This is a genomic window from Pseudomonas sp. VI4.1 (assembly GCF_002029345.1).
Classification (GTDB): Bacteria; Pseudomonadota; Gammaproteobacteria; order Pseudomonadales; family Pseudomonadaceae; genus Aquipseudomonas.
Genome location: NZ_MULM01000132.1, coordinates 1 through 44,069, shown reverse-complemented (window position 1 = coordinate 44,069; position 44,069 = coordinate 1). Strand labels below are relative to the sequence as shown.

Here is a 44,069-nt window from a genome sequence, read left to right as displayed (position 1 = left end):
GCGAAGGCGGTGTGTCAGTCGACACTGTTATTGACTGACAGACCGCCTTCGCCGGCAAGCCGGCTCCTACAGGGGATCGGCGTACACCTGTCGAAGCTGCTATCTTTTGCTTTTGCCAATAGAACAGGCCCCGAACACGAATGTCCGAGGCCTGTAATGGCCACGTCCTTGTGGCCTTTCGCATGAACTCTCAAGTTGCGGCAGGCGTATGACTCGGCCCGTCTGCCGCGCCTTCTCCCGGTCCAGGCGAGAAGTCTTGCCTTACTCGGCTTTCAGGCCGTCAGCGGAGACCGCTTGGACGCCTTTGATTTTCTTGGCGATAGCCACGGCGGTGGCTTTCTGTGCATCAGTCACGGCAACGGTAGACGACAGGGAAACAACACCTTTGTTGGTTTCAACCTTGATGTCAGTACCAGGAATGCCTTTTTCGGTGACCAGGTCTGCTTTGACTTTGGTGGTGATCCAGGTATCGGAAGTAGCTTCTTTGGCTTCGGTGACTTCACCGGCAGCCAGCACCATTGGCGCTTGAGTGGCTTGAGTCTGGGCAAATGCAACGTTACCCAGGGTCAGGGTCAGCGCGGTAGCAGTAGCGGCAGCGATAGCGAACTTCTTCATACGAGTAACTCCTGTTTTTTCATAAAGTCTGCTGCGTGTCTTGTCAGCAGGGTTACTGGGTATATTGCGAACGCTGTGCCAAGTTTGAGACAGCCAACAAATCGTTATAAATCAGAAACTTAGAAAATCACCTGATTTTCGAAATCATGCAAAATGCATGACTTCGAAATTATCTACATGCAAGTTGCGGGTTTTAGCGTGGGCCTAAGGCCATGAATTGTCGGGGTTTTCTCGTTTGTCGAGATACGGCATGTTGATAGAAATAAAAAGCCCCGCCTTTTCGGGCGGGGCTTTAGATTTCCAGCAACGTTCAAGCGTTATGTGGCTGAGCCAGCACAGCCTTTTGGCAAGAAGTCTTGCTGCGCGGTACTGGTACAAACCCAACCAGTCGTCGAGCGCGTCAGCGTGATCGTCTTGCCGAGAACCGGTGCAGGCGCGTTAACGATCGTACAAACAATGGTCCCAGTACCATCAGTGGCTGTACCGGACGCTGTCAGCGTGCAGTTTGGAGTTGGACTAACCCCACCAATTGCCGCCACATTCGCCGGACTGGTCCCGTTATTCATAAGGTCTTCAAATGGTATCTTCAGCGCCGAAATCTCCGCCAAGCCAGCGGTGACCTTGGCCTTCGCCTGATACTTCGAGTAAGCCGGCAACGCAAACGTCGCCAGAATCCCGATGATCGCCACCACGATCAGCAATTCGATAAGCGTAAAACCTTTCTGAGTATTCATAGACAAGCTCCATGCATGAGTCAAAATCTCATGATCTGAATGAGCCACAGCACAGCCCATGCCAAACCCGTCAACTGCTGCTTTCAGGGGTTGAGCCGAGGCAATCGCCATTTCCTACCCCCAGGATCCGCACTATCTGACAATTATTGTCACCTCAGCCCCACAGGTTTGGCTCCGCCGCTTGACTAGGCTATAAGTCATGCATTGTTTGCGTCCGGTATCCCCATGAATGACATCGCCCTTAGCGGCCTGGCCAAGCAATTGGTCCTGGCCGAACTGCTCTCTGACAAAAGCGCGCAACAGGCGTATCAGCAAGCCCAGCGCAACCGGATTTCCCTGGTCAACTACCTGGTGCAGAACAAGCTGGTGAAAAGCCGTCAGGTTGCCGAGATCGCCTCGGAGCACTTTGGCATGGCTCTGCTGGACCTCAATTGCCTGGACAAGGAAACCCAACCCAGGGGCCTGGTCAGTGAGAAATTGATCCGCCAGCACCACGCCCTGCCCCTCTGGCGACGTGGCAACAAGCTGTTCGTGGGGATTTCCGATCCAACCAATCACCAGGCCATCAACGATATCCAGTTCAGCACCGGCCTCAGCACCGAAGCCATTCTGGTCGAAGACGAAAAACTCACGGACGCCATCGAGAAATTCTTCGACAGCCACAGTACCGGCCTGGAAGACATGGCCGACATTGACCTCGATGGCGTGGACATCGAGTCGGTAGACGACAACAATCGGGACGCCGGCCAGGATAGCGATGACGCACCCGTGGTGCGCTTCGTCCACAAGATGTTGCTCGATGCGATCAAGAGCGGCTCTTCCGACCTGCATTTCGAGCCCTACGAAAAAACCTACCGCGTGCGGATGCGCACCGACGGCATGCTGCGCGAAGTCGCCAAACCGCCGATTCAACTGGCCAACCGCATCGCTTCGCGGCTGAAAGTCATGGCCAGCCTCGACATCTCCGAACGGCGTCGGCCCCAGGACGGGCGGATCAAGATGCGCCTGTCCAAGAGCAAGTCCATCGACTTTCGGGTCAACACCCTGCCGACCCTGTGGGGCGAGAAAGTGGTGATCCGGATCCTCGATCCGTCCAGCGCGCAAATGGGCATCGATGCCCTCGGCTACGAACCCGACCAGAAAGACCTGTACATGGCCGCGCTCAAGCAGCCACAGGGGATGATTCTGGTCACCGGACCCACCGGCTCAGGCAAGACCGTGTCGCTCTACACCGGCCTGAATATCCTCAACACCGTGGACATCAACATTTCCACCGCCGAAGACCCGGTGGAAATCAACATGGAAGGCATCAACCAGGTCAACGTCAATCCGAAGCAGGGCCTGGGATTTGCCCAGGCGCTGCGCTCGTTTCTGCGACAGGATCCGGACGTCATCATGGTCGGCGAAATCCGCGACCTGGAAACGGCGGAAATCGCCATCAAGGCCGCCCAGACCGGGCACCTGGTGCTGTCGACCCTGCACACCAACAGCGCTGCGGAAACCCTGACCCGCCTGCACAACATGGGCATCCAGGGCTTCAACATCGCCACCTCGGTGAGCCTGATCATCGCCCAGCGCCTGGCACGCAAACTGTGCAGCCATTGCAAGAGACCGATCGAGATTCCCCGAGAGGCGCTGCTCAAGGAGGGTTTTCCTGCGGAACGCATCGGCTCGTTCACGATCTATGAACCGGTCGGTTGCGATCACTGCAACGGCGGTTATAAAGGGCGCGTAGGGATTTATGAAGTGGTGAAGAACACACCCGCATTGCAACGGCTGATCATGGCCGAGGGCAACTCGCTGGAAATCGATACCCAGATGCGCAAGGACGGGTTCAACGACCTGCGCACGTCCGGGTTGATCAAGGCCATGCAGGGCATCACCAGCCTTGAAGAAATCAACCGGGTCACCAAGGACTGAACATGGCGGTCAAAGCAGCAAAAATCAGCGTGTATGCCTGGGAAGGCACGGACCGGAAAGGCTCGAAAATGACCGGCGAACTCAGCGGTCAGAACCCGGCGCTGATCAAGGCGCAGTTGCGCAAACAAGGGATCAATCCCGGCAAGGTGCGCAAGAAATCCGCCTCGATCTTCAATCTTGGCCAGCGCATCAAGGCCCAGGAGATTGCCCTGTTCACCCGGCAGATGGCGACCATGATGAAAGCCGGCGTGCCGCTGCTGCAATCATTCGACATCATCGGCGAAGGCTTCGATAACCCGGCCATGCGCAAACTGGTGGACGAGGTGAAACAGGAAGTCGCGGCGGGGAACAGCTTCGCCGCGGCGTTGCGCAAAAAGCCGCAGTATTTCGATGAGCTCTACTGCAATCTGGTCGATGCCGGCGAACAGGCCGGCGCCCTGGACACCCTGTTGGAACGGGTCGCGACCTACAAGGAGAAGAGCGAAAGCCTCAAGGCCAAGATCAAGAAAGCCATGACCTATCCGCTCGCCGTGGTGTTCGTCGCGATCGTCGTGACCGGGATTCTGCTGGTCAAGGTGGTCCCGCAGTTCGAGTCGGTGTTCAAGGGATTTGGCGCCGAACTGCCGGCCTTCACCGTCATGGTCATCGGCCTGTCGGAATTCATGCAGGACTGGTGGTGGATGATGCTCGGCGTACTGATCGCAGCGGTCTTCGGCCTGCGACACGCGTTCAAGACCTCGCAAGCCTTTCGCGACCGGACGGATACCTGGCTGCTGAAACTGCCGTTGGTTGGCACGTTGATGTACAAGTCCGCCGTGGCCCGTTATGCCCGTACGCTGTCGACCACCTTCGCCGCCGGCGTGCCGTTGGTCGAGGCACTGGAGTCAGTGGCGGGGGCGACCGGCAACGTCGTGTTCAAGCGTGCGGTGCTGCGCATCAGGCAGGACGTGTCGACCGGCATGCAGCTGAATTTTTCCATGCGCACCTCCGGCATCTTTCCGAACATGGCGATCCAGATGACGGCCATTGGCGAAGAGTCCGGGGCACTGGACGACATGCTCGACAAGGTCGCGAGCTTCTACGAGGACGAAGTGGACAACATGGTCGATAACCTCACCAGCCTGATGGAACCGTTCATCATGGTGGTACTGGGGGTCGTCGTCGGTGGCCTGGTGGTTGCGATGTACCTGCCCATCTTCCAACTCGGCGCTGCGATCTGACATGCCCTTGAACGAAATTCTCACGGCCTACCCGCTGGCCTTCATCGTCATTGCCGCAGTGGTCGGCCTGCTGGTCGGCAGCTTTCTCAATGTAGTCATCTGGCGCCTGCCCAAAATGCTCGAGCGTGAGTGGCGAGGGCAGGCCCATGACATTCTGGGGTTGCCCGAGGAAACGCCCCTGCCGGTTTACAACCTGCTACTGCCTTCCTCTCAGTGCCCGCACTGTGGCCACCGGATCCGAGCCTGGGAAAACATTCCAGTGCTCAGCTTTGCGTTGCTGCGAGGGCGCTGCTCAAGCTGCAAGACGTCGATCAGCACACGCTACCCGTTGACCGAACTGGCCTGCGGCCTGCTGTCGGCGTTCATCGCCTGGCACTTCGGGTTCGGTTGGCCTGCGTGCATGACACTGGTCCTGACCTGGGGCCTGTTGGCCATGAGCCTGATCGACGCCGAGCACCAGCTATTACCGGATGTGCTGGTGCTACCGCTGATATGGCTCGGATTGATCGTCAACAGTTTTGGCCTGTTCGTGCCGTTGCAGGACGCGCTGTGGGGCGCAATAGCCGGCTACACGGCGCTGTGGTCGGTGTTCTGGCTGTTCAAACTGATCACCGGCAAGGACGGCATCGGCCACGGAGATTTCAAGTTGTTGGCAATGCTCGGGGCCTGGGGAGGCTGGCAGATCCTGCCTCTGACCATCCTGTTGTCGTCCCTGGTGGGCGCCGTTATCGGCGTGATCTTGCTGCGCATGCGCAACGCGAAAACCTCGACGCCGATCCCTTTTGGCCCCTATCTGGCGATTGCCGGCTGGATTGCCTTGCTCTGGGGTGGTCAAATAACCGACTTCTATTGGCAGTTTGTCGGTTTGAAATGAATACCCTTGTGGAAAAACCCTGGATTCTCGGCCTGACCGGCGGCATCGGCAGCGGCAAAAGCGCGGCGGCCCAGCACTTCATCGACCTGGGCGTGCACCTGGTGGATGCCGACCACGCGGCGCGTTGGGTGGTGGAACCGGGGCGCCCGGCGCTGGCGAAGATCGCCGAACACTTCGGCCCCGGCGTACTGCAACCTGACGGGCAACTGGATCGCGCAGCGTTGCGCAAACTGATCTTCGAGGTACCGGAACATCGGCTCTGGCTCGAAGCACTGCTGCATCCGCTGATCGCCAAGGAAATCGCTGATCATCTGGGCCAGGCACAATCGCCTTACGCGATTCTGGTTTCGCCGCTGCTGATCGAGTCGGGTCAGTACGCCATGACCCAACGGGTGCTGGTGATCGATGCACCCGAACAGCTACAGATCGAACGCACCCTGCAGCGTGACCAGACCAGCGAACAACAGGTCCAGGCAATCCTCAAGGCCCAGTCCAGCCGCCAGGATCGCCTGAGCCATGCCGACGATGTGGTGGTCAACGACCGCGACCTCGCCTGGCTGCACAGCGAGGTCGAACGCCTGCATCACTTTTACCTTACTTTGCGTGGAGGCCAGTCATGAGCCAAACCCCAACCGTCGATTGCCCAACCTGCGGCGCCCCTGTGGAATGGAGCCCCGAAAGCAAATTCCGGCCGTTCTGTTCGGATCGTTGCAAACTGATCGACCTGGGCGCCTGGGCGTCGGAAGAACACAAGATTCCGGTGAGCCCGGATGCCGAAGACGACCTGTTCAGCGAAGATTTCGAGCCGCGTCACTGACCTGCGCAGGGCTCGACGATGCCAGGCTTGAGCGGGCTCAGGACTTGGGGTCGTCGTCTTTCCACGGCGCAGAAAGGTAGCGCGTGCGGTTGAAGGTCTCCAGCCACTCGGGACAGAACACCACCAGCGCGCTGACCACCATGCCGTTGATAAAGGCCTCGGGGAAAATGATCAGCCACAGGTAGCCGACAAAGTCTTCCAGCCAATAGGGCATGGCAAAACGTTCGTCGAACCACAGCAACCACAGCGCCAGCAGCAGACACAGCAACGCCGAGAGCGCCGCCGCAAAAAAACCGGACACGAATATATACACAAACGGATTTCGCGGCTGCGCTCGCTCCACCAGGATCGCGCAACACTCGGTGATCAGCACTGGCAGCAGAATCAGCAGCGCGCCATTGACCCCCATCGCCGCCAGATCCTGGCGGCCGAGCAGCACCAATCCCGCTTGCGCGACCAACCCGCCGACAATTGCCAACGGCCAGTCAAGCAACAGGGTCACGGCGGTCATGCCAATGAAGTGGTAGGACACGCCGGTATCGAAGTCTCGCCGCACCAGCCACAGCATGAACAGCGCGAATACCGTACCGAACAACAGATGCTGGCGGCGGCTGTCGCTGAACAGCTCGACCCACGGCGCTCGCGCAATCGCCCAGATCAGCGCCGGTGCATAGATCAACCACCCCACCGTGAGGGTTTCGGGTGACAGTAACTCGGCGCCGATCATGGGCGAACCCTCTCCGGCCCCAGGGCAAGCGCAGGATCTGCCACAGACGCTGTTCTATATTTCACGCTGCACTCCCCTTGTGACCTCCCTCAGTCTACACCGGCGATCCTGACTGCCCATATCGCTCGGAAATACCCGTCCCGACGACCAATGGTGATTTATTGCCTAGACTCTTTTTGCCCACCGTGCGGTTGCGTTGCAGACATGGACGGCACGACATAACAACAAGAGGAACCTCTGAATGCTCAAGTCATTGTGGAACGCAGTCGCCTGCGCACTCGCACTCGGCGCGTCGAGCCTGGCGCTGGCGGCTGACCCGATCGTCATCAAATTTTCCCATGTGGTTGCCGAACAGACGCCCAAAGGCCAAGGCGCCCTGCTGTTCAAAAAGCTCGTGGAAGAACGTCTGGCGGGCAAGGTCAAGGTAGACGTTTACCCGAACTCCTCGCTGTTTGGCGACGGCAAGGAAATGGAGGCGCTGCTGTCGGGCGATGTACAGATCATTGCGCCGTCGCTGGCCAAGTTCGAACAATACACACCCAAGCTGCAGCTATTCGATCTGCCGTTCCTGTTCAACGACATCTCGGCAGTCGACCGCTTCCAGCGCAGTGCGCAAGGCCAGGGGCTTCTCAAGTCGATGGAAAGCAAGAACATCACCGGACTTGCCTATTGGCATAACGGCATGAAGCAGCTGTCCGCCAACAAGGCGTTACGTGAACCGGGCGATGCCCGCGGCTTGAAATTCCGCGTGCAGGCCTCGGCCGTACTCGAGGAACAATTCAAGGCGGTGCGTGCCAATCCGCGCAAGATGAGTTTCGCCGAGGTGTATCAGGGCTTGCAGACCGGCGTCGTCAATGGCGCGGAAAACCCTTACTCGAACATCTACAGCCAGAAAATGCACGAAGTGCAAAAGTACATCACCGAATCCGACCACGGTTTGCTGGATTACATGTTGATCACCAACACCAAATTCTGGACGGGCCTGCCGCCGGATATAAAAACCGAACTGGACAAAATCATCGTCGAGGTCACCGCCCGGGTGAACCAGGAGGCAGAGAAACTGAACCAGGATGCCAAACAGAACATCATCAAGGCCAAAACCACTGAAATTATCACCCTGACTCCAGAGCAGCGTGGCAAGTGGCGTGACGCGATGAAGCCGGTCTGGAAGAAATTCGAAGGTGATATCGGCGCCGACCTGATCATGGCCGCCGAAGCGGCCAACCAGGCGCAGTAATCTGCCGGGGGCGCCGCGCGACAGCATGGCGCCCGCTTCGTAGCCGTCACTCGCTCGGGAGATGCCACACATGAATGCCTTGCGGCGCATCTGGGACCACTTCGAAGAAGGCTTTATCGTCTTCCTGCTGGCGGCAATGACGCTGGTGACATTCGTCTACGTCATCCTGAACAATCTCTACAGCGTTTTCTACAGTTTCGCCGAGCGATGGCCAGGCGCCAGTGAACCCTTGTTCGCCATAGGCGACAGCGTCATGGCGATGGCCCAGGGCATGACGTGGAGCATATCGCTGACCAAGGCTCTGTTCGCCTGGCTGATCTTTTTCGGCTTGTCCTATGGCGTGCGTACGGCCGGCCACATCGGGGTCGACGCCCTGGTAAAACTGGCCAGCAAACCGGTCCAGCGAATCATTGGCATGATTGCCTGCCTGTGCTGCCTGACCTATGCAGGCCTGCTCAGCGTCGCCAGTTTCGAATGGATTCAGACCTTGTTCATCGCCGGTATCGGCGCCGAGGACCTCGGTCATTACGGCATCATGCAGTGGCACATCGGGCTGATAGTGCCTATGGGCTTTGCCTTGGTGTTCATCCGCTTTGCCGAAATTCTGGTGCGTATCGTGCGACACCGGCAAACGGGCCTGGGCCTGGCCGATGAGGCCGCGGATGTATTGAAACTGACCGAACATGAGGACGACAGGAAATGACCATTCTTTTCCTCTTTGTTGCTCTGTTCGTGCTGATGTTCATCGGCGTACCGATCGCCATTTCCCTTGGCCTGGCCGGTTCGCTGACGATCATCCTGTTCAGTCCCGACTCGGTGCGCTCACTGGCCATCAAGTTGTTCGAAACCTCCGAGCACTACACGCTGCTGGCCATCCCGTTCTTTCTGCTGGCCGGGGCTTTCATGACCACGGGGGGTGTGGCGCGGCGCTTGATCGACTTTGCCAACGCGTGCGTCGGTCATATACGCGGCGGCCTGGCCATCGCCGCCGTATTGGCGTGCATGCTGTTTGCCGCGCTGTCGGGCTCAAGCCCCGCCACGGTAGCCGCCGTGGGCTCCATCGCCATCGCGGGGATGGTCCGCTCCGGTTATCCACAGGCCTTCGGTGCCGGCATTGTGTGCAACGCCGGCACGCTGGGCATTCTCATACCGCCTTCGATCGTGATGGTGGTCTATGCCGCAGCAACGGAAACGTCAGTCGGCAAGCTGTTCATGGCCGGCGTGGTGCCGGGCCTGCTGCTGGGTACTGCGCTGATGGTGGCCATCTACATCGTCGCTGTCCGGAAGAACCTGCCCGCCATGCCACGGGCCACCGTTCGTGAATGGTTGAATGCAGCACGCAAGGCCATCTGGGGCCTGTTGCTGATGGTCATCATCCTCGGCGGCATCTACACCGGGATGTTCACCCCGACCGAGGCGGCGGCGGTGGCGGCGGTCTACGCGGCATTCGTTGCGCTGTTCGTCTACAAGGACATGTCGCTGCGTGAAACCCCGAAGGTGCTGCTTGAGTCCGCCAAGCTGAGCATCATGCTGATGTTCATCATCGCCAATGCCATGCTCTTTGCCCACGTACTGACCACCGAGCAGATACCCCAGCAAATCACTGCCTGGGTCATCGGCGCAGGCCTGACGCCGGTGACATTCCTGCTCGTGGTGAACATCGTGTTGTTGGTGGCGGGGGCGTTCATGGAACCCTCGGCCATCATCCTGATCCTGGCGCCGATCCTGTTTCCGATCGCCATTCAGTTGGGGATCGACCCGATTCACCTGGGCATCATCATGGTGGTGAACCTGGAGATCGGCCTGATCACCCCACCCGTGGGCCTGAATCTGTTCGTCACCTCGGCGGTGACCGGCATGTCGCTGACTGCCACCATCCGTGCAGCGATGCCCTGGCTGATTATCCTGTTCCTGTTCCTGATATTGATTACCTACGTCCCGTGGATTTCTCTGGTGCTGCCGAACTGGCTCGGGATGACGTAACCGGGACCAGTCGTTACGGGCCGAGATGTCGAGCTCAGGCCCAATGCCGCGGATCGTCCATCACCGCCTCGTGCTCGGCGAACAGTTTGGGTAACTCGGCCTTGAGAAAGTCCACCCAGGTCCGGACCTTGGCATCGAGAAAACGCCGTGACGGATACAGCGCATACACTTTGCGTTGTCGGGGGCGCCAGGCGGGCAGCAACCGCAACAAGGTGCCATCGTTCAAGGGGCGCGATGCGATATAGAACGGAATCAGGCTGACCCCCATGCCGGCCTCCGAAGCCTTGACCATCGATTCGGCGACGTTGCACTGGAAGGTCTTCGCCGGGCTGACCGCCTGCTCGCCATGCTCGTCCTGGAAGACCCATTCATCGCCGTACAACGGGTCGAGCATGCGCAGGCACTGATGCTCGTTCAGCGCCAGCGGCGTATGGGGCACGCCACGCCGTTGCAGGTACGCCGGGGAGGCGCAGGGCACGCTGTAGACCTGCCCGATCACCTGGGCGACCAATTGCGAATCGGCCAGTTCATGGGCGATCGAAATCACCACGTCGTGCCCTTCTTCCAGCGGATCGGGATTACGCTGCGACAGGGTCAGTTCGAACACCACATCGGGGTAAAGCTCGCTGTAACGGGCGATCAATGGCGTGATCAATACGCCCAGGCCATTCATGCTGTGCACCCGCAGCCGTCCGCTCGGCTTGAGATGGGCACCGCGCGCCTCTGCCGTGGCCTCTTCCATTTCTTCAAGAATTTGCCGACTGCGCAACAGGAAGCGCTCACCGGCCTCGGTCAGGCTCAACCGTCGCGTGGTGCGTTGCAGCAAGCGCGCCTGCACATGCTGCTCCAGATCCGCCACCAGTCGCGACACTTGCGCGGTCGACAGGTCCAGCGCATCGGCGGCAGCGGTAAAACTTGCGCAGTCCACCACGCGGACGAACACCCGCAAGTTATTGAGCAAATCCATGGGCCCTCCAAGGGCAATGATTGTTACGTTTCCTGTAAGGCTGCATCAGGCGCAGGCCTCTTTATCAGGCCGGGGCAAAGACTAGAATCAAGCTATCGGAATCAACACGGAGCACGGAAAAATGAAAACCCTGATCAGCCTGTTTCTGACCCTTGTCGCCACCTCGGCCATGGCCGCCGGCAACGAGTCGCCCGCCACCCCGTACAACCCGGCGCAGCCACTGGACATCGCCGAAGTGGTTTCAGTGTCCGACACCGCAACCGCCTGCGACGTTGTGCCAGCGACTATGGTCTACATCGATCATCAGGGCCAGACCCATCGCGTGACGTATCAGGTGATGGGCAACTGCATGAGCAATCTGTGATCACCGCTTCATAGCAACGTCCACGTATAGCTGAGGATCAAACGGTTCTCATCGATGTCACTGCGGTAGTTGGAACGCGCCATCACATTGCGCACGCGGATACCGAGTCCCTTGAGGCTGCCGCTCTGCAGCACATAGCCGAGATCGAGATCACGTTCGCGATCCTTGCCTTCAAAACCCAGGCCGGTGTCGACATTATTGCCGGTGATGTAGCGCACGGTGCTGGTCAGCCCCGGCACGCCGAGGGCCGCGAAATCGTAGTCGTAACGCGCCTGCCAGGAGCGCTCGTCGGTGTAGGCGAACTCGTAGGTCGGCACTTCGTTGCCCAGCGGACTGATATTGGCAAAGACCCGCGGGAAGGCGCTGTCGCCGAACATGCCCTGATACCCCAGATAAAACGTATGGCCGCCGCGCTTGGCCGACAGCAGGGAGAAGAACGCCTGGTTGTCGATATTGCCCAGCAGCTGTTTGCCGTCTTCGCGCGAATCGTAATAACCAAGGTTGGCGCCCAGGGTCCAGTTGCCCAGCGGCTGGCTGTGCTTGAGGCCGATAAAGCGCTGGTTGTAGATATCTTCCAGTTGGCCGAACCAGGCGCTGACCGAAGTGCGCTTTTCATTGAAGGCGTAATCGGCACCGGCGAAGTTGAAGCCATCACTGCTGACCTGGCGCTGCGGTACATGACCGAGCATCGCTTGCATCTTTTCGTCGCCGGCCTCGTTGCGCAGGCTGGTTGATTTCAAGTGCCCGCCTTGCAAGGTCAGGCCATTGATCTCGTTCGAGCTGATGCTTGCGCCCTGATAGCTGGGCGGCAGCAGACGGATATCGCTGAAGGCCAGCACCGGCACGTTGGGTTGCAACTCACCCACCTTCAGTTCGGTCTTGGAGTAGCGCACCTTCAATGCGCCTTCCAGTCGGCTGTAATCGTTCGCCGCACGGCCGTCATCCTGTACCGGCAGCAAACCGGTATTGACCCGGTCCGGGCTGCTGTCGAGCTTGAGGCCGAGCAGGCCGATGACATCCACACCAAAACCGACCGGGCCTTGGGTGTAACCGGACTTGACGTTGAGGATGAAGCCCTGCGCCCACTCCTCGGCCTTCGATTGCCGGTTGGCGCCGACGATGTCGGAAAAGTCCCGGCTGAAGTAGTAATTGCGCGCTTGCAAGGTCGCCGTGGTGTCTTCGATGAAGCCGCCCTCGGCGGCCATCGCACCGGCGGAGAAACCCGAGACGACAGCCATGGACAACACGGTACCGGTTGCTGGAAGAATCTGTTTCATCGTTGTTCTCTTGTTTTTATTGATCGACAGGTTGAAGTGCATCAGCCGCAGCGGTTTCGCTACGAGGAACAGGACGACGGGCGTTTAACAGCAAGTGGGTGACCATGCCGAAAATCAGTCCCCAAAATGCAGCGGACAATCCCAACAACGACATACCCGACGCAGTGGTGAGAAAGGTCACCAGCGCCGCTTCGCGATCCCTCGGCACGGCCATGGCGCCGGCCAACGACCCGGCAATCGCGGCGAACAGCGCCAGCCCGGCCAGGGCGGCGATCAGTTCTTTGGGGAATGCCGAAAACAGTGAAACCAGGGTGGCGCCGAAGATCCCCAGCACCAGGTAACACAGGCCACCGGCGACGCCCGCCACATAGCGTTTGCCGGGGTTTTCATGGGCCTCGCGGCCGGTGCAAATGGCTGCGGTGATCGCCGCCAGATTCAGCCCGTGACAACCGAACGGTGCCAATAGCGCCGTGCCCAACGCGCTGCTGGCGATGATCGGGCCGGCCGGCGTCGAGTAACCGCTGGCGCGCAGTACTGCCATGCCGGGAACAAACTGGCCGGTCAACGCCACCATCACCAGTGGCAAGGCAATGTTCAGGGTCGCGCTCAGGCTGAACGTCGGGGTGATCCACACCGGCGTGGCAAAACCGATCACCAGCGCTTCAAGGTGCAGATCACCGCCAACAAAGGCGAGCGAACACCCCACCAGCAGCACCATCAACACCGCATAACGCGGCATCAGCCGTTTGCAGATCAGGTAAGTGGCAAACATCGCCAGCACCAGCAACGGCTTGCCCTGCAAAGAGACGAACAACCCTGTGCCGAAGCTGAACAGAATCCCCGCCAGCATCGCTGCCGCAATGGCCGCGGGCAGTCTGCCGATGATCCGGTCAAACGCCCCGGATATCCCGACCAGAAAGATAATCAGGCTGCTGACCAGGTAAGCCCCCACCGCCTCCGGCATGGAGATCCCGGGCAACAGCGCCACCAGCAACGCCGAACCCGGCGCCGACCACGCGATGATCACCGGTACCCGGTAACGCAGGCTCAGACCAATGCCGAGCACGGCGCTGCCGATGGAAATCGCCCAGACCCAGGACGACAACACTTCTCGCGAGAGGTGCGCCGTCTCGGCCGCCTGGAAGATGATCACCAACGGGCCGGCGTAGGAAATCACCGTGGCGATAAATCCGGCGACGGCCGCCGACAGCGAAAAGTCGTGGAATAACGCTTTCATGAAACCTCGCCGACAGCCCTGTCAGGTGATCCTTGTTGCGTGCCCGGTAGCGGTTGCCGGGCACTGCGCCGACTGCTGATGGCGAACACGGTCATGGCGATCGCGGCCACTGCACCGGGCAAGGCAAAGGCCATGAAGTTCAGTTGCAGCGGCAGGTTGATCCCGAGCAAGGCACCGCCCAGCAGCGGTCCGACGATGGCGCCGTTGCGCCCGATGCCCGATGCCCAGCCCAGACCGGTGGAGCGAATGGTCATGGAGTAGAACTGCGCGGCGCAGGCGTACAACAGAATCTGCGAGCCGATGGTCGTGGCGCCGGCAATGGCGATCAGCAGGTACAGCACCGGCATCGGGCTGTTGAACCCCAACAAGGTGATCGATACGGCTGCACCGGCGAAGAACACCGCCAACACCCGCGGCAAGTTGAGCTTGTCACCCAGTACACCACCGCCAACCGCGCCGAAAATGGCACCGAAGTTGAGTACCAGCAGGAACGACAGGCTCGAGCCCAGGCTGTAACCGGCGTTGGCCATCAGTTTCGGCAGCCAGGAACTCAAGGCGTAGACCATCAGCAGGCAGCAGAAAAACGCCAGCCACAGCATCAGCGTACGCAGCGCCCGGCCGTCGCGGAACAATTGCAGCACCGGAGTGCCAGTCCCTTTCACGTCGTTCATGTGCAGTTGATCGCCGGCTTGCTCGACGTAAGCCGGATCAATCCGCTGCAGGATGGCGCGCGCCTCGGCATTGCGCCCCTGGCGCAGCATGAAACCCACCGACTCGGGCAGGAAGTACATGATCAACGGCAACAGCAGCAATGGCAGCACCGCCACGTAGAACACCGACTGCCAGCCAAAACTGGGGATCAGCACGATACCGAGCCCCGCCGACAGCATGCCGCCCACCGAGTAGCCGCTGAACATGATCGCCACCAGCGTGCTGCGGATTTTCTTCGGCGCGTACTCGTTCATCAGTGCCACGACATTGGGCATAACACCGCCGATGCCAAGCCCGGCAATAAATCGGCACACACCAAACTCGGTGGGGTTGCGGGCAAATCCATTGAGCACGGTAAAACCGCTGAAGAGCATCACACAGATCGTGATGGCTTTCTTGCGGCCGATCCTGTCCGACAGCGGGCCGAAGAACAGCGCGCCAAACATCATTCCAAACAGTGCATAACTGCCCAGTGCGCCCGCTTGCAGGGGACTGAGCCCCCATTCTTTCATCAGCATCGGCAGCACGACGCCGTAGATCACCAGATCGTAACCATCAAAGATGATGATCAGGGCACACCAGAACAGCACCATCCAGTGAAAACGGTTGAATCGTGCGTTGTCGATCACCTCATGTACGTCGATCTTGCGCATGGCATCTGTCTCTTGTTGTTGTTTTAAGAGCGTCGTTAACGCGGCTAACGTCCCGTAAAGCCGAGGGTAAAGCTGCCAGGCACGCACCAATATCCGCTTTGCGCAGATCACTATCCGTTTTGTGCAATGCCCGAACCGGGCGCGGGATGCAGGTGTTGCGGGGATGACGCGCGGCAGATCCGGCAGATTTCTGACCCGCTGCGATAAACTGTCTTCTTTGCGATCGCATTTGAACGCTAAGCTTGGGCTTATGGATGATTCAGATTACTTACGCCTGCTGACCATTGCGGCCGAGCAAGCCAACGCGTTTCTCTCCAATGCCCGCAAATGGGAGCGTGAGCGTTGGGTGTGCCAGCGCCTGTTGCAGGGGCTGAACATTCCCTACCGCGCCGACGAGTTCGCACCGGCCGGAGAGCCGCCGGACGTGCTGTTCCGTGACGCCAGTTTCGAGGTGTTCTTCGTCCTCGACGAAGGCCGGCGCCTCAACGACGAGTGGCGCGATGAACTGCAACGCCGACGCAGCGCATTCTCCCTGAGCCAGCTGGTGCGCCGCGAGGCCAAGCCCCGGCGCATTCCGGCCAACGAGTTCTTGCTGAGACTGGCACCGACCTTGCGCAAAAAAGCGCATAACTACAAAGAACGCGGCATGGACCTGGGGGAGCTGGACATCATCGCCTTCGCCAGCCTCAAGCGCGAAGTGCTGGACCTCAACAGTCATTTCCCGCCGCCTACCGAGTACCTGCGCCAGGGCTGGCGTTCGTTGTCACTGGTCGGCCCGACCTTCGCACGGGTGCTGTTCGCGCACCCGGATGCGCCGGATTTCCTGCGCAGCAACCTGGGTCGCAGCATTGTGTTCGACGTCGGGATCAGTCTGTGAGTCCATTGCAGGCGTTGATTGCCGAAGTGCCGCAACAGGGTCGCGTTCGCTGGATCGGCGTGCGACCGGAGCGTCATGCGCCAATGATCGAGCTCGATGCCGTGGAAGCACGTCTCGAGGCTGGCTTGACCGGTGATCGCGCCCGCCCGGGCATACGCAATGCGCGCCAGGTGACGCTGATTCAGTGGGAACATCTGGCGGTGATCAGTTCGCTGATGGGCCGCGCGGATGACCACCCGGTGCGACCTCAGGACCTGCGGCGCAATATAGTCGTCAGCGGCATCAATCTGTTCAGCCTCAAAGGCCGACGCTTCAGGATCGGCCAGGCGATTTTCGAAACCACCGGCTGGTGTCAGCCCTGTGCCCGCCTGCAAACCAACCTCGGCCCCGGGACCTTTCAGGCCGTGCGCGGACATGGCGGAATCACCGCCCGGGTGTTACAAAGTGGAATCATTCGCCTGGACGATACGGTGCGCGTCGAGCCTGTCCCGGACAGCGGCTATGCTCCGTTCAACGTGGGATAACCCGCCTGTAGCTTCCAGACATTCAGCAACGTCTACCTGACGAGGCCCGAAAATGACCAGCCGCCTGAAACCCGAAGACCAGAAGCATGTCGAAGAGTACCTGCACTTGTCCCAGCACCGAGTCGAGCGCCGGCCTTTTCGGCCGTGGATGCTCCTGGTGGTGGTATTGGCAGTGACCATTGGCCTGGGCCTGTTGAGCCGATTTATCAGTTACCTGACGCTATGAGCTGCCTTGCGCTCGCTCGGGTAATCGCACCGATTTCTTTTAGCCTTGCGAGATATCCCCATGACTCATCGTATTGTCATCGTTGGCGGCGGCGCCGGCGGTCTGGAGTTGGCTACCCGTCTGGGTAAGACTCTGGGCAAGCGTGGCACGGCCAGCGTGATGCTGGTCGACGCGAACCTGACCCACATCTGGAAACCGCTGTTGCACGAAGTGGCGGCCGGTTCCCTGAACTCTTCCGAAGACGAACTCAACTATGTTGCCCAGGCAAAATGGAACCACTTCGGGTTCCAGCTGGGGCGCATGAGCGGGCTTGATCGCGCCCGGAAGAAAATCCAGCTGGCCGCGACCTATGACGAAGCCGGCGTGGAGCTGGTCCCGGCCCGGGAACTGGGCTACGACTCGCTGGTCATTGCCGTTGGCAGCACCACCAACGATTTCGGCACCCAGGGCGCGGCGCAGCATTGCCTGTTCCTCGACACCCGCAAGCAGGCCGAGCGCTTCCATCAGCAATTGCTCAACCATTACCTGCGCGCCCACGCCGGGCAAACCGACACGGTCGAGCAGATCAGCGTCGCCATCGTCGGCGCCGGTGCCACCGGGGTCGAACTGGCCGCCGAGCTGCACAACGCCGCCCATGAACTGGCGGCCTATGGCCTGGACCGGATCAAGCCGGAAAACATGCACATCACCCTGATCGAAGCCGGGCCACGGGTGCTGCCTGCGCTGCCGGAACGGATCGGCGGGCCGGTGCATAAGACCCTGGAGAAACTAGGGGTCAATGTCATGACCAATGCCGCCGTCAGCGAAGTGACCGCCGACAGCCTGATCACCGCCGACGGCAAAGTGATCAATGCCAGCCTGAAAGTCTGGGCGGCCGGGATTCGCGCACCGGGCTTTCTCAAGGACATCGATGGCCTGGAGACCAACCGCATCAATCAACTGCAAGTGCTGCCGACCCTGCAAACCACCCGCGACGACAACATCTTCGCCTTCGGCGACTGCGCGGCCTGCCCGCAGCCGGGCACCGATCGCAACGTGCCGCCACGGGCCCAGGCTGCGCATCAGCAGGCGTCGTTGCTGGCCAAATCGCTGAAATTGCGGATCGAAGGCAAGGCACTGCCCGAGTACAAGTACACCGACTACGGCTCGTTGATCTCGCTGTCGCGTTTTTCGGCTGTGGGTAACTTGATGGGCAACCTGACTGGCAGCGTGATGCTCGAAGGTTGGCTGGCACGGATGTTTTATGTGTCGCTGTACCGCATGCACCAGATGGCCCTGTATGGCGCGTTCCGCACGGCGATGCTGATGCTGGGCAGCAAGATCGGGCGCGGGACTGAGCCTCGACTCAAACTGCACTAAATATTCGACGTCTGTTAATACCTCATCGCGGGCAAGCCACGCTCCCACAGGTTATGTGTCGACCTTTGAATTCGGTCCGACACTTGACCTGTGGGAGCGGGCTTGCCCGCGATGCCGACGCCTCGGTCTAACCTGCGGACACCTCCATAGCGCCCGCCCCGCTTCTTTTCCCAAGATCCGGGGCTTTTTTGCGTTTGCAGCAGACAAAAAAAATCCCCGTATCTTTCGATACGAGGATTTTTAATATGGTCGGGGTAAGGGGATTCGAACTCCTGACATCCTGCTCCCAAAGCAGGCGCGCTACCGGACTGCGCTATACCCCGGTAAAAAAAAGGCGACCTTTACAAGTCGCCTTCTTCGATCAGCGCTTTTGGCCTCTGATCTTAAGATCTGATCCCAGCGTTAACTGGTTTCAAAAATGGTGGGTCGTGTGGGATTCGAACCTACGACCAATTGGTTAAAAGCCAACTGCTCTACCAACTGAGCTAACGACCCAAAAATGGTCGGGGTAAGGGGATTCGAACTCCTGACATCCTGCTCCCAAAGCAGGCGCGCTACCGGACTGCGCTATACCCCGGTTTGAAATTGGCTCCGTGACCAGGACTCGAACCTGGGACCCAATGATTAACAGTCATTTGCTCTACCGACTGAGCTATCACGGAACTACATATTTCAATTTACAACTTTGAAGCTTTACCGCGTTCTCTTCGACTCGTTCGCATCGCTGCGTTCGTGTGTCTGAGGCGCGCTATTCTACAATCTTCAGCACCTCTGTCAACCCCCTAAATTGCTTTCAAGTTAATGATTTGCAACTTATTTTGGATTCCTGCTTGGGGAGCGGAAACCCTTCGGAGCGACTTACTGCGGGGCGCACTTTACAAGCCTTTTCCTTAGAGTTCAACAGCCTGGCGAAAAAAAGGCCTCGCGATGCGAGACATCTTGCAGGAGCGAGCTTGCTCGCGAAAAACTTCAGAACAACACGCTCATCCAGACAGCGCGCGTTATCGTTGACGTCCATCGCGAGCGAGCTCGCTCCTACAGTAGTTGCAGCGGATCAGGCGAAGACGATTTCGTCGTTTTCCACGACACCCTTGGCGGTATCGCCGGGCATGAAACGTCCCGACAGAATCAGCTGCGCCAACGGGTTCTCGATCCAGCGCTGGATCGCTCGCTTGAGCGGTCGTGCACCGTATACCGGGTCGTAGCCGACTGCGATCAGCTTGTCCATCGCCTCCGGGCTGAGTTCCAGCTTCAGTTCCCGTTCGGTCAGACGAGCACGCAGACGCCCCAACTGGATCTCGGTAATGCCTGCGATCTGATCCCGCGCCAGCGGCTCGAAGATCACCACTTCGTCGACCCGGTTGATGAACTCCGGCCGGAAGTGCGTGGAAATCGCATCCATCACCGCCGCGCGTTGCGCTTCACGATCACCGACCAGTTCCTGGATCTGCACCGACCCCAGGTTGGACGTCATGACAATCACGGTATTCTTGAAATCCACCGTGCGGCCATGGCTGTCGGTCAGGCGGCCATCTTCAAGCACTTGCAGCAAGATGTTGAAGACGTCCGGGTGGGCCTTCTCGACCTCGTCCAGGAGGATCACCGAATAAGGCTTGCGACGCACCGCCTCGGTCAGGTAACCGCCTTCTTCATAGCCTACGTAGCCTGGTGGCGCACCGATCAGTCGCGACACGGAATGTTTCTCCATGAATTCGGACATGTCGATGCGCACCATCGCCTCTTCGGTATCAAAGAGGAACTCGGCCAGCGCCTTGCACAACTCGGTTTTACCGACCCCGGTCGGGCCGAGGAACATGAACGAGCCGCTCGGGCGATTCGGGTCGGACAATCCGGCCCGCGAACGCCGTACCGCGTTGGACACGGCAACCACCGCTTCGTCCTGGCCGATCACACGCTGGTGCAACAGGCTTTCCATCTTCATCAGCTTGTCGCGCTCGCCTTCGAGCATTTTCGACACCGGAATGCCGGTCCACTTCGACACGACTTCGGCGATCTCTTCTTCAGTCACCTTGCTGCGCAGCAACTGGTTTTCGCTTTTGCCGTGCTGGTCGACCATCTGCAGGCTGCGCTCCAGGTCCGGGATCACCCCGTATTGCAGCTCGGCCATGCGGTTCAGGTCGCCTTTGCGGCGCGCGCTTCCAGTTCCTGACGGGACTGTTCGATTTTCTGCTGGATCTGCGCCGAGCCCTGGACTTCGGCCTTTTCCGCATTCCAGATTTCTTCCAGGTCCGAGTACTCACGTTCGAGCCGGGCGATTTCTTCCTGGAGTTTTTCCAGGCGTTTCTTCGCCGCGTCGTCGCTTTCTTTCTTCAGCGCCTGGGATTCGACCTTCAGCTGAATCAGGCGCCGCTCCAGACGGTCCAGCACTTCCGGCTTGGAGTCGATTTCCATGCGGATGCGGCTGGCGGCTTCGTCGATCAGGTCGATGGCCTTGTCCGGCAACTGACGATCGGTGATGTAGCGATGGCTGAGCTTGGCGGCGGCAATGATCGCGCCGTCGGTGATCGCCACCTTGTGGTGAACCTCGTAGCGCTCTTTCAGGCCACGCAGGATAGCGATGGTGTCTTCTTCGCTCGGCTCATCCACCAGGACTTTCTGGAAGCGCCGTTCGAGGGCGGCATCCTTCTCTATATATTGGCGGTACTCGTTGAGCGTGGTTGCGCCGACGCAATGCAGCTCACCGCGAGCCAGTGCCGGCTTGAGCATGTTGCCGGCATCCATCGAGCCTTCGCCCTTGCCGGCGCCGACCATGGTATGCAGCTCGTCGATGAACAGGATGATCTGCCCTTCCTGCTTCGACAGCTCGTTGAGCAGGGATTTGAGGCGCTCCTCGAACTCGCCGCGATATTTGGCACCGGCAATCAGCGACCCCATGTCCAGGGACAGCAGGCGCTTGCCTTTCAGGCCATCGGGCACTTCACCGTTGATGATGCGCTGGGCCAGGCCTTCTGCGATCGCGGTTTTACCCACGCCAGGTTCACCGATCAGCACCGGGTTGTTCTTGGTGCGACGTTGCAGCACCTGGATGGTCCGGCGAATTTCATCGTCACGGCCGATCACCGGATCGAGCTTGCCTTCTTCGGCGCGCCTGGTCAGGTCGACGGTGTATTTGTCCAGGGCCTGGCGCGACTCCTCGTGGTTGGCGTCATTGACGGCCTCACCGCCACGCAGGTTGGTGATCGCGTTTTCCAGGGCTTTTTTGCTCACGCCCTGGCCGAGCAACAACTTGCCAAGCTTGCTGTTCTCGTCCATGGCGGCGAGCAGCACCAGTTCACTGGAAATGAACTGGTCGCCCTTCTGCTGGGCCAGGCGATCGGCCTGGTTGAGCAGGCGCGCCAGATCCTGCGACATATTGACGTCGCCGGTCGGGTTCTGGATTTTCGGCAGCTGATCGAGCTCTTTGGTCAGCGCTTTACGCAGGCTGTTGACGTCGAAGCCCACCTGCATCAGCAGCGGCTTGATCGAACCACCCTGCTGTTCAAGCATGGCTTGCATCAAATGCGCGGGCTCAATAGCCGGATGATCGAGGCCGACGGCCAGGGATTGGGCGTCGGACAAGGCTAACTGCAACTTACTGGTTAAACGATCTATACGCATGGGTCACCTTCCTTTTGAGCAGGCCGGACCGATAAAACATCCTGAATGAAGAAACCTGCCAGATACCTCATTAGATGTGGTCGATTCTGGGAGATTCAAGCGTCTTGATGTTGATGCAGGTCAGACAAGTCTAGCGTTCGAGCCAGATCAGGGAGGCAAACCGACCAGTGCGAGGAGCGCGGCGGTAAGAAAAGAAGCGCGGATCGGTCACGGTGCAGAAACCACCGCCATAGACGGCTGTGACACCGCGGGCAGCCAGGCGCAAACGCGCCAGTTGATAGATATCAGCCATGAATTTGCCAGCATTTGCGCTCGGCACAAAGGCCTCGGCGGCTTCAGGCAGTTGCCGGACGAAGGTTTCGCGTACTTCCGGGCCGACTTCAAAGGCTTGCGAGCCTATGGCCGGGCCGAGCCACGCCAGCACGTCGGCAGGTGGCACGGCCAGGCTGTCGAGGGTGGCTTCCAGCACGCCCGCCGCCAGCCCGCGCCAACCGGCATGGGCCGCCGCCACACGAGTGCCGGCACGGTCGCAGAAGAGTACTGGCAGACAATCGGCGGTCATCGCCGTGCAAGCGATACCGGGCGTTGCCGTCCAGCTGGCGTCGGCAGTCGCCACCAGGCCCGGGTCGGCATGAGCCACGGCAATGCCGTGAACCTGCTGCAACCAGGCCGGTTGAATAGAGAACCGAGCGGTGAGGCGACGGCGGTTTTCGGCAACGGCTTCGGGGCTGTCGTCGACGTGATCGCCCAGGTTGAGGCTGTCGAACGGCGCCAGACTGACGCCGCCCGCACGGGTGGTCACACAGGCTTTCACCCCGGCCGGCGCGGGCCAGTCGGGAATCAGCCAGTCACTCATCCGATGAACGCCTCGCGGTCTTGCTTGAGCAGTGTCAGCAACCAGACGAAGTCGTCCGGCAGTGGCGATTCCCAACTCATGCGTTTACCGGTGGTCGGATGATCCAGCTCCAGGAACCGCGCGTGCAGTGCCTGACGCGGAAAAGCCTTCAACGATTCGATCATGGTCACACTGGCTGCCGGCGGGATGCGGAAACGACCGCCGTAGGCAGGATCTCCGACCAACGGGAAGTTGATGTGGGCCATGTGGACCCGAATCTGGTGCGTACGACCGGTTTCCAGCTTGACCCGCACGTGAGTGTGGGAGCGGAAACGCTCGAGCACGCGGTAATGGCTGACGGCCTGTTTGCCACCTTCCATGACGGCCATGCGCTGGCGTTGCTGGCCATGACGACCGATCGGCGCGTTGATCTTGCCGCCGGCGGTGACCACACCGATCACGATGCATTCGTAGATCCGGCTGACGCTGCGACTTTGCAGTTGCGTGACCAGTTGGGTCTGCGCCTGAATAGTCTTGGCCACCACCATCAGACCGGTGGTGTCCTTGTCCAGGCGATGCACGATACCGGCGCGGGGCACATTGATAATGTCCGGCACATGGTGCAGCAAGGCGTTGAGCAAGGTGCCATCAGCATGACCGGCAGCCGGATGCACCACCAGGCCCGCAGGCTTGTTGATCACCAGGATGTCGTCGTCTTCATAGACAATGTCCAGCTCGATGTCTTGAGCGATCCATTCGCCCTGAGCTTCCTGCTCGGCAGTCAGTTCAAGAATGGCGCCACCGTGAACGATGTCTCGCGGGCGGATAACCGCCCCATCCACAGTCAGGCGGCCGTCTTTGATCCAGGCGGAAAGGCGCGAGCGCGAGTGCTCAGCGAATAATTGTGCGGCGACTTGATCGAGGCGTTGGCCGCCCAATTCGGACGGCACCTCTGCGCTAAGTTCAATTTTATCGGACATGCTCAGACTAGGCGTCGGCACAGCTTTTGGTTTCGGCTGCGCGCTTGTGGTTAAATACGGCGTCTTTTGCCCCGAAGCTATTCAACGGGGCGCTCATCATAACAGGACGGCCCCGCCCAAGACAGCGGCCGTCATAGGGACGCAAGCCGCCATGCAAGTGAAACACCTGCTGCTGATCGCCATCCTCGCATTGACCGCTGCTTGCTCATCGAAGGAAGTCGTAGATGAAAACCTGAGCGAAGTCGAGCTGTACCAGCAGGCTCAGCACGATCTGGACAATAGCAACTACACCAGCGCCACAGCCAAGCTGAAGGCCCTGGAGTCGCGTTATCCGTTCGGTCGCTACGCTGATCAGGCTCAACTCGAGCTCATCTATGCCAACTACAAGAACACCGAGCCAGAGGCTGCGAAGTCCGCCGCCGAGCGTTTCATTCGTCTGCACCCACAGCATCCGAACGTCGATTACGCGTATTACCTCAAAGGTCTGACTTCTTTCGACCAGGACGTCGGCCTGCTGTCGCGCTTCCTGCCGCTGGACATGACCAAGCGTGACCCGGGTGCCGCTCGCGACTCCTACAACGAGTTCGCCCAGCTGACCAGCCGCTTCCCGAACAGCCGCTACTCGCCGGACGCCAAGCAGCGCATGATCTACCTGCGCAACCTGCTGGCCGCTTACGAGATTCACGTTGCCGACTATTACCTGACCCGTCAGGCCTATGTCGCCGCCGCGAACCGTGGTCGCTACGTGGTGGAAAACTTTCAGGAAACCCCAGCGGTCGGTGACGGCCTGGCGGTGATGACCGAGGCCTACCAGCGTCTGCACCTGGACGAACTGGCCAACACCAGCCTCGAAACCCTGAAGCTCAACTACCCGAACCATCCAAGCCTGGTCGACGGTCAGTTCACGCCGTCGGTCGACGAAGCCGACAACCGTTCGTGGTTGAGCAAGGCCACCCTGGGCCTGATCGAATCCCGTCCGCCGCTGCCGCCGGGCGAAACCCGCGCCAACCAGGACGTACAGAAGCAGTTCCAGGAAGCCAAGGACGCGATTCCAAGCGATCTCAAGCCTAAAGATGCAGATGGCGACGTGATCGAAGAAGAGGAACACGAGTCCGAAGCCAACAACAGCGACCGCTCGTGGTTCAGCTACATGACCTTCGGCGTGTTCGACTGATATACGGCGACTCTGTAGGAGCGAGCTTGCTCGCGATGGACGTCAACGATGACGCGTTTCTTCTGAGTAAACGCGTCATCTAAAGATTTTTCGCGAGCAAGCTCGCTCCTACTGGCTGTGCGCAGGTCATGTCCTTGCTAAACTGGCTGATCATTAGCTAATAAAGCAGCTCGCCATGCTTCGTTTATTGTTCTGGATCGCCCTGATAGCCGCTGCGGTATGGTTCTGGCGCAAGTTCAAGGCTTCTTCCTCCGCCCCCAAGTCCTCCGCCGAGCTGGAAGCAGCACCGATGGTCCGCTGCGCACATTGCGGCGTCCACCTGCCCCGCGACCGCGCACTCAACCTCCAACAACAGTGGTATTGCAGCCAGGCTCACCTTGAGCAAGGCCCGGGTTCAAGTGACCGCTGAGACGTCCAGTCCCGGCAGCAAACAGGCCCAGCGACTGCTGCGTCTCTATCATCTTTACCGTTTAAGCGTCGGCCTCACCCTGGTGTTGCTGATCTCCAGCAACATGGACAACCAGTTGCTGAAGTTCGCCAATGACGACTTATTGCGCACTGGCAGCTGGCTGTACCTGATACTCAATATTCTGCTGGTGGTGTTTCTTGAGAACACCCGTCGCCCGGCGCAATTGTTCAGTCTCGCGCTGACCGACGTGCTGCTGCTGTGCGGCCTGTTCTACGCCGGTGGCGGCGTGGCCAGCGCCATTGGCAATCTGCTGATCGTGTCGGTGGCGATCAGCAACACCTTGTTGCGCCGGCATATCGGCTTGCTGATTGCCGCTGTCGGCGCGCTCGGCATCGTCGGGCTGAGCCTGCTGATAAGCTTCAGCCACCCGACCAGCCCCAACGACTACCTGCAAGTCGGCACGCTGGGGGCCCTGTGCTTCGCCGCAGCATTGTTGGTACAAGGCCTGATGCGGCGCCTGGAAGTCAGTGAAAGCCTGGCCGAGCAACGGGCCAGCGAAGTGGTCGGCCTCGAAGCCCTCAATGCGCTGATCCTGCAACGCATGCGCACCGGCATCCTGGTACTCGACGACAAGCGACGGGTGCAACTGGCCAACCACGGCGCGCTGACACTGCTGGGGCAGGACGGGCTTGAAGGCCATCTGATCGATGATTACTCGCCCACCCTGGTCGAACGCCTGCAACTGTGGCGCAACAATCCGACGCTGCGGCCCCAGAGCATTAAAGTCGACGGTAGTGGCCTGGAGCTGCAACCGAGCTTTATCGCCCTGGACCAAAGCCCCCATTACCAGATTCTGGTGTTTCTCGAAGACCTCGCCCAGATCGCCCAACAGGCCCAACAATTGAAACTCGCCGCCCTCGGCCGCCTGACAGCCGGCATTGCCCATGAAATACGCAATCCATTGGGCGCCATCAGTCACGCCGCGCAGCTATTACACGAATCAGAGGAACTCAATGGCGCGGATCGACGTCTGACCCAGATTATTCAAGACCACTCTCAGCGAATGAATCGGGTAATCGAAAACGTCCTGCAACTGTCCCGCCGCCAACAAACCGTGGCGCATCGGCTTGACCTGAAGCCGTGGCTGGAACAGTTCGTCGCCGAAACCCGCGAGCGCGCGACCACGCGTCAGCAGATTCACCTGCACATAGGGTCGGGCGACTTCAAAACCCTGATGGACCCGAACCAGTTGACCCAGATACTCGACAATCTGGTGCGCAACGGCTGGCGCCATAGCATCCAGGTCCACGACCAGGCGCAGGTCTGGCTCGAATTGTTTGTCGACCGCGACAGCCAGCTGCCGATTCTCGAAGTCCGGGACGATGGAACCGGCGTGGCACCGGACCATCAGGCGCAGCTGTTCGAACCGTTCTTCACCACCAGCACCCAAGGAACGGGGCTTGGACTTTATCTGTCCCGTGAGCTGTGCGAAAGCAACCAGGCCCGCCTAGACTTCAAACCACGCCAAGGCGGCGGCTGCTTTCGTATCACCTTTGCTCACGGACGGAAACAAAGTTGAACACAAGCCCACGGCAAAAAGTCCTGATCGTCGACGACGAGCCGGACATCCGCGAACTCCTGGAAATCACCCTGGGACGGATGAATCTCGACACTTTCAGTGCCCGCAACGTAGGCGCAGCCCAGGCGCTGCTGACGCGCGAGACCTTCGACCTGTGCCTGACCGACATGCGCCTGCCGGACGGCACCGGCCTGGAGCTGGTGCATTACATCCAGCAACGCCATACACAGGTTCCGGTGGCAATGATTACGGCCTATGGCAGCCTTGAAACAGCGATCAACGCACTCAAGGCCGGGGCCTTCGATTTCCTGACCAAACCGGTGGACCTTTCCCGGCTGCGGGAACTGGTCACCAGCGCCCTGCGCCTGACCGCGCCGGACGGCGCCCGCAGCACCGTCGATCGGCAGTTGCTGGGTGACTCATTGCCCATGCGCAACCTGCGCAAACACATCGACAAACTGGCCCGCAGTCAGGCCCCGGTGTACATCAGCGGCGAGTCTGGCAGCGGCAAGGAACTGGTCGCGCGGCTGATCCACGAGCAGGGGCCGCGGGCCAACCGACCCTTTATCCCGGTGAACTGCGGGGCGATCCCCTCGGAATTGATGGAAAGCGAGTTTTTCGGCCACCGCAAAGGCAGCTTCAGTGGCGCCATCGAGGACAAGCCCGGCCTGTTCCAGGCGGCCCATGGCGGTACGCTGTTCCTCGACGAAGTGGCTGACTTGCCACTGGCGATGCAGGTCAAACTCCTGCGGGCGATTCAGGAAAAAGCCGTGCGCAGTGTCGGTGGCCAGCAGGAAACCGTGGTCGATGTGCGCATCCTCTGCGCCACCCACAAAGACCTCGACGCTGAAGTCGCCGCCGAGCGCTTCCGCCAGGATTTGTACTACCGGCTGAACGTGATCGAGCTGCGGGTTCCGTCCTTGCGCGAACGTCGCGACGATATAGAGACCCTGGCCATCCATGTTCTCAAACGCCTGGCAGCCGGCAGCGGCCAGCCCGCCACCAGACTCCACCCACACGCCCTCGACGCGCTGAAAAGCTATCGTTTTCCGGGCAATGTGCGGGAACTGGAGAACATGCTCGAACGGGCGCACACGCTGTGTGACAACCAACAGATCGAAGCCGGCGACCTGCGATTGGCCGAAGGCAACTGTGCCGCGGAGGGCGGTGTGCCGGACCTGACGCAGATCGACAACCTGGAGGATTATCTGGAAAACGTCGAGCGCAAACTGATCCTCCAGGCGCTGGAGGAAACCCGCTGGAACCGTACGGCGGCGGCTCAGCGGTTGAATCTTTCGTTTCGGTCGATGCGTTATCGGCTCAAGAAGCTCGGTTTGGATTAAGGGCCCCTTCGCGAGCAAGCCCGCTCCCACATTTGATCTCTGCGGTTCATAAATAATATGTCCACTGGAGGTCTAATGTGGGAGCGGGCTTGCTCGCGAAGGCGATCTGACAGGCGCTCAAAACCCCGCGTCTAGATCCGCCCTTCTGGCGCATACGGCGCCGGATCGATAATCGGCTCACGCCCCACCATCACATCCGCAAACAACTGACACGACGCCGGCGCCAACACCAGTCCATTGCGGTAATGCCCGCAGTTGAGCCACAGGCCCTCAAAACCGGGCACCCGGCCAATGTAAGGAATGCCCTCCGGCGAACCCGGCCGCAATCCGGCCCAATGCCCGACCACTTCGGCCTCCGCCAATGCCGGAATCAACTCCACCGCGGATGCCTTCAGGCTGTCCAGGGCGGACTCGGTCGGTGTCTTGTCGAACCCTTCATGCTCCAGGGTACTGCCAATCAGAATGTGCCCGTCGCGCCGAGGAATCGCATAACGCCCCTTGGCCAGGACCATGCTCGGCAGAAAGTCCGCCGCGCACTTGTAAAGAATCATCTGTCCCTTGACCGGTTCCACCGGCAGGTCCAGACCCAGGCTCTTGAGCAGATCACCACTCCAGGCGCCAGCCGTCAGCACCACCTGATCGCCACGAATGGCGCCCGCCGAGGTTTGCACCCCGACCACAGCAGCGCCTTCACGGATGAACCCGCTGACTTCGCAGTGCTCATGAATCGTCACGTTCGGCAGCGCCAGCAACGCAGCCTTGAGGGATTTCACCAACCGCGGATTGCGCACATTGGCCACATCGGCCATGTAGATCGCCCGAGAAAAACCGGCACCGAGCACCGGCACCGCATCGTGGGCCGCCGAGATATCCACAGCCCGCAACGGCCGGTTTTCACGCTCGGCCCAGGCAAGCGCTTCGGCTTCGTCATCGAGATCCAGCCAGTACAACCCGGTGGTGTGCACTTCAGGATCAATCCCGGTCGCCGCGAACAACCGCTCGCCCAGCTGCGGATAAAAATCCTGGGACCAATGGGCCAACGCGGTGACCGCCGGGTTGTAGCGCCATGGATAGAGCGGCGAGACGATTCCGCCACCGGCCCAGGAGGACTCCTGGCCGACATTCGCGCGATCCAGCAATACAACGCTCTGCACTTCGGACGCGAGATTGAATGCGGTCAGCAAACCTATTACGCCGCCACCGACAATCACCACTTGCTGTTGCCTGGTCATGTTCTGATCCAACCGTTAAATAGACAGAGGGCGAAAAGGCGCCCGAAAAAGAGTTCAGCGACCCCAGCAATCCTTGGTGGCCAGGCCGGCTGCTGCATTCTCCATGCTCCTGACGCCGGTGTTGGTGATGGTGAAATCCCCACACTTGTCCGTCGCCATGGCGCTGCCGGCCTTGCGCACAGCCGTCAACTTGAAAGCCTGATCGGTCAAGGCCGGAGTAATCGTGTAGAAATCATTGCCCGCGCTCAAGCCGGTGGCGCCGGTGTAGACATTCGACTTCGAATAAAACCGTTCGAGAATCTGCGCCTGCTCCGAGAGCAAACCCGCCACCTCAGTCCGGCGGCCTTTCTTCACGTACTCGGTGAGGCTCGGGTAGCCAATGGTGATGACGATCCCGATGATCGCAATCACGATCATGATTTCAATCAGGGTAAAACCTCGGTTGGTTCTGCGCATGCCTCAACTCTCACTTACTGTATTTGTCGCCACATGATGCGACGACTGTCACCGTTGCCGCCCTTTTCCGTCAGCCGGGTCACCGTCGCACTGGAATCGCCCACGATCTTGGCGGTGCCGCCGTTGACGATGGCGTTCAACACCGGCATCCCGCCAGTGAATATCACCCCGCTGGAAATCGTGTCGCTGCTGTCGACCACGTTATCGCCATTGGTATCGAGCACCGCGTAGTTGAACATTTTACCGCTGAATGCATCCAGTTCGATCAGTTTGCCGGTGCCGAAACTGGCACAAGGGTCCGTAGTGTCGACGCTGGCGGTGGTAAAGACGATTCGTCCCAGAATCAAAGCCGCCTGGTTGATCACCCGCTCCCCGTTCAACACGCTGTTGTAGACCAGCGGCAGGTACCAGCCCTTCTTGGCCGGGTAGGTCACTTCGTTCTGGCTGGTGGTGATGAACTGCCCCGAGCTTCCCGAAAACACGCCCGTCACCGCCTGGGCCTGCAAACTGGAGGTGGTGATCTGCCCGCTGCCACCGTTGGCGTCCCACACCGCATAGAACGCCTGTAGATCCTTGTTGGTCTTGTCGGCCGTCTCGTTGAATTTTCCGCTGCCGAAAAATACCACCTTGCCGCCCAGGGTATTGTCCGCCAGCAGCGGTTGCGCCGTGATCGGCTGAGTGGCGCCCCCGGCGGTGGTAAACAACGGCTTGCCGGAGAACGCTACGCCCCAGGTGTCTGTGGTAGCGCCACTCAGGTCAAACTTCCACAACCGTCCTTTCAGGTCACCGCCGTAGGCGGCCTGCACCACGTTCTGCGAATTGACCTTGAGTTTCACCGAGGACAGGCCGTTGGTGGTTTCGCTGCTGTCGATGACGATCTTCTTTATCAGCGACCCATCACGAATGTCCACCACGTATAACGCCGCCACCCCTGAACTGCTGCCATAGCCGTTGGAGATGAACGCCGCCCAGCGCCCATCGGCCAAGCGTGCCACTTCCGGACGGGCGTAGGCATAACCCAGGTCATTGAACACGTTCGCGGTATTGGCCGTGGTCGGCGCACTGATCTCCCACAACGCCTTGGTCACGTTACCCACCGCTGCGTCGTACAGTTGCACGGCGTAAAACGTCTTGCCGCCCGCGCCGGTACCGCCCAGGGCGAGGGTTTTCCAGGCACTGTTGAGCTGGGCATCGAACACGCCGAGCTGCCCATCGACCAGAAACTCGTGACCGACTCCGTTGAGGTAGGCGGTGTCGGCGATAGTGCGTAGCGATGGCAGCACACTCGACGGCATGTAGGCGTAACGCCGGGTGCCGTTGGCCGGGTTGATGACGTTTACAAAGCCGTCATTGGCGTTTACCACCAGACTGGCGCTCATGTTCGCGGCTTTGGTGGCGAGGTAGGTGCTGTAGCTGGTATCGCCCACCAGGTCGGCGGCGGTCTTGTCCGAAGGCGACGCCAGTACCAGGGGTGAATTGATGATGTCGCCGAGTAATGCGCTGCGCACTTTCAACCCGGTTTTGTTGATGCCCTTGCTCCACTCCACCAAGTCGCTTGCGGTTATGCCGGTAGGCAAACCCTGACCGAGGATCGTCTGCTGCGCCGGCGAGAAGTTGGCATAGGCCAGGGTCACGGGCGCATTGGTCAGGGTATTCCAGGACTGATAGGTCGGTGCCGTGGCGCCGGGCACGATGGCCGTGTCGGTCGTCCAGAGTACCGAGGCGGTATTGACCTCGCCGTTGGAGCTGAAGCCATAGGACTTGATCGTGCCGCGCCAGTCCTTGGGGTCATAGCTGGTCTGGTAATAGGAGGAGCCGACGCCGACGATCGAGCTGCTGGTGATGCCGCTGCCTCCGGAACCGGCCTTGGACGTGATGTCGCTCAAGGCCGATGACAATGCCGTATTGAGGCCGGCACTGTCCGTCGCCTGGTAGTACTTGCCCTGCCCGTATCTGGCGGCGTCCGACAACATCTGGTTCGCGGCGGTGAAACCGACGGTGTAGGTGTTCATGTTCTGCTTGGGAAAGTCCGCCGCGTTCCAGTTTTTGCCCGCGGCGTCGGTACCGGTGGTGCGCATGTCGATGTCAAAGGCGAACTTGGCAATGTCGTCCAGGTACAGGGTATCGCCCTCTGCGTCACCGAACAGGTTGTCGCCATCGTTGGTGCTGATGCCGTCCCAGTTCGGTAAACGGCTGCCGCCGAGCGGGTCATTGGTGGGGAAAGTCCGGTCGAAGGTGGGCAGGCCATCGGTGATTACCACGCCGTAGTTCTTTTGGCAGCGATACTGGATCGGACTGGTGTAGGTGGTCGGTGCGGCGTTGTAGTACGGCGCCATGCCGCGCATGTACCGGGTTATCTCGTAATAGGATTCCGCCAACGGGGTATTGGCTATGGCGCTCAAGCCACTGACCGAGGCGATCAGGGCGCTGTAGTTGGTGTTCGCCTGGGCTTGGGTGACGCTGCCGCTGACGGGAGACAGGTCACTGACCGGACGGGCAATAAAACCTCCGGGGCCGGAGTTGCTGCTGGCGGGCGGGTTAAAAGTCGCCAGGCCGATACGCAGCGCGCGATTGCTGCTGACCAGGTTTGTCGACACATCCTGTGCCACGCTCATCCGGTAATCGTTGGGGATCGCGCCGGTGCCGCTGGTGAAATCCCTGTTGGAACCATTGGCCAGGCCCACCAGATAAGACAAGTAGTCGGCGGTGTAGCGAGTGTTTTCGTTGCCCACCGGGTCGGGCAGCTTCAGGCATATGGAGGACAGCCCCAGAAAGCCGCGATAGAAACCGTACCAATTGCCGCTGGTCGAGCAGCCTCCCCGGTTGAGGCTGGACAGGAGGATGTTGGTGTCGCTCATGTCCAGATTCTGCCCGCTGAAGCAGGAGGAGTTGGAGCTGCAAATGGCGATCTGCGCGCGGTTGACCGTTGGATCGAACCCTGGCGCCCAGATGATGTTGTTCATGCTCCCCGAGTCATCGATCAGCAGCATCACGTTTGGCGGGACGGCGGCGGCACTCAACAGCGGTGAGTCCGAAGGTGTGAATGCATAGGCCGGTGCTGACAAGTAAAGCCCCGACAGCACGCCACACAACAATTGCCACAGCCCGGCGCGCCGCTCAGTATTTCGCATAGATACTCTCCACCACACTGCGAGAATTACCGGCGATACCCACTGCGGTCACCCGGTACAGCTTTACCGTGTCATCCGTCGGCAGTTTCACCGCCCCCCTGGTAGTGCCGAGGTACTGCACGCCATAAAAGCCGTTACCGGAGGCGATCCAGGTCACACCCGAGGAGGAGTAGAACCCGGCGGCAGTGATCAGCGACGCCTCCGCCGGCGGCGCGCACTGAGTAACACTGGTGCAAACCGGCAGTGAATAAGTCTCCAGCTGTACTGCACTTTCGCCGACGCGTAGCGCGGCTTCGGCGGCCTGGAACGATTGATTGCGCAGGGTAACGCTGCCAGCCATCTTTTCCTGAAGAGTGGCATTCTGCATCGATGAAATGCCGATCAGTGTCAGCAGCAGCAGAAACACCAGGCTGACCAACAGCGCCATGCCGCGCTGGGAGTGAGGGGGCACGGGGGGGGAAATTCATCGTCCTCCCCTCATGGCAACCGGTTGCGCAAAGCGGCAACCACGTTGAAGGTTTGATCACGCACGCGCGCGTTCGGGTCTCTGAGGGTCAACGCCAGGCGTACGCTGCGAATCGAGCTCATATCGGATGGGTTGCTGCTGTAACTCAAGCCTCCGCTCGAACCCTCGATGCCGAAGCTCACATTGAAGGCACTGACGTTGTCGACCAGCACCGCCTGAGTCGGTGTACCACTGCCGACCCCCATCGTCAGCTGGTTATTCTTGAAGATGTAGATCAGCCGCCGGATTGGAAATGCCATCTGGCCATCACCAGGGGCTCGTATCCCCGTGTAAGCGAATCCGGTCTCGATGCTGGTGCCGGCGGCTGGCCCACACCTGGATACCACCGTCCAGGTTGGCGCCCCTCCACTGCGCACGACATCGGCCGTCACCAAGGTTAATTTCTGGTTGGCATTGTCCCAACTGATCGGTGTGGCCTGACTGGCGTTGAAATCGCCCGCCGAACTGGCGTCGGTGATCGTCCCCAGGCAACCGAACATGCCGACCATGCGGATTTCCTGAATCAGCTTGCTCAGCACGAATCGTGCGTCTTCCTGCATGTTGGCCGCGGCGTTCTGGCTGACGTAAGTGTTCTTGGCGGCAATGAAAACCTGCGCGACGCCCAGCACCACGATCAGGCTCAACGCCAGGGCGATCAATAATTCGATCAGGCCGAAACCTTTGCTGGCGCTCTTCATGGCGTCGACATCGGGTCGACGGTGGCGCGACTGCTCAGCACGTAGCTGCGCCGCGAATCGGCGATATTGGCAGCCCGCGAATCGTCCCAGGTGACGGTGATGGTGTATACCCGCTGATTGCGCGTGACGCTGCCTGTCGCAGTGGCGCCGAGGGCGTTGACGATGTTGGAGGTGAAATCATACAAATCCTGATCCCGGGCGACGCTCAGGTTGCCCGAGGTCGGTGGCGTGACGGTGTAATCGGCAGCGGAGTTGGCGCGAATGCGGTCCATCAGGTCGTAGGCGATAAAACTGGCCTGGCTGGTCATCCGCGAGCTGTCCGTGTATTTCAGCGCGTTGAGCTGAATCGCCGCCGCCCCCAACAGACCGACGCTCAGTATCAACAACGCCACCAAAACCTCGATCAGCGTCATGCCCTCCTGTGCACGCTTGCTCCATCCCCTCATCCGCAACTTCCACCCAATAGAATTCGTCCATTCAAACACACATTCAGCGTCCTGCTTTGCGCCCCCAATACGTAGCTGATCACCACCGGCGCAGAGGGTGCCGCCAACCCGCCCAGATTGTTGAAATCGATCGCGGTCACGCCTGAGGTTAGCGTCAGACTCGCACCGCTGCTCATGGCCGGAACAACCCGCAATACAATGGGCGGTTTGACACTAGCGTCGTAAACAGCCAGCTCACCGGTCCAGACTTTGCCTGTTTCTGTCGGACGAAGCTGGGTGGTAATGCCCCGGTCGATGGCTTCCAGTCGGGCGAAATTCAGAGCGCGCTGCAGATCGCCCATTTCGGTGTCGGCCTTGGTACTTTGCACCGAACGGGTAAATGCCGGAACAGCTATCGTGATCAGGATCAGAAAAACCGCGAGCGCGACCAGCAACTCGATCAGCGTGAAACCTTTTGTACGATGATCCATCGTTGCCCTCCGTAGCCGTCGGCTATACCTGCTTCTACACGCTAGAACATTCGACCGGCAGATGTACGGTTGATTTGCCATTACCTGCGCATGGATCGCGCGGGGTACCACTCCAGGGAGGGAGTTGTCATGCGTCAGCAAGGTTTCAGCCTGATCGAACTGCTCATGGGACTGACAATTACCGGGATTGTTCTGTCATTGGTCAGTCCGGCTTTAGCGGCACTCACCGAGGCGAACCATCGCGAGGAAGCGGCGAACTCGCTGGTCGCTGGCCTGCGCAGCGCCAGGAGCGAAGCGATCACGCGCAGCCAGACCGTCATGATTCACGCCATCGACGGCGACTGGAGCCAAGGCTGGCGGATCATTGTGGATGTTAATGGCAAGGGACACGAGGACAGCAGCAATCCGTTGCTGGTCGAACGCCGGAGTGGCACCCGGGTGCCGATTTTCGGCAATCAATATGTCAGGACGTCCATACGCTTCAGCAATCTGGGCGAACCGCTGCACAATGGCTTTCAAGCAGGAACGCTGCATGTTTGCGCGGTCCGCGAGCCGATCAGCCAACACCAGGTGGTGCTGGCTTCGAACGGTCGTGTCAGCCTGCGCAGTCAAAAAACCGTGCAGGCATTGTGCGCGGGAGGAAAAGACTCAGAGCAAAGAGCGGACTCTTAATTCTTTAGGCATGGAGAACGTGATGTTCTCCTCGCGGCCCGCCAGTTCATCGGCCCCGGTAGCGCCCCACGCCTGCAACTGCTGGATCACGCCACGCACCAGGACTTCCGGTGCCGAAGCGCCAGCGGTGATGCCGATGCGCTCGACACCTTCGAACCAGCTCTTGCGCAGATCTTCGGCGCCGTCGATCAGGTAAGCCGGAGTCGCCATGCGTTCGGCAAGCTCACGCAGGCGATTGGAGTTGGAGCTGTTCGGGCTGCCGACCACCAACACCACGTCGCATTCGTCGGCCAGTTGCTTGACCGCGTCCTGACGGTTTTGCGTGGCGTAGCAGATGTCGTCCTTGCGCGGCCCGCCGATCGAAGGGAAACGCGCGCGCAGGGCATCGATGACGCGACTGGTGTCATCCATGGACAGCGTGGTCTGGGTCACGAACGCCAGTTTTTCGGGATTGGTCACTTGCAACGCAGCAACGTCTTTTTCGTCTTCGACCAGGTAGATCGCGCCACCGTTGCTGCCATCGTACTGGCCCATGGTGCCTTCGACTTCCGGGTGACCGGCGTGGCCGATAAGGATGCATTCACGGCCGTCGCGGCTATAGCGCGCGACCTCGATATGCACCTTGGTCACCAGCGGACAGGTCGCGTCGAATACCTTCAGGCCGCGGCCGGCCGCTTCAGTACGTACAGCCTGGGACACACCGTGGGCACTGAAGATCACGATGACGTCGTCCGGCACCTGATCCAGTTCTTCAACGAAAATCGCGCCGCGAGCACGCAGGTCTTCGACGACGAATTTGTTGTGGACCACTTCGTGACGCACATAGATCGGCGGCCCGAAGACTTCCAGGGCGCGGTTGACGATTTCGATCGCCCGGTCCACACCGGCGCAGAAGCCACGGGGATTGGCGAGTTTGATTTGCATGCTGTGCCTCGTGTCTTGCCCTGTGTAGGAGCGAGCTTGCTCCGGGCGGCGTTCCGACGATGGACTTCAGGACACCGCGTTAATTCAGAACGAACGCGCTATCGTTAACGATCATCGCGAGCAAGCTCGCTCCTACAGGACACCGCGTAGATTCAGAAAGAACGTATGTTATCGCGAGCCGTGTTCGGTCCGTTACAGCGATTTGACGTCGATGATTTCGACGTCAAAGGTCAATGTCTTGCCAGCCAACGGATGGTTGAAGTCGATGGTTACTTGCTCGTCATCGAATTCCTTTACCACGCCCGGCAACTCAGTATTGGCCGCATCGTTGAAGATCACCAGCAAACCCGATGACAGTTCCATGTCCTTGAACTGCGAGCGCGGGATGATCTGCACGTTCTGCGGGTTCGGCTGGCCAAAAGCGTTTTCCGGCGCAATCGTCAGCGTACGCTTGTCACCCGCCTTGAAGCCGAACAGCGCTGCTTCGAAACCTGGCAACAGGTTACCGTCGCCGACCTTGAAGGTCGCCGGGGCTTTGTCGAAGGTGCTGTCGACGGTGTCGCCATTGTCCAGGCGCAATGCAAAGTGCAAGGTGACTTCCGTGTTCTGGCGGATGCGTTGCTCAGCCAATACCTGTTCAGTCATGAACGGCTTCTCCGGTTTTCTTGGTTTTGAACATATCCAGCGCCAGCATCACGGCACCGACAGTAATTGCACTGTCGGCAAAGTTGAACGCAGGGAAATACCAGCGGTTCTGCCAATGCACCAGGATGAAATCGATCACATGGCCATAGGCAATGCGGTCATACAGATTGCCCAACGCGCCACCCAGCACCAGCGCCAAAGCGACCGCCAGCCAGGTTTCGTTGCGCCCAAGACGCTTGAGCCAAACGACCAGCACCACACTGACCACGACCGCGATCAATGCGAACAGCCAGCGCTGCCAGCCGGAGCTGTCGGCCAGGAAGCTGAACGCCGCACCGGTGTTGTAGGCCAGTGTCCAGCTGAACAGATCGGGGATCACCACGATCTGCTGGAACATTTCGAGCCTGCCTTCGAAGTAGAACTTGCTGGCCTGGTCAATGACCAGGACCAGCAGACTCAACCAGAGCCAGCTCAGCCGTCCGAAACGACCAACGCCATTAGGCATAGTGACGAACCTCGCCGGCGCCGCTGATATTGTCGACGCAACGACCGCAGATTTCCGGATGTTCCGGGTTCACGCCAACGTCTTCACGGCAGTGCCAGCAACGGGCGCACTTGGCGTGGCTCGACTTGACCACTTGCAGCTTCAAACCGGTGACTTCGGTGACCACGGCATCGGCAGGCGCCTGCACGAACGGCGCGACGGTAGCTGTCGAGGTAATCAGTACAAAGCGCAGCTCGTTGCTCAGCTTGGCCAGGTCGGCGCTCAGCGCCTCTTCGGCGAACAGCGTCACTTCGGCTTGCAGGTTGCCACCGACGGCCTTGGCCGCACGCTGGATTTCCATTTCCTTGTTGACCGCGACCTTCACCGCCATGATCCGCTCCCAGTAGGCGCGGTCCAGCTCGATACCTTCCGGCAGCTCGCTCAGGCCTTCGTACCAGGTGTTGAGCATCACGGACTCGTTGCGCTCGCCCGGCAGGTATTGCCACAGTTCATCAGCGGTGAACGCGAGGATCGGCGCGATCCAGCGCACCAGCGCCTCGGAGATGTGATACAGCGCGGTTTGCGCCGAACGGCGGGCCTTGCTGTTGGCGCCAGTGGTGTACTGACGGTCCTTGATGATGTCCAGGTAGAAACCGCCCAGCTCCTGCACGCAGAAGTTGTGGATCTTGGAGTAGACGTTCCAGAAGCGGTATTCGCCGTAGTGCTCTTGCAACTCGCGTTGCAGCAGCAGGGTGCGGTCCACGGCCCAACGGTCCAGCGCCAGCATTTCTTCGGCCGGCAGGATGTCGGTGGCCGGGTTGAAGCCGGTCAGGTTCGAGAGCAGGAAGCGCGCGGTGTTACGGATACGCCGGTAGGCGTCCGCACTGCGTTGCAGAATCTGCTCGGAAACCGCCATTTCGCCCGAGTAATCGGTAGACGCCACCCACAGGCGCATGATGTCGGCGCCCAGGGTGTCGTTGACTTTTTGCGGCGCGATCACGTTGCCCAACGACTTGGACATCTTGCGACCGGACTCGTCGACAGTGAAGCCGTGGGTCAACAGTTCGCGGTACGGCGCGTGATTGTCGATGGCGCAACCGGTCAGCAGCGACGAGTGGAACCAGCCGCGGTGTTGGTCGGAGCCTTCCAGGTACAGGTCGGCGCGTGGACCGGTCTCGTGGCCCATCGGGTGCGAACCGCGCAGGACGTGCCAGTGCGTGGTGCCCGAATCGAACCAGACGTCCAGGGTGTCGCTGATCTTGTCGTACAGAGGCGCTTCGTCACCGAGCAATTCGGCGGCGTCCATCTTGAACCAGGCTTCGATGCCTTCGACTTCGACGCGCTTGGCGACTTCTTCCATCAGCTCGGCGGTGCGCGGGTGCAGTTCGCCGCTTTCCTTGTTCAGGAAGAACGGGATCGGCACACCCCAGTTGCGCTGACGGGAGATGCACCAGTCCGGACGATTGGCAATCATCGAGTGCAGGCGCGCCTGGCCCCAGGCTGGAACGAACTTGGTTTCTTCGATGGCTTTGATCGCCCGCTTGCGCAAGGTATCGCCGGTCACAGGCTCTTTGTCCATGCCGATGAACCACTGCGCGGTGGCGCGATAGATCAGCGGGGTCTTGTGACGCCAGCAGTGCATGTAGCTGTGTTCGATGATGCTGGTGTGCAGCAACGCACCGACTTCGGTCAGTTTGTCGACGATGGCCGGATTGGCCTTCCAGATGAACTGGCCGCCGAAGAACTCCAGCGAGGTCGCGTAAACGCCGTTGCTTTGCACCGGATTGAGGATGTCGTCGTTGACCATGCCGTATTTCTTGCAGGTCACGAAGTCGTCTACGCCGTAGGCCGGTGCGGAGTGAACCACGCCGGTGCCAGCGCCCAGTTCAACGTACTCGGCCAGGTAAACGGGCGACAGGCGATCGTAGAACGGGTGACGGAAGTTGATCAGTTCCAGTTCTTTACCGGTGGTAGTCGCGATGACCGAGCCTTCCAGGCTGTAACGGGCCAGGCACGACTCGACCAGCTCTTCCGCCAGCACCAGCAGCTTGTCGCCGACGTCGACCAGCGCGTAGTTGAATTCCGGATGGACGTTCAACGCCTGGTTGGCCGGGATGGTCCACGGGGTGGTGGTCCAGATCACGATCGAAGCGGGCTTGCCCAGCGACGGCAGACCGAAAGCGGCAGCCAGTTTGGCTTCATCGGCAATCGGGAAGGCAACGTCGATGGTCGAAGACTTCTTGTTCTCGTACTCGACTTCCGCTTCAGCCAGGGCCGAACCGCAGTCGAAGCACCAGTTCACAGGCTTGAGGCCCTTGAACACGAAGCCGCCTTTGACGATTTCGGCCAAGGCGCGGATTTCACCGGCCTCGTTCTTGAAATCCATGGTCTTGTACGGGTTGGCAAAGTCGCCCAACACGCCCAGACGGATGAATTCGGACTTCTGGCCTTCGATCTGCTCGGTGGCGTAGGCACGGCACAGTTCGCGGGTCTTGTCCGCGCCCAGGTTCTTGCCGTGGGTCACTTCGACCTTGTGTTCGATCGGCAGGCCATGGCAATCCCAGCCCGGGATATAAGGCGCGTCGAAACCCGACAGGGTTTTCGAACGGATGATCATGTCCTTGAGAATCTTGTTCAGTGCATGACCGATGTGAATCGTGCCGTTGGCGTACGGAGGACCGTCGTGCAGGACGAACTTCGGACGATCCTTGCCAATTTCGCGCAACTTACCGTACAGGCCAATGCTGTCCCAGCGCTGCAGAATCTGCGGTTCGCGCTGAGGCAGGCCGGCCTTCATAGGGAAGGCGGTGTCCGGAAGGTTTAGCGTGGCTTTATAGTCGGTCATTTAAGGCTCTTCATTAGCGATTGGCGCTAGGTGCGACAGGGCACGGGCGGCGGCAACATCCGCATTGATCGCCGTCTTAAGCGCCTCCAGAGAGGCGAAACGCTGCTCTTCACGCAGCTTGTGGTGGAAAACCACCGTCAAACGCCGGTCATACAGATCGCCGGCAAAATCTAAAAGATGCACTTCGAGGTGGGCTTTGCCATCCCCTTGGACCGTTGGCCGCACGCCGATATTGGCGACGCCTGGCCAGGTCTTGCCGTCGATGTCGACATTGACCAGGTAAACCCCGGTCAACGGCACGCGACGACGCTTGAGTTGTATGTTGGCCGTGGGCGTACCCAACTGGCGGGCCAGCTTCTGGCCGTGCAAGACCCGTCCGGCAATCCGGAACGGGCGACCAAGCAACTGCTCGGCCAAGACAAAATCGGCAGCGGCCAGGGCATTGCGGACCTGGGTGCTGCTGACGCGTATGCCGTCCAGCTCGACCGTCTGCGCGGCTTCGACGGTAAAGCCTTGCAGGACGCCGGCCTGCTGCAGGAAAACGAAGTCCCCTACCCGGTCACAACCGAACCGGAAGTCATCACCGACCTCCAGATGCTGCACGCCAAGACCGTCCACCAGGATGGTATCGACGAATTCGCTGGCGCTGAGCTTGCTCAGACGCTGGTTGAACGCCAGGCACAACACCCGGTCGACACCTTCGACGGCCAGCAGCTGCAATTTGTCTCGCAGGCGGGCCAGACGGGCGGGAGCCGTATCCGGGGCGAAGAATTCTCGGGGCTGCGGCTCGAAAATCACCACGCAGCTGGGCACGCCCAACTCGAGCGCACGCTCACGCAGCCTCGCCAGGATTGCCTGGTGACCACGGTGAACACCGTCAAAGTTGCCAATAGTGGCGACACAGCCCCGATGCTGGGGGCGCAGGTTGTGGAGGCCTCGAACCAGCTGCATAACGCGCTTCTTGCTCATAAAGTGGTCGATTATAACCACACACGGCGGCCGACGACAGGCAACACCGTAACCCAAAGTGATCGAACCGACAAAACTGCCGGCCCGCCCGTGTTTATCGAGGTCGAAACCTCAGCTCAGCGCCTTGCGATTGAAGTCGCGCAAACGGAAGCCCATCAACAGCAACATACCGAAATATGCCACCACGCCAGCGGTCACCAGCGCGCCCAGACGCAGGAATCGTTCGAGCATGTGCCCCTGATCCCAGGCCGGCATGAAATGCATCGCGCCCAGCAATACCGCGGACATCACCAGCACCGCAACCACCAGTTTAACCCCGAACTTCGCCCAGCCGGGCTGCGGCTGGTACATCTGCTGCTTGCGCAGTTGATAGAACAGCAGGCCGGCGTTGAGGCAGGCACCGGCGCTGATGGCCAGGGCCAGGCCAGCATGGGCCAGCGGGCCGATCAGCACCAGGTTGAACAGCTGAGTAACGACCAAAGTGAAAATCGCGATTTTTACCGGGGTACGGATGTTTTGTTGCGCATAAAAGCCCGGAGCCAACACTTTGATGACGATAATCCCCAGCAGACCGACCGAATAGGCGACCAGTGCACGCTGAGTCATTGCCGCATCAAATGCACTGAACTGCCCGTACTGGAACAGTGACACAGTCAGCGGCTCCGCCAGAATCCCCAGTGCCAGCGAGCACGGCAACACCAGTATGAAGCACAGGCGCAGACCCCAGTCGAGGATTCGCGAATATTCCTGGCGATCCTTGCTGGCGTAGGACTTGGCCAGGGTCGGCAGCAAGATCGTGCCCAACGCCACGCCCAGCACACCGGACGGCAATTCCATCAAGCGGTCGGCGTAATACATCCAGGACACGGAACCGGCGACCAGAAAGGAGGCGAAGATGGTGTTGATGATCAGCGAAATCTGGCTCACCGAAACACCGAGAATCGCCGGTGCCATCTGCTTCAACACCCGCCAGACCCCGCTGTCGCGCAGGTTCAGGCGCGGCAGTACCAACATGCCGATCTTCTTCAGGTGCGGCAATTGATAGAGCAATTGCGCCAGGCCACCGACCAGTACCGCCCAACCCAGGGCCATGACCGGCGGATCGAAGTACGGTGTCAGGAATACCGCAAAGATGATCATGCTGACGTTGAGTAGCGTTGGCACAAAGGCCGGCACCGAAAAGCGGTTATAGGTATTGAGGATCGCACCGGCCAATGAAGACAGGGAGATCAGCAATATGTATGGAAAAGTCACCCGCAGCAGACTCACGGTCAGCTCGAACTTTTCCGGGGTATCGGTGAAACCCGGCGCAGTCGCCCAGATGACCCACGGCGCGGCAACCATGCCCAGCACGGTGACCAGCGCCAGCACCAGCGTCAGCAGGCCGCAGACATAGGCGACAAAGGTCCGCGTCGCCTCCTCGCCCTGCTGGTTTTTATATTCGGCCAGAATCGGCACGAAGGCTTGGGAAAATGCCCCCTCGGCGAAGATCCTCCGCAGTAGATTGGGCAGTTTGAAGGCGATAAAGAAGGCGTCGGTCGCCATCCCGGCACCAAATGCCCGTGCGATTAGAGTGTCCCTGACGAACCCCAGAACCCGGGAAATCATCGTGATAGAGCTGACGGCGGCCAACGATTTGAGCAGATTCATTGAAAGAGTTTGTGCCTGTCGATAAACAGCAGGCGAACAAAGCGCCCACTTATGCGATACTCCGCGCCGCAGCAGCACAGAGCCAAAGCTCGCGAGTTTACAGGTCAAGCGCCGGAAATAAATATCCCGCCTCTTTATACCTACCACTTAGCGGAACGTCTCAACCGCCCTTGACAAGACATCAACTCATCGGCATGATTCGCGGCCTATTTTGTTTGCTATTTCCTAAAAAGTCTTTCGAGGAGCTCGACGGTGGCCAACACACCTTCCGCCAAAAAACGTGCAAAACAGGCTGAGAAGCGTCGCAGCCACAACGCCAGCCTGCGTTCCATGGTTCGTACCTACATCAAGAATGTAGTTAAGGCCATTGACGCAAAAGACGCTGAAAAAGCCCAAGCTGCTTACGTTCTGGCCGTGCCAGTTATCGACCGTATGGCCGATAAAGGCATCATCCACAAGAACAAGGCCGCTCGTCATAAGAGCCGCCTGAACGGTCACGTCAAGGCTCTGAACCTTGCTGTAGCCGCATAAGCGATAAGCTTGTTGAAAAACCGACCTCCGGGTCGGTTTTTTATTGCCCGGGATTTAACAAGCCCCGCGCAAAAAAAAATGTGGGAGCGGGCTTGCTCGCGAATGCGGTGTATCAGCAGCAAAAATGTCGCCTGACACACCGCACCGCGAG

The 44,069-nt window shown here is 59.8% G+C and carries 41 protein-coding genes, 4 tRNA genes and 1 pseudogene; 19 read left to right on the top strand and 27 right to left on the bottom strand.

The window, feature by feature from the left end; translation table 11 throughout:
• Positions 1 to 261: 261 nt before the first annotated feature.
• Together BZ163_RS10240 and BZ163_RS10235 are read right to left on the bottom strand one after the other, a co-directional pair.
• A complete protein-coding gene (locus BZ163_RS10240; protein ID WP_128870809.1) occupies positions 262 to 615 on the bottom strand; it encodes a BON domain-containing protein in 354 nt (117 codons plus the stop codon).
• A gap of 317 nt (positions 616 to 932) precedes the next feature.
• Positions 933 to 1,349: a pilin gene (locus tag BZ163_RS10235; protein WP_128870808.1), complete on the bottom strand. Its 417-nt coding sequence runs from the start codon at positions 1,347 to 1,349 to the stop codon at positions 933 to 935.
• Positions 1,350 to 1,574: 225 nt separating this feature from the next.
• On the opposite strand from BZ163_RS10235, the gene pilB reads away from it, so the two are divergent.
• Genes pilB through yacG form a run of 5 tightly spaced genes read left to right on the top strand, consistent with a single transcriptional unit; the run spans position 1,575 to position 6,180 of the window.
• Complete coding sequence (pilB, locus tag BZ163_RS10230) at positions 1,575 to 3,269, top strand: type IV-A pilus assembly ATPase PilB (protein ID WP_128870807.1); 1,695 nt, start codon at positions 1,575 to 1,577, stop codon at positions 3,267 to 3,269.
• A gap of 2 nt (positions 3,270 to 3,271) precedes the next feature.
• A complete protein-coding gene (locus tag BZ163_RS10225; RefSeq protein WP_128870806.1) occupies positions 3,272 to 4,489 on the top strand; it encodes a type II secretion system F family protein in 1,218 nt (405 codons plus the stop codon).
• A 1-nt stretch (position 4,490) separates the two neighbouring features.
• Positions 4,491 to 5,363: an A24 family peptidase gene (locus BZ163_RS10220; RefSeq protein ID WP_128870805.1), complete on the top strand. Its 873-nt coding sequence runs from the start codon at positions 4,491 to 4,493 to the stop codon at positions 5,361 to 5,363.
• Complete coding sequence (gene coaE, locus BZ163_RS10215) at positions 5,360 to 5,983, top strand: dephospho-CoA kinase (protein ID WP_128870804.1); 624 nt, start codon at positions 5,360 to 5,362, stop codon at positions 5,981 to 5,983. Before BZ163_RS10220 ends, coaE begins: the two co-directional genes overlap by 4 nt.
• Positions 5,980 to 6,180 (top strand): DNA gyrase inhibitor YacG, encoded by a 201-nt coding sequence (gene yacG, locus BZ163_RS10210; protein ID WP_123367803.1) that lies wholly within the window; start codon positions 5,980 to 5,982, stop codon positions 6,178 to 6,180. Before coaE ends, yacG begins: the two co-directional genes overlap by 4 nt.
• 37 nt (positions 6,181 to 6,217) lie before the next feature.
• On the opposite strand, the gene BZ163_RS10205 is transcribed toward yacG, so the two are convergent.
• Positions 6,218 to 6,907 carry an energy-coupling factor ABC transporter permease gene (locus BZ163_RS10205; RefSeq protein WP_128870803.1) on the bottom strand — a complete coding sequence of 230 codons (690 nt, stop codon included), beginning with the start codon at positions 6,905 to 6,907 and terminating at the stop codon, positions 6,218 to 6,220.
• A gap of 241 nt (positions 6,908 to 7,148) precedes the next feature.
• Between BZ163_RS10205 and BZ163_RS10200 the strand changes: the two genes are divergently transcribed.
• From BZ163_RS10200 to dctM, 3 genes are all read left to right on the top strand, one after another.
• The gene (locus tag BZ163_RS10200; protein WP_128870802.1) at positions 7,149 to 8,144 is read left to right on the top strand and encodes a TRAP transporter substrate-binding protein; all 996 of its coding nucleotides are present in this window, start codon (positions 7,149 to 7,151) and stop codon (positions 8,142 to 8,144) included.
• A gap of 70 nt (positions 8,145 to 8,214) precedes the next feature.
• Positions 8,215 to 8,847 carry a TRAP transporter small permease gene (locus tag BZ163_RS10195; protein WP_128870801.1) on the top strand — a complete coding sequence of 211 codons (633 nt, stop codon included), beginning with the start codon at positions 8,215 to 8,217 and terminating at the stop codon, positions 8,845 to 8,847.
• Positions 8,844 to 10,127: a C4-dicarboxylate TRAP transporter large permease protein DctM gene (dctM, locus tag BZ163_RS10190; RefSeq protein ID WP_128870800.1), complete on the top strand. Its 1,284-nt coding sequence runs from the start codon at positions 8,844 to 8,846 to the stop codon at positions 10,125 to 10,127. Before BZ163_RS10195 ends, dctM begins: the two co-directional genes overlap by 4 nt.
• Before the next feature lie 34 nt (positions 10,128 to 10,161).
• On the opposite strand, the gene BZ163_RS10185 is transcribed toward dctM, so the two are convergent.
• Positions 10,162 to 11,094: a LysR family transcriptional regulator gene (locus BZ163_RS10185; RefSeq protein WP_128870799.1), complete on the bottom strand. Its 933-nt coding sequence runs from the start codon at positions 11,092 to 11,094 to the stop codon at positions 10,162 to 10,164.
• A gap of 121 nt (positions 11,095 to 11,215) precedes the next feature.
• Between BZ163_RS10185 and BZ163_RS10180 the strand changes: the two genes are divergently transcribed.
• Entirely contained in the window at positions 11,216 to 11,458 is a 243-nt protein-coding gene (locus BZ163_RS10180) for a DUF2790 domain-containing protein (RefSeq protein WP_128870798.1), read from the top strand.
• An 8-nt stretch (positions 11,459 to 11,466) separates the two neighbouring features.
• Here BZ163_RS10180 and BZ163_RS10175 read toward each other — a convergent pair whose 3' ends face one another.
• Genes BZ163_RS10175 through BZ163_RS10165 form a run of 3 tightly spaced genes read right to left on the bottom strand, consistent with a single transcriptional unit; the run spans position 11,467 to position 15,336 of the window.
• Positions 11,467 to 12,735, bottom strand: a complete 1,269-nt coding sequence (locus BZ163_RS10175) for an OprD family porin (protein WP_128870797.1) — start codon at positions 12,733 to 12,735, stop codon at positions 11,467 to 11,469.
• Positions 12,736 to 12,751: 16 nt separating this feature from the next.
• Positions 12,752 to 13,972, bottom strand: coding sequence for a benzoate/H(+) symporter BenE family transporter (locus tag BZ163_RS10170; RefSeq protein WP_128870796.1), 1,221 nt, complete (start codon positions 13,970 to 13,972; stop codon positions 12,752 to 12,754).
• Positions 13,969 to 15,336, bottom strand: a complete 1,368-nt coding sequence (locus tag BZ163_RS10165; RefSeq protein WP_128870795.1) for an aromatic acid/H+ symport family MFS transporter — start codon at positions 15,334 to 15,336, stop codon at positions 13,969 to 13,971. The genes BZ163_RS10170 and BZ163_RS10165 overlap by 4 nt, the downstream gene beginning before the upstream one ends.
• Before the next feature lie 250 nt (positions 15,337 to 15,586).
• On the opposite strand from BZ163_RS10165, the gene BZ163_RS10160 reads away from it, so the two are divergent.
• Genes BZ163_RS10160 through BZ163_RS10145 form a run of 4 tightly spaced genes read left to right on the top strand, consistent with a single transcriptional unit; the run spans position 15,587 to position 18,322 of the window.
• Positions 15,587 to 16,213: a DUF1780 domain-containing protein gene (locus tag BZ163_RS10160; RefSeq protein WP_007970534.1), complete on the top strand. Its 627-nt coding sequence runs from the start codon at positions 15,587 to 15,589 to the stop codon at positions 16,211 to 16,213.
• Positions 16,210 to 16,737: an MOSC domain-containing protein gene (locus BZ163_RS10155; protein WP_128870794.1), complete on the top strand. Its 528-nt coding sequence runs from the start codon at positions 16,210 to 16,212 to the stop codon at positions 16,735 to 16,737. The genes BZ163_RS10160 and BZ163_RS10155 overlap by 4 nt, the downstream gene beginning before the upstream one ends.
• Positions 16,738 to 16,789: 52 nt before the next feature.
• Positions 16,790 to 16,963: a DUF3094 domain-containing protein gene (locus BZ163_RS10150; protein WP_128870793.1), complete on the top strand. Its 174-nt coding sequence runs from the start codon at positions 16,790 to 16,792 to the stop codon at positions 16,961 to 16,963.
• 60 nt (positions 16,964 to 17,023) lie between these two features.
• A complete protein-coding gene (locus BZ163_RS10145) occupies positions 17,024 to 18,322 on the top strand; it encodes an NAD(P)/FAD-dependent oxidoreductase (RefSeq protein WP_128870792.1) in 1,299 nt (432 codons plus the stop codon).
• 246 nt (positions 18,323 to 18,568) lie between these two features.
• Here BZ163_RS10145 and BZ163_RS10140 read toward each other — a convergent pair.
• From BZ163_RS10140 to rluD, 7 genes and pseudogenes are all read right to left on the bottom strand, one after another.
• A tRNA-Pro gene (locus BZ163_RS10140) sits at positions 18,569 to 18,645 on the bottom strand.
• A 96-nt stretch (positions 18,646 to 18,741) separates the two neighbouring features.
• Positions 18,742 to 18,817: transfer RNA gene (locus tag BZ163_RS10135), tRNA-Lys, on the bottom strand.
• A gap of 5 nt (positions 18,818 to 18,822) precedes the next feature.
• Positions 18,823 to 18,899: transfer RNA gene (locus tag BZ163_RS10130), tRNA-Pro, on the bottom strand.
• A 9-nt stretch (positions 18,900 to 18,908) separates the two neighbouring features.
• Positions 18,909 to 18,984: transfer RNA gene (locus BZ163_RS10125), tRNA-Asn, on the bottom strand.
• A gap of 392 nt (positions 18,985 to 19,376) precedes the next feature.
• Positions 19,377 to 21,940, bottom strand: a pseudogene (clpB, locus tag BZ163_RS10115) (ATP-dependent chaperone ClpB).
• 130 nt (positions 21,941 to 22,070) lie between these two features.
• A complete protein-coding gene (pgeF, locus tag BZ163_RS10110; protein WP_128870790.1) occupies positions 22,071 to 22,796 on the bottom strand; it encodes a peptidoglycan editing factor PgeF in 726 nt (241 codons plus the stop codon).
• Complete coding sequence (gene rluD / locus BZ163_RS10105) at positions 22,793 to 23,755, bottom strand: 23S rRNA pseudouridine(1911/1915/1917) synthase RluD (RefSeq protein ID WP_128870789.1); 963 nt, start codon at positions 23,753 to 23,755, stop codon at positions 22,793 to 22,795. Before rluD ends, pgeF begins: the two co-directional genes overlap by 4 nt.
• A 151-nt stretch (positions 23,756 to 23,906) precedes the next feature.
• On the opposite strand from rluD, the gene BZ163_RS10100 reads away from it, so the two are divergent.
• The 4 genes from BZ163_RS10100 (at position 23,907) to BZ163_RS10085 (ending at position 28,260) form a co-directional block, all read left to right on the top strand.
• Entirely contained in the window at positions 23,907 to 24,929 is a 1,023-nt protein-coding gene (locus tag BZ163_RS10100) for an outer membrane protein assembly factor BamD (protein ID WP_128870788.1), read from the top strand.
• A gap of 175 nt (positions 24,930 to 25,104) precedes the next feature.
• Positions 25,105 to 25,338 (top strand): PP0621 family protein, encoded by a 234-nt coding sequence (locus BZ163_RS10095; protein ID WP_128870787.1) that lies wholly within the window; start codon positions 25,105 to 25,107, stop codon positions 25,336 to 25,338.
• Entirely contained in the window at positions 25,328 to 26,917 is a 1,590-nt protein-coding gene (locus tag BZ163_RS10090) for a PAS domain-containing sensor histidine kinase (RefSeq protein ID WP_128870786.1), read from the top strand. Before BZ163_RS10095 ends, BZ163_RS10090 begins: the two co-directional genes overlap by 11 nt.
• Positions 26,914 to 28,260: a sigma-54 dependent transcriptional regulator gene (locus BZ163_RS10085; protein ID WP_128870785.1), complete on the top strand. Its 1,347-nt coding sequence runs from the start codon at positions 26,914 to 26,916 to the stop codon at positions 28,258 to 28,260. Before BZ163_RS10090 ends, BZ163_RS10085 begins: the two co-directional genes overlap by 4 nt.
• 131 nt (positions 28,261 to 28,391) lie before the next feature.
• Here BZ163_RS10085 and thiO read toward each other — a convergent pair whose 3' ends face one another.
• The 7 genes from thiO to BZ163_RS10050 are packed head-to-tail and all read right to left on the bottom strand — an operon-like array spanning position 28,392 to position 35,198.
• On the bottom strand, positions 28,392 to 29,492 hold the full coding sequence (gene thiO, locus BZ163_RS10080; RefSeq protein WP_128870784.1) for a glycine oxidase ThiO: 1,101 nt from the start codon (positions 29,490 to 29,492) through the stop codon (positions 28,392 to 28,394).
• Between the two features lie 54 nt (positions 29,493 to 29,546).
• Positions 29,547 to 29,948, bottom strand: coding sequence for a type IV pilin protein (locus BZ163_RS10075; RefSeq protein WP_128870783.1), 402 nt, complete (start codon positions 29,946 to 29,948; stop codon positions 29,547 to 29,549).
• A 14-nt stretch (positions 29,949 to 29,962) separates the two neighbouring features.
• Entirely contained in the window at positions 29,963 to 33,079 is a 3,117-nt protein-coding gene (locus tag BZ163_RS10070) for a pilus assembly protein (protein WP_128870782.1), read from the bottom strand.
• Entirely contained in the window at positions 33,066 to 33,506 is a 441-nt protein-coding gene (locus tag BZ163_RS10065; RefSeq protein WP_128870810.1) for a PilX N-terminal domain-containing pilus assembly protein, read from the bottom strand. The genes BZ163_RS10070 and BZ163_RS10065 overlap by 14 nt, the downstream gene beginning before the upstream one ends.
• Before the next feature lie 50 nt (positions 33,507 to 33,556).
• Positions 33,557 to 34,282 (bottom strand): PilW family protein, encoded by a 726-nt coding sequence (locus tag BZ163_RS10060; protein ID WP_128870781.1) that lies wholly within the window; start codon positions 34,280 to 34,282, stop codon positions 33,557 to 33,559.
• Entirely contained in the window at positions 34,279 to 34,728 is a 450-nt protein-coding gene (pilV, locus tag BZ163_RS10055) for a type IV pilus modification protein PilV (RefSeq protein WP_128870780.1), read from the bottom strand. The genes BZ163_RS10060 and pilV overlap by 4 nt, the downstream gene beginning before the upstream one ends.
• Entirely contained in the window at positions 34,725 to 35,198 is a 474-nt protein-coding gene (locus BZ163_RS10050) for a GspH/FimT family pseudopilin (protein WP_128870779.1), read from the bottom strand. Before BZ163_RS10050 ends, pilV begins: the two co-directional genes overlap by 4 nt.
• Before the next feature lie 129 nt (positions 35,199 to 35,327).
• On the opposite strand from BZ163_RS10050, the gene BZ163_RS10045 reads away from it, so the two are divergent.
• The gene (locus BZ163_RS10045; protein WP_128870778.1) at positions 35,328 to 35,870 is read left to right on the top strand and encodes a GspH/FimT family pseudopilin; all 543 of its coding nucleotides are present in this window, start codon (positions 35,328 to 35,330) and stop codon (positions 35,868 to 35,870) included.
• Here the strand turns inward: BZ163_RS10045 and ispH are convergent.
• The 6 genes from ispH to murJ form a co-directional block, all read right to left on the bottom strand.
• The gene (ispH, locus tag BZ163_RS10040; RefSeq protein ID WP_128870777.1) at positions 35,847 to 36,794 is read right to left on the bottom strand and encodes a 4-hydroxy-3-methylbut-2-enyl diphosphate reductase; all 948 of its coding nucleotides are present in this window, start codon (positions 36,792 to 36,794) and stop codon (positions 35,847 to 35,849) included. The genes BZ163_RS10045 and ispH overlap by 24 nt on opposite strands.
• 192 nt (positions 36,795 to 36,986) lie before the next feature.
• Complete coding sequence (fkpB, locus tag BZ163_RS10035; RefSeq protein WP_178084739.1) at positions 36,987 to 37,424, bottom strand: FKBP-type peptidyl-prolyl cis-trans isomerase; 438 nt, start codon at positions 37,422 to 37,424, stop codon at positions 36,987 to 36,989.
• Between the two features lie 7 nt (positions 37,425 to 37,431).
• Positions 37,432 to 37,944: a signal peptidase II gene (lspA, locus tag BZ163_RS10030; RefSeq protein WP_128870775.1), complete on the bottom strand. Its 513-nt coding sequence runs from the start codon at positions 37,942 to 37,944 to the stop codon at positions 37,432 to 37,434.
• On the bottom strand, positions 37,937 to 40,768 hold the full coding sequence (gene ileS / locus BZ163_RS10025) for an isoleucine--tRNA ligase (protein WP_128870774.1): 2,832 nt from the start codon (positions 40,766 to 40,768) through the stop codon (positions 37,937 to 37,939). The genes lspA and ileS overlap by 8 nt, the downstream gene beginning before the upstream one ends.
• A complete protein-coding gene (ribF, locus tag BZ163_RS10020; protein WP_168187340.1) occupies positions 40,769 to 41,719 on the bottom strand; it encodes a bifunctional riboflavin kinase/FAD synthetase in 951 nt (316 codons plus the stop codon).
• Between the two features lie 129 nt (positions 41,720 to 41,848).
• On the bottom strand, positions 41,849 to 43,387 hold the full coding sequence (gene murJ, locus BZ163_RS10015; RefSeq protein ID WP_128870772.1) for a murein biosynthesis integral membrane protein MurJ: 1,539 nt from the start codon (positions 43,385 to 43,387) through the stop codon (positions 41,849 to 41,851).
• 252 nt (positions 43,388 to 43,639) lie between these two features.
• Here murJ and rpsT point away from each other — a divergent pair, with 252 nt between their 5' ends.
• Entirely contained in the window at positions 43,640 to 43,918 is a 279-nt protein-coding gene (gene rpsT / locus BZ163_RS10005) for a 30S ribosomal protein S20 (RefSeq protein WP_008154937.1), read from the top strand.
• Positions 43,919 to 44,069 lie beyond the last annotated feature (151 nt).

Bases quoted from the DNA above. Each gene is read 5' to 3' on its own strand.
- BZ163_RS10160 (WP_007970534.1), top strand. From the start codon at position 15,587: ATGGATGATTCAGATTACTTACGCCTGCTGACCATTGCGGCCGAGCAA.
- coaE (WP_128870804.1), top strand. From the start codon at position 5,360: ATGAATACCCTTGTGGAAAAACCCTGGATTCTCGGCCTGACCGGCGGC.
- BZ163_RS10175 (WP_128870797.1), bottom strand. From the start codon at position 12,735: ATGAAACAGATTCTTCCAGCAACCGGTACCGTGTTGTCCATGGCTGTC.
- BZ163_RS10150 (WP_128870793.1), top strand. From the start codon at position 16,790: ATGACCAGCCGCCTGAAACCCGAAGACCAGAAGCATGTCGAAGAGTAC.
- ileS (WP_128870774.1), bottom strand. From the start codon at position 40,768: ATGACCGACTATAAAGCCACGCTAAACCTTCCGGACACCGCCTTCCCT.
- ribF (WP_168187340.1), bottom strand. From the start codon at position 41,719: ATGCAGCTGGTTCGAGGCCTCCACAACCTGCGCCCCCAGCATCGGGGC.
- BZ163_RS10240 (WP_128870809.1), bottom strand. From the start codon at position 615: ATGAAGAAGTTCGCTATCGCTGCCGCTACTGCTACCGCGCTGACCCTG.
- yacG (WP_123367803.1), top strand. From the start codon at position 5,980: ATGAGCCAAACCCCAACCGTCGATTGCCCAACCTGCGGCGCCCCTGTG.
- BZ163_RS10225 (WP_128870806.1), top strand. From the start codon at position 3,272: ATGGCGGTCAAAGCAGCAAAAATCAGCGTGTATGCCTGGGAAGGCACG.
- rluD (WP_128870789.1), bottom strand. From the start codon at position 23,755: ATGTCCGATAAAATTGAACTTAGCGCAGAGGTGCCGTCCGAATTGGGC.
- BZ163_RS10180 (WP_128870798.1), top strand. From the start codon at position 11,216: ATGAAAACCCTGATCAGCCTGTTTCTGACCCTTGTCGCCACCTCGGCC.
- murJ (WP_128870772.1), bottom strand. From the start codon at position 43,387: ATGAATCTGCTCAAATCGTTGGCCGCCGTCAGCTCTATCACGATGATT.
- BZ163_RS10065 (WP_128870810.1), bottom strand. From the start codon at position 33,506: ATGGCGCTGTTGGTCAGCCTGGTGTTTCTGCTGCTGCTGACACTGATC.
- BZ163_RS10220 (WP_128870805.1), top strand. From the start codon at position 4,491: ATGCCCTTGAACGAAATTCTCACGGCCTACCCGCTGGCCTTCATCGTC.
- BZ163_RS10060 (WP_128870781.1), bottom strand. From the start codon at position 34,282: ATGAAGAGCGCCAGCAAAGGTTTCGGCCTGATCGAATTATTGATCGCC.
- BZ163_RS10045 (WP_128870778.1), top strand. From the start codon at position 35,328: ATGCGTCAGCAAGGTTTCAGCCTGATCGAACTGCTCATGGGACTGACA.
- BZ163_RS10075 (WP_128870783.1), bottom strand. From the start codon at position 29,948: ATGCGCAGAACCAACCGAGGTTTTACCCTGATTGAAATCATGATCGTG.
- BZ163_RS10235 (WP_128870808.1), bottom strand. From the start codon at position 1,349: ATGAATACTCAGAAAGGTTTTACGCTTATCGAATTGCTGATCGTGGTG.
- pilB (WP_128870807.1), top strand. From the start codon at position 1,575: ATGAATGACATCGCCCTTAGCGGCCTGGCCAAGCAATTGGTCCTGGCC.
- pilV (WP_128870780.1), bottom strand. From the start codon at position 34,728: ATGAGGGGATGGAGCAAGCGTGCACAGGAGGGCATGACGCTGATCGAG.
- pgeF (WP_128870790.1), bottom strand. From the start codon at position 22,796: ATGAGTGACTGGCTGATTCCCGACTGGCCCGCGCCGGCCGGGGTGAAA.
- BZ163_RS10195 (WP_128870801.1), top strand. From the start codon at position 8,215: ATGAATGCCTTGCGGCGCATCTGGGACCACTTCGAAGAAGGCTTTATC.
- thiO (WP_128870784.1), bottom strand. From the start codon at position 29,492: ATGACCAGGCAACAGCAAGTGGTGATTGTCGGTGGCGGCGTAATAGGT.
- BZ163_RS10170 (WP_128870796.1), bottom strand. From the start codon at position 13,972: ATGAAAGCGTTATTCCACGACTTTTCGCTGTCGGCGGCCGTCGCCGGA.
- dctM (WP_128870800.1), top strand. From the start codon at position 8,844: ATGACCATTCTTTTCCTCTTTGTTGCTCTGTTCGTGCTGATGTTCATC.
- BZ163_RS10165 (WP_128870795.1), bottom strand. From the start codon at position 15,336: ATGCGCAAGATCGACGTACATGAGGTGATCGACAACGCACGATTCAAC.
- BZ163_RS10145 (WP_128870792.1), top strand. From the start codon at position 17,024: ATGACTCATCGTATTGTCATCGTTGGCGGCGGCGCCGGCGGTCTGGAG.
- BZ163_RS10050 (WP_128870779.1), bottom strand. From the start codon at position 35,198: ATGGATCATCGTACAAAAGGTTTCACGCTGATCGAGTTGCTGGTCGCG.
- BZ163_RS10100 (WP_128870788.1), top strand. From the start codon at position 23,907: ATGCAAGTGAAACACCTGCTGCTGATCGCCATCCTCGCATTGACCGCT.
- BZ163_RS10205 (WP_128870803.1), bottom strand. From the start codon at position 6,907: ATGATCGGCGCCGAGTTACTGTCACCCGAAACCCTCACGGTGGGGTGG.
- BZ163_RS10200 (WP_128870802.1), top strand. From the start codon at position 7,149: ATGCTCAAGTCATTGTGGAACGCAGTCGCCTGCGCACTCGCACTCGGC.
- lspA (WP_128870775.1), bottom strand. From the start codon at position 37,944: ATGCCTAATGGCGTTGGTCGTTTCGGACGGCTGAGCTGGCTCTGGTTG.
- BZ163_RS10070 (WP_128870782.1), bottom strand. From the start codon at position 33,079: ATGCGAAATACTGAGCGGCGCGCCGGGCTGTGGCAATTGTTGTGTGGC.
- ispH (WP_128870777.1), bottom strand. From the start codon at position 36,794: ATGCAAATCAAACTCGCCAATCCCCGTGGCTTCTGCGCCGGTGTGGAC.
- BZ163_RS10095 (WP_128870787.1), top strand. From the start codon at position 25,105: ATGCTTCGTTTATTGTTCTGGATCGCCCTGATAGCCGCTGCGGTATGG.
- BZ163_RS10185 (WP_128870799.1), bottom strand. From the start codon at position 11,094: ATGGATTTGCTCAATAACTTGCGGGTGTTCGTCCGCGTGGTGGACTGC.